The organism is Arthrobacter horti (genome assembly GCF_030731045.1).
GTDB classification, from domain to species: Bacteria; Actinomycetota; Actinomycetes; order Actinomycetales; family Micrococcaceae; genus Arthrobacter_E; species Arthrobacter_E nanjingensis.
The window spans coordinates 115,344-168,071 of the sequence record NZ_JAVALS010000007.1; the positions used below are offsets into that span (position 1 = coordinate 115,344).

At 68.4% G+C, this 52,728-nt stretch carries 48 protein-coding genes, 1 tRNA gene and 5 riboswitches (1 of these 54 cut by a window edge); of the genes, 18 read left to right on the top strand and 31 right to left on the bottom strand.

Translation table 11 applies throughout. The features are described 5' to 3' along the window. On the bottom strand, nt 1-124 hold the start of the coding sequence (locus tag Q9R02_RS11340) for an ABC transporter ATP-binding protein (RefSeq protein ID WP_305996803.1). The gene continues 1,784 nt to the left of window position 1, outside the view; only the first 124 of its 1,908 coding nucleotides appear in the window; it begins with the start codon at nt 122-124; its stop codon lies off the left edge, out of view. 685 nt (nt 125-809) lie between these two features. Between Q9R02_RS11340 and Q9R02_RS11345 the strand changes: the two genes are divergently transcribed. Continuing rightward, nucleotides 810-1,592 (top strand): aquaporin, encoded by a 783-nt coding sequence (locus Q9R02_RS11345; RefSeq protein WP_305996804.1) that lies wholly within the window; start codon nt 810-812, stop codon nt 1,590-1,592. Here the strand turns inward: Q9R02_RS11345 and Q9R02_RS11350 are convergent. The 5 genes from Q9R02_RS11350 to Q9R02_RS11370 form a co-directional block, all read right to left on the bottom strand. Then, on the bottom strand, nt 1,589-2,983 hold the full coding sequence (locus tag Q9R02_RS11350) for a molybdopterin-binding protein (protein ID WP_305996805.1): 1,395 nt from the start codon (nt 2,981-2,983) through the stop codon (nt 1,589-1,591). The two genes, Q9R02_RS11345 and Q9R02_RS11350, sit on opposite strands and share 4 nt — an antisense overlap. A gap of 131 nt (nt 2,984-3,114) precedes the next feature. Next, a complete protein-coding gene (locus Q9R02_RS11355) occupies nt 3,115-3,615 on the bottom strand; it encodes an HNH endonuclease (protein WP_305996806.1) in 501 nt (166 codons plus the stop codon). Nucleotides 3,616-3,894: 279 nt separating this feature from the next. Continuing rightward, nucleotides 3,895-4,560: an NlpC/P60 family protein gene (locus Q9R02_RS11360; RefSeq protein WP_305996807.1), complete on the bottom strand. Its 666-nt coding sequence runs from the start codon at nt 4,558-4,560 to the stop codon at nt 3,895-3,897. A gap of 102 nt (nt 4,561-4,662) precedes the next feature. After that, nucleotides 4,663-4,843: riboswitch (cyclic di-AMP (ydaO/yuaA leader) on the bottom strand. Nucleotides 4,844-4,985: 142 nt separating this feature from the next. Beyond that, on the bottom strand, nt 4,986-5,804 hold the full coding sequence (locus Q9R02_RS11365; RefSeq protein ID WP_425279262.1) for a M23 family metallopeptidase: 819 nt from the start codon (nt 5,802-5,804) through the stop codon (nt 4,986-4,988). A gap of 3 nt (nt 5,805-5,807) precedes the next feature. Then, a riboswitch (cyclic di-AMP (ydaO/yuaA leader) is annotated at nt 5,808-6,051 on the bottom strand. A 139-nt stretch (nt 6,052-6,190) separates the two neighbouring features. Continuing rightward, nucleotides 6,191-6,886 (bottom strand): iron-dependent transcriptional repressor DtxR, encoded by a 696-nt coding sequence (locus tag Q9R02_RS11370; RefSeq protein ID WP_305996808.1) that lies wholly within the window; start codon nt 6,884-6,886, stop codon nt 6,191-6,193. Nucleotides 6,887-7,207: 321 nt separating this feature from the next. Here Q9R02_RS11370 and serC point away from each other — a divergent pair, with 321 nt between their 5' ends. Then, nucleotides 7,208-8,341 (top strand): phosphoserine transaminase, encoded by a 1,134-nt coding sequence (gene serC, locus Q9R02_RS11375; protein WP_305996809.1) that lies wholly within the window; start codon nt 7,208-7,210, stop codon nt 8,339-8,341. 74 nt (nt 8,342-8,415) lie between these two features. On the opposite strand, the gene Q9R02_RS11380 is transcribed toward serC, so the two are convergent. Continuing rightward, nucleotides 8,416-8,994 (bottom strand): DUF3027 domain-containing protein, encoded by a 579-nt coding sequence (locus Q9R02_RS11380; protein ID WP_305996810.1) that lies wholly within the window; start codon nt 8,992-8,994, stop codon nt 8,416-8,418. A gap of 3 nt (nt 8,995-8,997) precedes the next feature. Further along, nucleotides 8,998-9,381 carry a cold-shock protein gene (locus Q9R02_RS11385; RefSeq protein WP_305996811.1) on the bottom strand — a complete coding sequence of 128 codons (384 nt, stop codon included), beginning with the start codon at nt 9,379-9,381 and terminating at the stop codon, nt 8,998-9,000. 210 nt (nt 9,382-9,591) lie between these two features. Here Q9R02_RS11385 and Q9R02_RS11390 point away from each other — a divergent pair, with 210 nt between their 5' ends. The 3 genes from Q9R02_RS11390 to Q9R02_RS11400 all read left to right on the top strand — a co-directional run bounded on the left by Q9R02_RS11390 (nt 9,592) and on the right by Q9R02_RS11400 (nt 12,198). After that, nucleotides 9,592-10,302, top strand: a complete 711-nt coding sequence (locus tag Q9R02_RS11390; RefSeq protein WP_425279263.1) for a response regulator transcription factor — start codon at nt 9,592-9,594, stop codon at nt 10,300-10,302. 1 nt (nt 10,303) lies between these two features. Continuing rightward, complete coding sequence (locus Q9R02_RS11395) at nt 10,304-11,755, top strand: sensor histidine kinase (protein ID WP_305996813.1); 1,452 nt, start codon at nt 10,304-10,306, stop codon at nt 11,753-11,755. A 152-nt stretch (nt 11,756-11,907) separates the two neighbouring features. Next, complete coding sequence (locus Q9R02_RS11400) at nt 11,908-12,198, top strand: WXG100 family type VII secretion target (protein ID WP_305996814.1); 291 nt, start codon at nt 11,908-11,910, stop codon at nt 12,196-12,198. A gap of 51 nt (nt 12,199-12,249) precedes the next feature. On the opposite strand, the gene Q9R02_RS11405 is transcribed toward Q9R02_RS11400, so the two are convergent. The 4 genes from Q9R02_RS11405 to Q9R02_RS11420 form a co-directional block, all read right to left on the bottom strand. After that, nucleotides 12,250-13,185, bottom strand: coding sequence for a ribonuclease HI family protein (locus Q9R02_RS11405; protein ID WP_305996815.1), 936 nt, complete (start codon nt 13,183-13,185; stop codon nt 12,250-12,252). A gap of 165 nt (nt 13,186-13,350) precedes the next feature. Next, nucleotides 13,351-14,976: a chaperonin GroEL gene (gene groL / locus Q9R02_RS11410; RefSeq protein WP_305996816.1), complete on the bottom strand. Its 1,626-nt coding sequence runs from the start codon at nt 14,974-14,976 to the stop codon at nt 13,351-13,353. 310 nt (nt 14,977-15,286) lie between these two features. Then, complete coding sequence (locus Q9R02_RS11415; RefSeq protein ID WP_305996817.1) at nt 15,287-15,838, bottom strand: LytR C-terminal domain-containing protein; 552 nt, start codon at nt 15,836-15,838, stop codon at nt 15,287-15,289. A gap of 46 nt (nt 15,839-15,884) precedes the next feature. Further along, nucleotides 15,885-16,205 (bottom strand): DUF3263 domain-containing protein, encoded by a 321-nt coding sequence (locus tag Q9R02_RS11420; RefSeq protein WP_305996818.1) that lies wholly within the window; start codon nt 16,203-16,205, stop codon nt 15,885-15,887. Nucleotides 16,206-16,284: 79 nt separating this feature from the next. Between Q9R02_RS11420 and Q9R02_RS11425 the strand changes: the two genes are divergently transcribed. Both Q9R02_RS11425 and Q9R02_RS11430 read left to right on the top strand, forming a co-directional pair. Continuing rightward, entirely contained in the window at nt 16,285-17,058 is a 774-nt protein-coding gene (locus tag Q9R02_RS11425; RefSeq protein ID WP_305996819.1) for a uracil-DNA glycosylase, read from the top strand. 32 nt (nt 17,059-17,090) lie between these two features. Next, on the top strand, nt 17,091-17,918 hold the full coding sequence (locus Q9R02_RS11430) for a siderophore-interacting protein (RefSeq protein ID WP_305996820.1): 828 nt from the start codon (nt 17,091-17,093) through the stop codon (nt 17,916-17,918). Between the two features lie 68 nt (nt 17,919-17,986). On the opposite strand, the gene Q9R02_RS11435 is transcribed toward Q9R02_RS11430, so the two are convergent. From Q9R02_RS11435 to Q9R02_RS11460, 6 genes are all read right to left on the bottom strand, one after another. Continuing rightward, entirely contained in the window at nt 17,987-19,507 is a 1,521-nt protein-coding gene (locus tag Q9R02_RS11435) for a threonine/serine exporter family protein (protein WP_305996821.1), read from the bottom strand. 22 nt (nt 19,508-19,529) lie between these two features. Beyond that, on the bottom strand, nt 19,530-20,603 hold the full coding sequence (locus tag Q9R02_RS11440) for a lipid II:glycine glycyltransferase FemX (protein ID WP_305996850.1): 1,074 nt from the start codon (nt 20,601-20,603) through the stop codon (nt 19,530-19,532). Nucleotides 20,604-20,702: 99 nt separating this feature from the next. Further along, nucleotides 20,703-22,100 carry an L-serine ammonia-lyase gene (locus tag Q9R02_RS11445; protein WP_305996822.1) on the bottom strand — a complete coding sequence of 466 codons (1,398 nt, stop codon included), beginning with the start codon at nt 22,098-22,100 and terminating at the stop codon, nt 20,703-20,705. A gap of 12 nt (nt 22,101-22,112) precedes the next feature. Further along, nucleotides 22,113-23,237 (bottom strand): glycine cleavage system aminomethyltransferase GcvT, encoded by a 1,125-nt coding sequence (gene gcvT / locus Q9R02_RS11450; RefSeq protein WP_305996823.1) that lies wholly within the window; start codon nt 23,235-23,237, stop codon nt 22,113-22,115. Between the two features lie 27 nt (nt 23,238-23,264). Beyond that, nucleotides 23,265-26,168, bottom strand: coding sequence for an aminomethyl-transferring glycine dehydrogenase (gene gcvP / locus Q9R02_RS11455; RefSeq protein ID WP_305996824.1), 2,904 nt, complete (start codon nt 26,166-26,168; stop codon nt 23,265-23,267). Between the two features lie 151 nt (nt 26,169-26,319). Then, nucleotides 26,320-26,419, bottom strand: a riboswitch (glycine riboswitch). 112 nt (nt 26,420-26,531) lie between these two features. After that, entirely contained in the window at nt 26,532-27,083 is a 552-nt protein-coding gene (locus Q9R02_RS11460) for a TetR/AcrR family transcriptional regulator (protein WP_305996825.1), read from the bottom strand. A gap of 87 nt (nt 27,084-27,170) precedes the next feature. On the opposite strand from Q9R02_RS11460, the gene Q9R02_RS11465 reads away from it, so the two are divergent. From Q9R02_RS11465 to Q9R02_RS11475, 3 genes are all read left to right on the top strand, one after another. Further along, a complete protein-coding gene (locus Q9R02_RS11465) occupies nt 27,171-28,730 on the top strand; it encodes an MFS transporter (protein WP_305996826.1) in 1,560 nt (519 codons plus the stop codon). A gap of 277 nt (nt 28,731-29,007) precedes the next feature. Continuing rightward, nucleotides 29,008-30,018, top strand: coding sequence for an agmatine deiminase family protein (locus Q9R02_RS11470; RefSeq protein ID WP_305996851.1), 1,011 nt, complete (start codon nt 29,008-29,010; stop codon nt 30,016-30,018). 122 nt (nt 30,019-30,140) lie between these two features. Then, the gene (locus tag Q9R02_RS11475) at nt 30,141-31,655 is read left to right on the top strand and encodes an APC family permease (protein ID WP_305996827.1); all 1,515 of its coding nucleotides are present in this window, start codon (nt 30,141-30,143) and stop codon (nt 31,653-31,655) included. 100 nt (nt 31,656-31,755) lie between these two features. Here the strand turns inward: Q9R02_RS11475 and Q9R02_RS11480 are convergent, their stop codons facing one another. Together Q9R02_RS11480 and Q9R02_RS11485 are read right to left on the bottom strand one after the other, a co-directional pair. Next, the gene (locus tag Q9R02_RS11480; protein ID WP_305996828.1) at nt 31,756-32,205 is read right to left on the bottom strand and encodes a Dps family protein; all 450 of its coding nucleotides are present in this window, start codon (nt 32,203-32,205) and stop codon (nt 31,756-31,758) included. Nucleotides 32,206-32,276: 71 nt separating this feature from the next. Continuing rightward, nucleotides 32,277-33,086 carry a polysaccharide deacetylase family protein gene (locus tag Q9R02_RS11485; RefSeq protein WP_305996829.1) on the bottom strand — a complete coding sequence of 270 codons (810 nt, stop codon included), beginning with the start codon at nt 33,084-33,086 and terminating at the stop codon, nt 32,277-32,279. Nucleotides 33,087-33,246: 160 nt separating this feature from the next. Further along, a riboswitch (glycine riboswitch) is annotated at nt 33,247-33,341 on the top strand. Then, a riboswitch (glycine riboswitch) is annotated at nt 33,342-33,429 on the top strand. 49 nt (nt 33,430-33,478) lie between these two features. Here Q9R02_RS11485 and Q9R02_RS11490 point away from each other — a divergent pair. From Q9R02_RS11490 to Q9R02_RS11500, 3 genes are all read left to right on the top strand, one after another. Continuing rightward, complete coding sequence (locus Q9R02_RS11490) at nt 33,479-34,279, top strand: methylenetetrahydrofolate reductase (RefSeq protein ID WP_305996830.1); 801 nt, start codon at nt 33,479-33,481, stop codon at nt 34,277-34,279. An 89-nt stretch (nt 34,280-34,368) separates the two neighbouring features. Next, nucleotides 34,369-35,400, top strand: coding sequence for a DUF4073 domain-containing protein (locus Q9R02_RS11495; RefSeq protein WP_305996831.1), 1,032 nt, complete (start codon nt 34,369-34,371; stop codon nt 35,398-35,400). A gap of 74 nt (nt 35,401-35,474) precedes the next feature. Continuing rightward, on the top strand, nt 35,475-35,993 hold the full coding sequence (locus tag Q9R02_RS11500) for a DUF4395 domain-containing protein (protein ID WP_305996832.1): 519 nt from the start codon (nt 35,475-35,477) through the stop codon (nt 35,991-35,993). A gap of 73 nt (nt 35,994-36,066) precedes the next feature. Here Q9R02_RS11500 and Q9R02_RS11505 read toward each other — a convergent pair whose 3' ends face one another. From Q9R02_RS11505 to Q9R02_RS11530, 6 genes are all read right to left on the bottom strand, one after another. Further along, complete coding sequence (locus Q9R02_RS11505) at nt 36,067-36,837, bottom strand: MerR family transcriptional regulator (protein ID WP_305996833.1); 771 nt, start codon at nt 36,835-36,837, stop codon at nt 36,067-36,069. Nucleotides 36,838-36,876: 39 nt separating this feature from the next. Next, nucleotides 36,877-37,380: a flavin reductase family protein gene (locus tag Q9R02_RS11510; protein ID WP_305996834.1), complete on the bottom strand. Its 504-nt coding sequence runs from the start codon at nt 37,378-37,380 to the stop codon at nt 36,877-36,879. Between the two features lie 349 nt (nt 37,381-37,729). Then, nucleotides 37,730-37,972 (bottom strand): NfeD C-terminal domain-containing protein, encoded by a 243-nt coding sequence (locus Q9R02_RS11515; RefSeq protein ID WP_305996835.1) that lies wholly within the window; start codon nt 37,970-37,972, stop codon nt 37,730-37,732. A gap of 8 nt (nt 37,973-37,980) precedes the next feature. Beyond that, nucleotides 37,981-39,417, bottom strand: a complete 1,437-nt coding sequence (locus Q9R02_RS11520; RefSeq protein WP_305996836.1) for a flotillin family protein — start codon at nt 39,415-39,417, stop codon at nt 37,981-37,983. Between the two features lie 200 nt (nt 39,418-39,617). Then, nucleotides 39,618-39,691 (bottom strand) — tRNA-Thr (locus Q9R02_RS11525). Between the two features lie 132 nt (nt 39,692-39,823). Continuing rightward, nucleotides 39,824-40,723: a DsbA family protein gene (locus tag Q9R02_RS11530; RefSeq protein ID WP_305996837.1), complete on the bottom strand. Its 900-nt coding sequence runs from the start codon at nt 40,721-40,723 to the stop codon at nt 39,824-39,826. A 150-nt stretch (nt 40,724-40,873) separates the two neighbouring features. Here Q9R02_RS11530 and Q9R02_RS11535 point away from each other — a divergent pair, with 150 nt between their 5' ends. The 5 genes from Q9R02_RS11535 (at nt 40,874) to Q9R02_RS11555 (ending at nt 47,514) form a co-directional block, all read left to right on the top strand. Beyond that, nucleotides 40,874-42,382: an alpha,alpha-trehalose-phosphate synthase (UDP-forming) gene (locus tag Q9R02_RS11535; protein ID WP_305996838.1), complete on the top strand. Its 1,509-nt coding sequence runs from the start codon at nt 40,874-40,876 to the stop codon at nt 42,380-42,382. Continuing rightward, nucleotides 42,379-43,230, top strand: a complete 852-nt coding sequence (otsB, locus tag Q9R02_RS11540; RefSeq protein WP_305996839.1) for a trehalose-phosphatase — start codon at nt 42,379-42,381, stop codon at nt 43,228-43,230. The genes Q9R02_RS11535 and otsB overlap by 4 nt, the downstream gene beginning before the upstream one ends. A 167-nt stretch (nt 43,231-43,397) precedes the next feature. Further along, complete coding sequence (locus Q9R02_RS11545; RefSeq protein ID WP_305996840.1) at nt 43,398-44,480, top strand: ABC transporter ATP-binding protein; 1,083 nt, start codon at nt 43,398-43,400, stop codon at nt 44,478-44,480. Between the two features lie 92 nt (nt 44,481-44,572). Next, a complete protein-coding gene (locus tag Q9R02_RS11550; RefSeq protein ID WP_305996841.1) occupies nt 44,573-46,132 on the top strand; it encodes a beta-N-acetylhexosaminidase in 1,560 nt (519 codons plus the stop codon). Next, nucleotides 46,129-47,514, top strand: a complete 1,386-nt coding sequence (locus tag Q9R02_RS11555) for a DUF4032 domain-containing protein (RefSeq protein ID WP_305996842.1) — start codon at nt 46,129-46,131, stop codon at nt 47,512-47,514. Before Q9R02_RS11550 ends, Q9R02_RS11555 begins: the two co-directional genes overlap by 4 nt. Nucleotides 47,515-47,587: 73 nt before the next feature. On the opposite strand, the gene Q9R02_RS11560 is transcribed toward Q9R02_RS11555, so the two are convergent. From Q9R02_RS11560 to Q9R02_RS11580, 5 genes are all read right to left on the bottom strand, one after another. Further along, nucleotides 47,588-48,772, bottom strand: coding sequence for an ABC transporter permease (locus tag Q9R02_RS11560; RefSeq protein WP_305996843.1), 1,185 nt, complete (start codon nt 48,770-48,772; stop codon nt 47,588-47,590). Continuing rightward, nucleotides 48,769-49,464 (bottom strand): ABC transporter ATP-binding protein, encoded by a 696-nt coding sequence (locus Q9R02_RS11565; RefSeq protein ID WP_425279264.1) that lies wholly within the window; start codon nt 49,462-49,464, stop codon nt 48,769-48,771. The genes Q9R02_RS11560 and Q9R02_RS11565 overlap by 4 nt, the downstream gene beginning before the upstream one ends. 28 nt (nt 49,465-49,492) lie before the next feature. Next, nucleotides 49,493-50,719, bottom strand: coding sequence for an efflux RND transporter periplasmic adaptor subunit (locus Q9R02_RS11570; protein ID WP_305996845.1), 1,227 nt, complete (start codon nt 50,717-50,719; stop codon nt 49,493-49,495). Between the two features lie 154 nt (nt 50,720-50,873). Continuing rightward, entirely contained in the window at nt 50,874-51,512 is a 639-nt protein-coding gene (locus Q9R02_RS11575) for a DUF2461 domain-containing protein (protein ID WP_305996846.1), read from the bottom strand. 50 nt (nt 51,513-51,562) lie between these two features. Then, the gene (locus tag Q9R02_RS11580; RefSeq protein ID WP_305996847.1) at nt 51,563-52,132 is read right to left on the bottom strand and encodes a hypothetical protein; all 570 of its coding nucleotides are present in this window, start codon (nt 52,130-52,132) and stop codon (nt 51,563-51,565) included. Nucleotides 52,133-52,728: the final 596 nt, after the last annotated feature.

The following is a 52,728-nucleotide window of genomic DNA, read 5'->3' on the forward strand; positions in this document are numbered from 1 at the left end:
TGGCACGGTGCGGGACGGCGAACGTCAGCACACGGCGGATGGTGGCGCGGGAGAACGGGCGGCGGCCCGCTTTGGCACGGCCGAGATTGTGCAGGGACATCATGGCCACACGGTCCATGCTCATGGGAGTTCCTCCTTGGCGTCCACGCCGTTGGCGCTCCCCGGCGCCGTGCCGTCAGACGCGGCCGGAGGCGCTGGACTCAACAGCACATAGAAGAGCCCGCCGCTCCGGATTTGGGGGGTATTCGGCGCGGCGGGCTCCGGGCAAAGACTCTAACAGAGCCTTTAAGGCCCACGCAACGGCACTGGTCAGAGGTGGGTTCCCGGGCAGCGTGGCCGCACGGACCTCATCCGCGGGCTCTCAGCGGGACGTCATATCCGAGGGTGCACTCACGGAAATACGCATCCCCAAGGAAGCTTTATCAAACGGTGATCTGATCACGGATGTATTTTCTACAGAATATGGGATAATAGATGCGTATGATCGTGGCGTCTGGGGAGGCGCTCACACATTGGGGGGATGAGCGGCGGCGGACCGGGGGGTTCGCCACCGCTCAGCCTTTTAACCGGCCGTTCCGGAGGATCGCCACCCCATCGGGGAGCGCGGAAGTCACAGCTGCAGGCCTCTCATGACCGCTTTGACGGCGATCCGTCAGCAATTCCGCGGGGCACCGGCCCCCGGACAGTCATTTTTGCAGGCCTTGAGGCAATTCTTCCACCTCGGCCGATCCGCCTTGGAGTCCATTTGCGGTGCTTCATATCATTACTCCGTTCCTCCGCCCGACGCCGTGCCCCGCGAAAGAAAGCTGATGCCCAGAACTCCGACCTCCGCTGAGCCCGCCACCGTCGCCGAGTTCAGTGACGAGCCGTCCGTGGCGGTCAAGCTCACCGCTGAGCTGGTGGGAGCCTTCATGATCACCTTCACGGTGATCGGCACGGCACTGTTCACCGTGGGCTTCGAACGTGGCCAGGGTGCGCTCAACGTGGGGTTCCTGGGGGTCTCCCTGGCCCTCGGGTTCATCGTCACCGCGGGAATCTACGCGTTCGGCCCGATCTCGGGCGGCCATATGAACCCCGCGGTGACCCTGGGGTTCGCCGCCGCCGGACGCTTCGCCTGGAAGGACGTGCCGGGCCACATCGCGGCCCAGACCGTGGGTTCCGTCCTGGGCACCACGGCTCTGGCCGGAGTCCTGGCCGGTGGTAAGGAAGGGGCCCTCGCCGAGGCTCAGCGGAGCGGCTTCGTCTCCAGCGGCTGGGGCGAGTTCTCCCCCGGCGGCTTCGGGATCGGCTCATTCTTCATCATCGAGACCATCGCCACCGCTCTGTATCTCACGGTCATCCTGGCGGTCACGGGCAGACGCGGTGCCGGGAAGTTCGCCCCCCTGGCCATCGGCCTGACCCTGGTGGTGATCGCCATGATGGCCATTCCGGTCACCAACGGTTCTTTCAACCCGGCCCGCTCCGTCGCCACCGCCCTCTTCGGCGGCGGGACCGCGCTGGCGCAGCTCTGGGCATCCATCGTGGCCCCGGCGACCGGCGCTCTGATCGCCGGTTTCGCCCACAAGACACTCTTCGAACGGGACGCCCGCTAGGACGACGGCGCCCGCAGGGAGTCCCAGTCCTGTGCTTCCCAGTCGATGGGGCCGGTTGCCGCGGCGTTCCGCGAGGTCCGCGCCGCTGAGGTGCGGGCGTTCGACGCGCGGCGGGCCGGGCTCTCGGGTGTGGCAGGCGCACGGGCGCCCTCCGGCGCTCCGTCCCGGTCCACGGTCAGCCAGGGCAGCGGAAGCGCCAGGACGTCGTCGCCCATCCGGAGCCCGTGCGGCGGAAGCGCCAAGAGGAGCGCGGCATCCGCCCAGTCACGAAGGCTCCCGTCCGTCCCGCAAGGCGAGGCCATTCCGAAGACGCTGCGCCCGGGCACAAGATGCGTCGGCAACAGCCGCGCCTCGTACGCGCTGCCGAACGGAACGGGGCGTGGAGCCGGCGTGACCCGGCTGCGCAGGGCGTCCAGGAGCGGGCCGCCCAGGACGGCCAGGGCCGTCAACGCCTCCCCCGGGGTTCCCGGCAGTCCCAGGACGTGTCTCCCATCGGGCAGGGCACTCACCAAGGCGCTCCGTGCCGGCGTGGTGGACAGCCCGTCCACCACGGGCTCCGCCCCGAGATCCTCCAGGGCGGCACGCAAAGCATCCTCTTCGCCGTCGCCCGTTCCGCCGATCGTCAGCACGACGTCCGGGAGCACGGCCGCGCCGTCGGCGTCCTCACTCAGTGCCCGCAGCCAGTCAGCCCGGGTGACACCGATCCTGGACCGGGCGGCCACCCGTGCCCCCATGCCCCGCAGCAGCGGCTCCAGCACCGGTCCCAGGGCGTCGCGGTCCTCATCGGGTGCGGCAAGGCCCGCGGACTGCAAGTGCCCGGACTGGATGATGTGCACCAGCGGACGCGGCAGCACGGGCACCGTGCCCAGTCCGGCCTCCGCCAGCCGTGCCAGCCTGCCCGGGCCGAGCAGGTCCCCGGCCCGGGCCAGGCTCTCCCCCGCCGACGCCGCCGCACCGGCGACCATGATGTTCTCACCGTTCCGGGGCGCGCCGGGTCGCGCGCCGGCCGAGCGCTCCACGACGGCCAGCCCTTCGGCGTCGAGCCCGATCCGGACCTCCCCGGACGGCAGCACAGCCTTGGTTCCGGGCGGCACGGCACGGCCTTTGCCGACAAGACCTGCCTGATGGGCGGAGAGCCTCGCGCCGGGTTCGGCGATGATCCACGGGCCGCTGCCGTTGACGGCCCAGCCGTCGACGGCGGAGCGGGACTCCGCTGGACTGTGAACCGGCGCCGTGACCTCCTGGGCCACGCGGAGCCCATGGCTCTCCCCAAGGGCCACATGCACCGGGCTGAGCGGCTCGACGCGCGCGGTGATCGCTGCGTGCGCCTCAATCCAGTCCGGACGGAGGTGCGTCTCCTCCGGACCCGTGCGAGGCTCAGAACTCGTCAAAGACCCGGGCCGTGGGGACACCGGCAGGGGCCCGTTCACTCCGGTCACTGCCAACGCGTCCCACCGTCCTGTTCCTGTCCCCGGCCGTTTCCCACAGCCTAGTACCCGGCCGCGGGCATCCCGGGGCGGCGTCAGGCGGCGTGTTCGCCCGGCAGGAACTCGCTCCACTCAGGTGTGGGCCGTTCGAGTTCCCGGATCTGCCACACGGTTCCGACGGGGGGCTGGGGTGAGAACCGCAGCTTCCAGCCCATCTCCGCCGGCGTGTGATCGCCCTTGGTGTTGTTGCACACCAGGCAGCAGGCCACCAGGTTCTCCCAGCTGTCCTTGCCGCCGCGCGAGCGCGGAAGGATGTGGTCGATGGTGTGCGCAGGCTTGGCGCAATAGCCGCAGCGATGACCGTCGCGGCGCAGCACCCCGCGGCGGCTCACCGCGGACGCCGCGGCGTACCGGGGTCTGATATACCGGTTCAGCAGGATCACGGATGGCCTGGAGAGCACCTGCCGTGGCCCGACGACCGGCTCGCCGCCTTCGGCCACCACACTGGCCTTTCCGGCCAGCACCAGGACCAGCGCGCGGCGGAAGGTGACCACCGCGAGCGGTTCATATCCAGCATTCAGAACGAGAGTGCGCATGCGCATACCTCTTCACGGCCGCACCCGTCAGGGGCACGAGGGCCGGCTGCCCCCGGCGTGTCCGGGCTATGGATCGACATAACCAGCCTAAACACGCCCGGGCGCGTGCGCGACGGCCTTGACCACATTGCGGACGTGTCGCACCAAGAGTTCACGCCCCGTTGGCGTCGCGGTCCCCTCCCCGGCGCCCCACGGCGAGGAGCAGGAGTCCGGAAACGACCGAGGGCCCCGTCACCAGACGGGGCCCTCGGAAGAGGATCGGAAGAGGTCCTGGAGAAATCAGCCGCCGACGCGGATGAAGACCGGGCCGGAGCCCAGGAAGGCCGTGGCGACGACCGTGTCGCCACCGAGCCAGCCACCGTGCACGGCCTGGCCGTTGCCGATGTAGACGGCGATGTGCGGAACACCGGCACCCGCGTCGTTGTAGTAGATCAGGTCGCCCGGCTGAGCTTCGGCGGCGGAGACCGTACGGCCGAGGGACATGTAGCCGGCGGGCCAGTCGTGGAAGTTGATTCCGACGGCGCGCAGAGCATTGGAGACAAGGGCGGTGCAGTCCTGGTGGACGCCCAGCTGAGCCAGAGCGGCTGCGGCGATCGCAGCGCCCTTGCCCGTGGCGGCGGCCACGTTGACAGCGGCCGGGGCCTGCTGAGTGGAGGCCACGGGGCCGGCGGTCACGGCCGCGTTGCCCTGCGCGTTCACCGTGTTGGACTGGGCGTCGACCGCCGGAGTCTCAACGACGGGAGCCGGCTCGGACGTCACGGAGGTGCGCACGAAGCTCAGCTTGGCGCTGGAGGAAGCGACGACGGCCTTCGGAGCGGCCTGCACCTCAAGGGCGGTCGCTGCGGAGGCGTCACGCTGGACGTTGGTCTCCGCGGCGTTCGCGGCGATGCCGCCGGTGAGAACGAGACCCGAAGCGGCTGCGATGACGGCAGCCTGACGGCCCATGGATCCTGCGTTGGAGGACACGGCCTTGGAGATCTCAAGAAGCGAAGTGGTGGGTGCCTGCTTTGCGCGATGGCGCGCAGAGGTAGTGCCAAAAGACAAAGGAAAGCCTCTCCCGATGCCTGCGAGGTGAGCTGTCGGGTTCGGATGGGAGCCATCCGGCCGCCGGTCACCATACGGTGCGCCACGCGACTTAACCCCAAGGCCTTGTCTCCAAGACCGGAAAGTGGGTCCCCCGCCTCTGCCATGCGAAATTGTTTCGAACGGACCTTGGCAGATGGCAGAGCTCGGCAATCCCACCAAGGGCTCCTCCCCTTACGGGAAGTCGCGATTTATAAGTTACAGGAGTCGCGGCCCAATGTCACATTCAGGTTACGGAGGGCCGATTGCGACTGAGCGCGAACTCTTGGTTCAGAGCCAGCCGGAGATCAGAGCCAGCCGGCCGGATCGACGACCTGGCCGTTGACCATGACCTCGAAGTGGAGGTGGCATCCGGTGGAGGCGCCCGTGGTGCCGCTGAGGGCCACCTGATCGCCGCGCTGGACCGTCTGGCCTTGCTGAACGCTGAACGAGCTCAGGTGGTTGTACGTGGTCTCCAGACCATTCCCGTGGTCCACCACCACGCGGTTGCCACCGCCGGTGTTGTCCCAGCCGACAAACACGACCTTGCCCGCGGCGGCGGCCATGACGCTGCTGCCGCACTGGGCCACGAGGTCCTCACCCCGGTGAAAGTCCGAGGGACCGCCGAGCGGGTTGATGCGCCAGCCGAAGGGGGATGCCTGGGTCAGGGTGGCGAGGGGCCATCCCAGGGTGCCTTTGGCGGCAGCCGGGGTGACCGTGCCGGACTGGGCGATCATGAGTTCCTTGAGGCGGGCATCCGGGTCCTTGATGGTCGCGGAGGAGGTGCGGCTGAAGGAGATGCGGGCACTGGCGGAGGCAGTGACAGGAGCCTGAGCTGCGGAGGCGCTGATGGAGGCAGTGTCCTGCCCCTGATCTTTGACCCCGGCGCCGGCCAGAGGGCCGGATGTCGCCGGGAAGGCGACGGTCAGGGCGAGACCGCCGGCGGCGAGGGCGAGGCCGCCCTTGTGGATGATCCCGCTCTTGGCGGCGAGGTCGGCCACCTGCTGCAGCGGGCCCTTGCGCTTGGACTTACGGGGGGCGCCGCCGACGACGCTTCGGGCCGTTCCCGCGGCGGCGGTCACGGCTTCACTGGCGCGACGGCGGCCGCGTAGCTTCTCGGTGCTCACGTGTATTTCCCTCTCATGCCGCCTTCGAAGTTAGCTGTCGGATTCGGGCCAGAGAGTACGCTGCCCGGCTCGCGGAGGCACACGGAAAGCCCAGGGATACGGTCGCAGCCGTGCCGTGGATTCACCATTCGCCACCGCGGGCTTCACCCCAAGGCGTCCCGTTCCCGGGCCGCCGTAAGTGGTTCCTCCGCCTCTGCTGTGTGGTTCTTGAACCGGCTTCGCCAGCAGAGCTCGGCGTACGAAACAGGTCACGCTTAGGTGTCAGCGCTAGGACAAAACTATACGTGAAGCGCTTCAAGAGTAATAAATTCGTTATCTATTGTGTGGATAAACTCACGCTCCGGGAGTCCCCCGTCGCGAGGCACCCGGCAACCCGGCGGAGGCGCTCAGCCCAGCGAGACGAAGACGTGCGAGGCGACGTCGGACGGCAGCTCCAACGCGCCGTCGATCCCGGCCACGCGGACCGCGATGTAGTCCCCTGCACGCTCCAGCGCCACCGTGGCGCCGGGGCGGATGCCGCCCTCGTCCAGCTGCTGCAGGAGCTCGGGCTCCACCTGCGCCGGCTCGGCCAGGCGGCGGACGGTGACCACGGATTCCGGGGTGTATTCGGCCATCGCCTGCACCAGGGTCATGAGACCGGCCGCGAAGGGCTCTCCCTCCTGGCCGCCGATCTGCTCCAGGCCGGGAATCGGGTTGCCGTAGGGGGAATCCGTGGGACGGCCGAGCAGATCGAAGATGCGCCGCTCCACACGTTCGCTCATGACGTGCTCCCAGCGGCAGGCCTCATCATGCACGAAGGCCCAGTCGAGGCCGATCACGTCGGCGAGGAGGCGCTCGGCGAGCCGGTGCTTCCTCATGACTTCCACGGCGCGCCGGCGGCCGTGCGTGGTGAGCTCAAGATGGCGGTCCCCGGTGACGATCACCAGACCGTCACGCTCCATCCGGCCGATGGTCTGGGAGACGGTGGGGCCGGAATGGTGCAGGCGCTCGGCGATCCTCGCCCGCAACGGGACGATCTTCTCCTCTTCAAGCTCCAGGATGGTCCGCAGGTACATCTCCGTGGTGTCGATCAGATCCGTCATCCCGTCCTACCTCACTCGCAAAGGTCCGCTGTGGCGTCCGTGGCCGGACGTCCGGAACCCCGGCCCGGCGCCGCATCAAGCTTAGCGTCGGCCGGGTATCCAGCCACCGCGGGTTCCCGGGATGCGGACCGCTCTCCAGCCACCCTCCATTCTAACTTATTTTGATTCGGTCCTAATAAATGCCCTCAGATGACGGCCCAGGTCCTCCGGCATGCGGACCGCTTGGGTTCCTGGCACCGGACTGCGGCAAAATGGAGCCAGGGCATGGGCGCCCTCCCGGCGGACCCGCCCCCAGCCACACACCAGAACTGGAGCAATTCTGTGAGCGATCAGGCCAGCATCGTCATTCCTGCACACCTCCTCCCCCAGGACGGCCGCTTCGGCGCGGGCCCGTCCAAGGTCCGCCCCGAGCAGGTGGAGGCCCTCACCGCGGCCGGCGCCGCTCTGCTGGGCACCTCCCACCGCCAGGCGCCCGTGAAGAACCTGGTGGGCTCCATCCGTTCCGGCCTCAAGTCCTTCTTCAACGCACCGGACGATTACGAAGTGATCCTGGGCGTGGGCGGTTCCACCGCATTCTGGGACATCGCATCCTTCGGCCTGGTGGAGAACAAGGCCCAGCACCTCTCCTTCGGTGAGTTCGGCTCCAAGTTCGCCGCCGCCACCAACAAGGCCCCTTTCCTCGAGGCCAGCTCGATCATCAAGGCCGAGCCCGGGACGCGTCCCGAAGCCGTCGCCGAGGCCGGCGTGGACGTCTACGCCTGGCCGCAGAACGAAACCTCCACCGGCGTGGCCGCCCCGGTCCGCCGCGTGGCGGGCGCTGACGAAGGCTCCCTCGTGGTGGTGGACGCCACCTCCGCGGCAGGCGGCCTGGACGTGGACGTGCGCGAGTCGGACGTCTACTACTTCGCCCCGCAGAAGAACTTCGCCTCCGACGGCGGCCTGTGGCTGGCGCTGTTCTCCCCGGCCGCGCTGGAGCGCGCCGAGCGCATCGCCGCCGGCGACCGCTGGGTACCGGACTTCCTGAACCTGAAGACGGCGATCGACAACTCGCTGCTCAACCAGACCTACAACACGCCGTCGCTCGCCACCCTGGTCACGCTCAACGCCCAGGTCGAGTGGCTCAACGCCAACGGCGGGCTTCAGTTCGCGGCCGGCCGCACGGCCGACTCCGCCAACCGGGTCTACTCCTGGGCCGAGGCCAGCGACTACGCCACTCCGTTCGTGGTCCGCCCCGAGGACCGCTCCAACGTCATCGCGACGATCGACTTCGACGATTCCGTGGACGCCGCTCAGGTGGCCAAGGTGCTGCGCGCCAACGGCATCGTGGACACCGAGCCCTACCGCAAGCTCGGCCGCAACCAGCTGCGCATCGCCACCTTCGTGGCGATCGAGCCGGACGACGTCACCGCGCTGACCAATGCCATCGACCACGTGGTGGGCGAGCTCCGCAAGTAAGCGCACAAAGGCTGAGGGCCCGGGATTCCCCGGGCCCTCAGCCTTTTAAGCACATCCGTGCCAAATCATCTCGCTCAGCCCTCGTCGGGCTCATCCTCTTCAGCGGACGACGCCGGCCCGGCATCTTCCTGCCCAGCCTCCGGTGCGTCGTCGTCGGCGTCGACGGCGGACGGCTCGGCCGGTCCGCCTTCCTCCGGCTCCGCGGCCTCGCCGGGTTCCCCGGCGTCGCTGTGCGCGGACTCCGCTGCGGCGTCGGCAGCCTGAGCGGCTTCCATCGCGGCGACGTCCTCCGGGCGCACCCGCTCGGACCAGGGCACCCACGGCGGGGCCAGGACGGAGTCCTCGCTCGGCAGCAGTCCCACCTCACTGACCGTGATGGTCTTGGAACGGGAATTGCGCGTCAGAACGGCGAACCAGGTCCACCCTCCGTAGCCCCGCAGCCGGGACTCGAAGAGATGCGTGACCACGCGGTCCTCTTCACGCTTGGCACCGAGGTGACCGCCGATGGTGCCCGGGCCTGTGACGGTCTCGAGCTCGCGGCGCGCCACATCCACCGCGGCGGCCAGCATGGCATCCGGTTTGCCCGTCTTCCACTGGGGCACGCCCGCGCGGTCGGTTCCGGGCCGGGCGGGAATCTGACGCTCCTCAGTCATGGCTCAGGCGTCCAGCTGGTCGGCGACCTGGCGGAGCGCGGCGGCGATGGCCGCGCCCTTCTTGCCCTCGGGGTACTTGCCCGAGGAGAGGGTGCCCGACAGATTGTCGAGCACGGTGGAGAGATCCTGGACCATGGGGGCGAGCTCCTTCGGTGATGGCCGCTTGGCCTTGGCGATGGACGGCACCTTCTCGAGCACGCGGATCCCCATGGCCTGGGCGCCGCGGCGCCCCTCGGCAATGCCGAATTCGATCCGGGTCCCCTTGCGGAGCTCCGTCACGCCGGCCGGCAGCGCGGAGGCCGGGAGATAGAACTCCTTGCCGTCCTCCGAAGCTGCAAAGCCGAAGCCTTTGTCCTTGTCGTACCACTTGACGCTGCCGGTAGGCACTTCTTTACCTCTGTCTGTCTTCAGTCTGTCTGCACGCTTGCCACGGCCGGTCCGCGCAGTTGGCGCCGGTGGCGTGAATCGTGGCACTGCGTATCCACACCATTTTACCCGTGCGGACTCATGTCACCCTCCACGGACTCACAGCGACCGCTCCGCCGCACACAGTAATCTCTCAGGAATCTTCCAGGGGAAAAGCGTTAGATGAAGATCATGAAGACCGAAACCCCTGAAGCCAAACTCCTGGTCGTCGACGATGAGCCGAACATCCGGGAACTGCTCTCGACCTCCCTGCGCTTCGCGGGATTCGACGTCGTGGCCGCCGGCAATGGCCGGGAGGCCCTCGCCAAGGCCGAATCCGAGTCCCCGGACCTGATTGTGCTGGACGTCATGCTCCCCGACATGGACGGATTCAATGTCACCCGGAAGCTCCGCGCCGCGGGGCGGCACATCCCCGTGCTGTTCCTCACGGCCAAGGATGACACGGAGGACAAGGTCATGGGACTGACCGTCGGCGGGGACGACTACGTCACCAAGCCGTTCAGCCTGGACGAGGTGGTGGCCCGAGTCCGCGCCGTGTTGCGCCGCACCCAGCCCCTGCTGGAGGACGAGGCCGTGATCCGGGTGGATGACCTGGAACTCGACGACGACGCTCACGAGGTCCGCCGCGGCGGCACCATCATCGACCTGTCCCCCACCGAGTTCAAGCTCCTGCGCTACCTCATGCTCAATCCGAACCGGGTCCTGTCCAAGGCCCAGATCCTGGACCACGTGTGGGAGTACGACTTCAACGGCGACGCCTCGATCGTGGAGTCCTACATCTCCTATCTGCGCCGGAAGATCGACATCATCCCGGACACCCCCACGCTGATCCAGACCAAGCGTGGCGTGGGCTACGTCCTGCGGACCGCCGAAAAGCGCTGATTTGCTGCGCCGCTGGAAGTCGGCGTCCCTCCGGGCGCAGCTGATCGCAACCATCATGGGCCTGCTCCTGGTCGCCCTGGCGACCACCGGTACCGGCACCATGCTGCTGCTGCACAGCTATCTGCAATCGCAGATCGACGCCCGGCTGGCCGCCGCCGTCGCCACCGTGACCAAGCCCGGCGGCTACACCCAGATCACCGGTGGCGCCACGGGCGTCCCCACCGACTACGCCGTCCTGGTCCTGCGGACCGGCAGTCCACCGTTCCGGACCGGCGCCAGTCAGGCCGGATACCCGGACATCCAGCAGATGAGCCTGGCGGACGCCCGGTCCACAGACGATAAGCCCTATGAAGCGGCGGGCACCGCCGGCCACAACTGGCGCGTCGCGGCAGTGGTCCTGACGGACCAGAGCGGCCACTCCTTCGTGGTGGTGCTCGGGCTGCCGCTCGCCCCCGTGGACGAGATCATGGAGCACGCCGTGCTGGTGGTGGTGGGCGTCGGCTTACTCACCCTCATCTTGGCGTTCTTCATCGCCACCTGGACCGTGACCCGGTCCTTCCGGCCCCTCGCCAGAGTAGAACGCACCGCCGCGGCCATCGCGTCAGGGGACCTCTCCCAGCGCGTGGACGTCAGCACGCCCCACACCGAAGTGGGCCGCCTGGCCACCTCCCTGAACACCATGCTGGCCAACATCGAATCCGCATTCTCCGCCCGCACCGCATCGGAGCAGAGGATGCGGCGGTTCGCGGCGGACGCCTCCCATGAGCTCCGGACCCCGCTGGTCACCATCCGCGGCTTCTCCGAGCTGTACCGTCACGGTGCGCTCCGCGCCGAACACGAGATCGCCACCGCCATGGGCCGGATCGAGAGCGAAGCCAAGCGCATGGGGTCCATGGTGGAGGACCTCCTCATGCTGGCCCGTCTGGACGAGCAGCGACCTCTCCAACGCAAGCCGCTGGACCTCCTGCTGCTGGGCAACGACGCCGTGGTGGACACCCGCGCCGGGGCCCCCGGACGCACGGTTCGGCTGTGCGGGCTGAGGGGATCACACCCTTCGCCCGCCCCGGCGCTGGGTGATGAGGCGAAGATCCGGCAGGTGATGGGCAACCTTCTGGGCAACGCCCTGCGCTACACGCCGGAGGACTCACCTCTGGAGGTCGCCGTGGGCGTGCAGCACGGCGACGACGGCGTGTGGTCCGTACTGGAGGTGCGGGACCACGGTCCCGGGATCTCCGAGGAGGATCAGTCCCGCATCTTCGAACGTTTCTACCGGGCGGACACCTCCCGCACCCGGGAGACGGGAGGCAGCGGGCTGGGCCTGGCGATCGTCGCGGCCATCGTGTCCAGCCACGGCGGAAGCGTCAGGATCTTCACGACGCCGGGCGGCGGGGCCACCTTCCAGGTGCGGCTGCCACACGACACCCCGGAGCCTGAAGACTCCATGGAGGACTGAAACGCCCGGAGCCGGTGCTCCAGGCCCGGCCTTGTGGACGGCCGGCCCCTTCGTCCCTCCACATGCGCGATTCCGCGCCGTCACCAAACGGAGCGCCTTCCTAGGCTCGAATCCAGGCCACTGCCCGTGGCCCCCTCGAGGAAAGGAACATCATGAGCGTCATCTCCGTCGACACCGAAGTGCTGAACGCCCAGGCCGGCAGGGTCCGGGCCACCGCCGAGCGGACCTCCGCGGATCTCAAAGCCATGCGGATGGGCCTGGCGGAACTCCAGTCAACCTGGCGCGGGAGCGCCTCCGCGAGCTTCCAGGCCCTGATCACCGAGTGGACGTCGATGCAGGGCCGCGTGGAGGCGAATCTCGCCGGCATCATGCAGGCCCTCGATCAGGCCGCCTACCAGTACCGCGACGTCGAACAGCTGAACACTCAGCGGTTCCTCGCCTGAGCCGGCCGGCGCGCCCGTGCCGCGGTCTGCGCTTTCCGGGGATGAGCCTGCCTATTCGGGCGTCCCCTGGTGAAAGCGCAGACGCCACGTGCCGGCGGTGCGGAGCCAGAGCGAGCTCCTCAGGACCGTTCTGCCGGCCGAGCGAGTGCGGTACTGGAGGAGGATCGCGTCGTCCCCCAGGCGCGCGGCGGACAGCGGATGGAGATCCACCGGTGCCTTGTCCTCTTCGGCAAGGGCCAGCAGCATCTCCTCCCGGGTCCAGGTCCTTCCCGAGCTGCCGATCTCCTCGAACGCGGGGTGGAGAATGCGTGCCACCTCGCCCAGATCGGACCGGACCGCGGGTTCCAGGAGGCGGCGCTCCAAGGTGGTGACGATCAAGACGGGGTCTACGGCGTCCGCGGCGGGTCCGAGGTCCTCCTCAAGGACGGAGAAGAGGTCCGGGGCGGAGGCGTCCGGGACGGAAGCGTCCGGGACGGAGGCGGGTTCCGGCAAGGCGTCCGGAGCCGCTGCCGCACCGGATCCCGGGAAGCCGGGGCCGGAGGGGATCTCCCGCTTCTTCTGCTGATAGGCCGTGGCGACTGCACGGGCGCGGTCGTCCGCGGCTTCATTGAGGTCGTGCCCGGCATGGCCCTTGACCCATTCGAAGGTGAAGTCGCGCCCTTTCAGTGCGGCGTCCAGTTCCTTGAGGAGGTCCACGTTCAGGACCGGTTTGCCGTCGGCCTTCTTCCAGCCTTTGCGCTTCCAGCCCGGCATCCACTTGGTGAGGCAGTTGATCACGTACTGGCTGTCGCAGAGGATCTTCAGCGGTTCCTTCGGCAGGTGCGCGGTGCTCCGGAGCAGGTCCAGGACGGCCATGAGCTCGCCCTGGTTGTTGGTCCCATGCGGCCAGCCGCCGGCGTGCCAGGTGTCCTCGTCGATGTACCAGGCCCATCCCGCGGGACCGGGGTTGCCGAGCGCGGATCCATCTGCTGCAGCGGTGATCGTCACCCGTCAATCCTGCCACAGGCTCCCTGCGCTTAAAGCCCGACGGCGGGCCGCACCAGAAGGTGCGACCCGCCGTCGTGGATTTCGCTGGGCCCCTGCGTCCGAGGGACCCGCTTCGCGGCGCGCTCAGCGCGCCACGAAGCGGGAGGACGCAGGGACTGCTTCCTGTCAGAAGCCGCCCATGCCGCCCATGTCGTCGGCACCCGGACCGGCGGCGGCCTTCTCCGGCTTGTCGGCGACGACTGCCTCGGTGGTGAGGAACAGACCGGCGATGGAGGCCGCGTTCTGCAGAGCGGAACGGGTCACCTTGACCGGGTCGTTGACACCGGCGGCCAGCAGGTCCACGTACTCACCGGTGGCGGCGTTCAGGCCGTGACCGGCGGGCAGGCCGCGGACCTTGTCGACCACGACGCCGGGCTCGAGGCCCGCGTTGAAGGCGATCTGCTTCAGCGGGGCGTCGATCGCGACCTTGACGATGTTGGCACCGGTGGCCTCGTCACCCTCGAGCTGAAGGTTGGCGAAGGCCTTGGCACCGGCCTGGATCAGGGCCACGCCGCCACCGGCGACGATGCCCTCTTCCACGGCGGCCTTGGCGTTGCGCACGGCGTCCTCGATGCGGTGCTTGCGCTCCTTGAGCTCAACCTCCGTGGCGGCACCGGCCTTGATCACGGCCACGCCGCCGGCCAGCTTCGCCAGGCGCTCCTGCAGCTTCTCGCGGTCGTAGTCGGAGTCGGAGTTCTCGATCTCGGAACGGATCTGAGCCACGCGGCCGGCGATGGCGTCGGCGTCGCCGGCACCCTCGACGATGGTGGTCTCGTCCTTGGTGACGACGACCTTGCGGGCCTGGCCGAGGTCGGCCAGGGTGGCGCCGTCGAGCTTGAGGCCGATCTCCTCGGAGATGACGTTGCCACCGGTGAGGATGGCGATGTCGGCCAGCTGGGCCTTGCGGCGGTCACCGAAGCCCGGAGCCTTGACGGCGACGGACTTGAAGGTGCCCTTGAGCTTGTTGACGATCAGGGTGGCCAGAGCCTCGCCCTCCACGTCCTCGGCGATGATCAGCAGCGGCTTGTTGGCCTGCATGACCTTCTCCAGGACGGAGACCAGATCCTTCACGGAGCTGATCTTGGAGTTCACGATGAGGATGTACGGATCCTCCAGCACGGTCTCCTGGCGCTCTGCGTCGGTGACGAAGTACGCGGAGATGTAGCCCTTGTCGAAGCGCATGCCCTCGGTGAGCTCGAGCTCCAGGCCGAAGGTGTTGGACTCCTCGACCGTGATGACGCCTTCCTTGCCCACCTTGTCCAGGGCCTCGGCGATGAGCTCGCCGATCTGGCTGTCGCCGGCGGAGATGGACGCGGTGGCGGCGATCTCTTCCTTGGTCTCGATCTCCTTGGCGGAGGCGAGCAGCTCGGCGGTGACGGCCTCGACGGCCTTCTCGATGCCGCGCTTCAGGGACAGCGGGTCGGCGCCGGCGGCCACGTTGCGGAGGCCTTCCTTGACCAGCGCCTGAGCCAGAACCGTAGCGGTGGTGGTACCGTCGCCGGCCACGTCGTCGGTCTTCTTGGCGACTTCCTTGACCAGCTCGGCGCCGATCTTCTCGTACGGGTCGTCGAGCTCGATCTCCTTGGCGATGGACACACCATCGTTGGTGATCGTGGGAGCGCCCCACTTCTTCTCGAGCACCACGTTGCGGCCGCGCGGGCCGAGGGTGACCTTGACGGCGTCGGCGAGGATGTTCAGACCCCGCTCCAGGCCGCGGCGAGCCTCTTCATCAAATGCAATGATCTTGGCCATGACGGCAAAGGTCCTTTCGGGTCAGTTCGTTTCCGGACTGTCGTTGAGGGATGAAGGGCCCTGGCTGCCAATGCCCGCGACGGACGGCGCGGCACCCCGGTGCGGATGCGCCGGGACACCGGACCTCATTGAGACCGGGGTTGCCTTCCCTCCGGCAGACCGCCCGCCTCCTCTCCGCGAACGGATCGTTAGCAGTCGGCACTCCGGAGTGCTAAGTCAATAATTAGCACTCTCGGCATGCGAGTGCAAGACGTCAGGGCGTTCTCAGGTGGTATTCAGGCAGAAGCGAACAGGGCCGGAAGCGCCTGAATCAGGGGGCGCCGGGCCCGACGACCACGACCAGGGGCTCCTCGAGCCCGGAGCCGAGGCGAACGTCCGTGATACCGAGGGCAGCGGCCAGGGCCGTGGCCGACGCCTTGGCGGACTCCACGCTGTAGAACACCACGGAGCCCGTCTGGGCCGTACCGGTCCAATTGCCCACGGGGCCGAGCTTCCAGCCGGCAGCGGTGACCTTCTCGCCGTACTTGGCCGCCTGGCCGGGCGTCGCGGTGCCGTTGAAGACGGAAACCGTCAGCGTGCGGTCCACGGGAGGGGCGCTCGGCTTCGGGGCGGAAGGCGTTGGAGTGGCGCTCGGCTTGGGCGCCGCCGTGGAAACAGGAGCCGACGGCGCCTTCCCGGCGTCGGCACGGACACCGAGCGTGGGGAAGGCGAGGTACACGATGATGCCCAGCAGGAGTGCCACCGCGCCGGTGATCAGGATCGGCTTGAGTGCCGCCGGTCGCGGCTGGGCGCTCCGGTGGACTCCACGGCGTTCCGTGGACTCGGGGACATCGTCGAATTCGTCGTGGGGGTACGTGGTCATGGAAGGACGAGTCCTCACTGCGTGGCAGGCGGTCTGGAGGGGAGTCTTACGCGCCGTTTCCGAGGCGCCGGGCGGTCCGCGCCCGATGACGGGACGTTCGTAGTCTACGCAATCTCTTCACCAGCATGGGGTCGTGGGCCAGGGCGGCCTGGCTGTCGATCACCTGGTTGAGCTGCTGGTAGTAGTGCGTCGCGGACAGCCCGAACAGCTCCTTGATGGCTTGTTCCTTGGCGCCGGAGTACTTCCACCAGGAACGTTCGAACTCCAGGATCTTCCGGTCGCGTTCCGACAGGACGGGCACCCCCTGGGCCTGGTCCTGCGGTTCCGGCGTCGGGGAGATCCCGTTCGACGGCATGGCGTCTGGCATCTTCCCTCCTCAGTGTCCGGCGTTCCCCATCCATCATAGATCCGGAATCACACGGGCGTCATTTGGCAGAATCCAAGGTATGGAGCAGAACAAGGCCGCCACCGCGGAACCGAACACCCAGGGCCCCGCCCGCACCTTCCGGCAGCTGGCCGACGACGGCTGGGCCGGCCTGCTGGCCGGCGGCACCCTGCATCCGAGCTGGGCCGCCGCACTCGCCGAAGAGAGCCCGGCACTGGGCGCCGTGGTCCGCTGGCTCGCCGGCCAGGAGGAGAGCGGGGCGCGCATCCTGCCGCCTGCCCCGGCCCTCTTCACGGCGTTCCGCCGCCCTCTCGACGAGGTCCGCGTGCTGATCGTGGGCCAGGACCCCTACCCGACGCCTGGGCACGCCATGGGTCTCTCCTTCTCCGTGGCCCCGGACTGCCACCCCGTGCCCCGCAGCCTCCAGAACATCTTCAAGGAGCTGCATACAGACCTGGGCCTGGACACCCCGGCGCACGGCGACCTCAGCCGCTGGGCCGACCAGGGCGTACTCCTGCTCAACAGGGTCCTCAGCGTCGAGGCCGGGAACGCCGGCTCCCACCGTGGGCACGGCTGGGAGGAATTCACGACGGCGGCCATCCGCGCCGTCGTCGCGCGCCGCACTCCGGAGGGCCGCAGGCCTCCCCTGGTCGCCATTCTGTGGGGCCGCGACGCCGCTGGCGTCGCCCCGTTGCTGGAGGGCTGTCCGGCGGTGCGCAGCCCGCACCCCAGCCCGCTGTCCGCGTCCCGGGGCTTCTTCGGTTCCCGGCCGTTCAGCCAGGTCAACGAACTCCTGGCCCAGCAAGGCGCCGCCCCGGTGGACTGGAGCCTCTGAGGCCCCGCGGACACGCATCATAAACTTGTCGCATGACTGAAGCCCCTGCCGTCCGCAAGCCCAAGCCCCAGTGCACCCTGGAGGTCATCCGCACCGAGCGGCTGAGCGAGCACCTTGTCCGGGTGATCGTGGGCGGTCCCGGATTCAGCACCTTCGTCATGAACGACTTCACCGACCGCTATGTGAAGATCGCCTTCCCGCGCCCGGGTGTCAGCTACCCGGAGCCTCTGGACCTCGCCTGGATCCGGGAGAACATGCCCGCCGCCGAATGGCCCGTGACCCGGACTTACACCGTCCGTTCGGTGGACCTTCAGGCCAGGGAACTGGCCATCGACTTCGTGGTCCACGGAGATGAAGGCCTCGCCGGCCCGTGGGCCGCACGTGCCGTCCCGGGAGACAGCATCGTCTTCAGCGGCCCCGGTGGCGGCTACTCCCCGCGCGACGGCGCCGACTGGCACCTGCTGCTGGGCGACGACGCCGCGCTTCCCGCCGTCGCGGCCGCCCTCGAGGCGCTTCCCGCGGACGCCCGCGGCCTGGCCTTCCTGGAGGTCGACGCCGAGGCCGACGTCCTGCCGCTCACCGTGCCGTCCGGCGTCGCGCTCTCCTGGTGCTTCCGCCGCGGCGTCCCCGCCGGCGAGAGCACCGTGTTGCTGGACGCCGTGAAGGCGGCCACGTTCCCCGAGGGTACCGTTCAGGCGTTCGTCCACGGTGAGCGCAGTCTGGTGAAGGCCCTGCGAGACGAACTCCTGAAGAACCGCGGCCTGGACCGCAAGGACCTCTCGATCTCCGGCTACTGGGCCTATGGGCGTGTGGAGGACCAGTTCCAGGCGGAGAAGAAGACGGAGATCGGCAAGATCTGACATCCATTGCTGAGAAATCGTTCGTATGAGTCCTCTATCGAACGATTTCTCAGCAGTCGATGAAGAAGTCAGCGACGGCGGGTGCGGCGCCGCTCATTACTGGAGAGGTTGGCGGTGAGCGGCCGGGCCAGGCTGTCGCCGAGCACGATGCCCGCCGAGATGCCCAGCACGATCGCCACGGCGGTGAGCATGCCGCCGGCGCCGTTGAGGAAGTCCTGGCCGTTGACCGTCAGCGTGTACATGGACCGGAAGATCCGCAGGCCCGGCAGGAGGATGAGCGCCGCGGGCACGGCGACCACCAGCTGCGGGGATCCCAGGCGCAGCGCGATCACCCGTGCCAGGAAGCCGATCACCACGGCTGAGACGGCCGGCGCCATCCGCTCCCCCACACCCACGTTCACGGCGCCGAGCAGCACGAAATACCCCACGATGCCCACGGCCATGGTGGGCAGCATCAGCTTCACGGGCGATTGCTCGGTGACGGTGATGGCCACCAGCGCGGCCGCCACCAGGACCACCTGGAACCAGAAATCGTAAGCGGGCGGGAAGGTCAGCGTCACGTCGATCTCCGGCAGCCCGGCCAGGCTCGCCACGACGAACGCCACGCCGATCCCGGCCACGATGGCTCCGAAGGTGAGCATGGTGGAGAGCAGACGCCCCGCGGCCGTGACCGGGAAGCCGTTGATGGCGTCCTGCACGGAGGAGACGAGCCGCCCCGTCGGCAAGAGCAGCAGGATGCCGCCCGCCACCACGATGGACGGCGGGATGTTCACCCCCAGCCGCGCCAGCAGCAGCGCCGCGATGGTCACCAGGAAGGACGAAGTGGCCGTCGCGTAGAAGTCCGGCACCCTCCACCTGCCCAGCTGCCGGGACACCACATCCACCAGGAGGGAGGAGCCGAAGGCGATGGCCGATGCCATCAGCCCGCCGCCCAGCACCCCGACGAACGCCGCCGAGAAGACGCCGAACGCCAGCGTGACCATCCAGCGGGCGAACGGCTTGGGCCGTCTGAGGATCTCGTCCAGCCGTTTGTTCGCCTCACGCCGGCTCACACCGCCCTTGGCGACGTCCGTGACCAGCTGATGCACCTCGGCCAGGCCGGCGTAGTTGCTGGTCCAGGACCGGACCACGCGCAGCAGGGTGATGGGGTTCTGGTCCCGGGGCGCGTAGTTGATGGCGACGGACTGGTTGGTGATGTCCACCTCGACGTTCTTCAGGCCGAGCGCCGCCGTGACGGCGATGATGCTGGTCTCCACCTCGAGGGCGCCGGCGCCGTAGCGGAACATCGTCTCCGCCAGGCGCAGGGCGAAGTCGATGGTCTTCCGCGCGGATTCGTCCACGGCGCCCACCCGGATGGTGGGGTTGGCGTACGGGCTGCCGGCCAGCCGGTCCACAATGCTCAGCGGCGCGGTGGGCGGCTGCTCCCCCCGGACGAGGTTGCGCAGCATGCGCTTGGCCGAGGTGGTGGCGCGCAGCTCAGCGGGGCTGAGCGGCTCCGTTTTGGGGAGGCCGTCAGTCTTCGGCAGGCCGTCCGTTCTCGGCGGCCCGTCCGGCGTCTGGTTCGACGGCGGGGGCTGCTGTGCGTCCATGGGCTCCCACGTACCTCTCGGCTCAGTAGAACTGCTGACCGGTGCGGCGGGTGTGGATCTGCCGAGCCACCCGTTCACCGATCCTGGTCCACACTGTGTACTTGGCGGAGCTGAGAACCTGGTCATAACAGCCCACGAAGTCGGTGACCGTCTTGTTGAAGCTGGTCTTGAACAGGCCCAGACCGTAGTACGGGTGCTCCGGGTCCTTCACACGGTCCGACGGCGGGGTCCCGCACAGGTCGTATTCCGTGCAGCCCAAGGCCTTCATATCGTTCATGGCCTGCCACTGGAGCAGGTGGGAGTCGCCGTACTGGTTCCGCTTCTGCAGCGATCCGCCGTCCTTGTACGTGCCCTTGTGCCCGTAGTTGATGACGAATGCTCCCACGGAAGGCACACCGTTTTCGTGGACGAAGTACAGGTGCCCCTGCCCCCGCTCCATGAATCCGCCCCAGAAACGGCGGAAGTAGCCGAATTCGCGGGGCCCCACCGACGCCTTGGTCTCCAAGGTGCCGTGCATGAGCGAGTACATGGCACGGAAGTTCTCCTCCGTGGCCTCCATGGACTGCACCTCCACCCCTTCGCGCATGGCGCGCCGGACGGCGTTGCGCCCGCGGGAGGAGAGACTCTTGAGCACGGCCTCGGAGTCCGGGGCGATGTTCAGAATGACCGTGTTGTCGTTCGGCTGGAGGTTGTGGACCTTCACGGCCCCCAGACCGCGGATCACGGCACGGGAGGTGTCCGTGGCCACGATGTCCGGCTCGATGCGGATGGCGAACACGCCCAGGCGCTCGCGCGCCACGAACTCGCGGTTGGCCTCCAGAACACCGGGAAGGTCCTCCACCCCGGCCACGTCCGGGCCCTTGATGAGGTACCAGTAGCGGCCGAGCAGCGGGATGCGCTTCTCCAGCACCAGGTTGTAGCTGCTGTAGTCGGCGCATTCGTAGACGAGGTGCCGGATGTCCCAGCCGTAGTGCTTCTTCGTCTCCGCGTACGCCTCCGACTGGAGCAGATTCCCGCCGTTCGGATTCGCCGTGACCAGTTCGTCCCAGCGAGCGATCTCGTCGGTGGTGGCGAAACGGGCGGTGAAGGTTCGCAAGGTCACGGCGTCCAATCCTGGGATGACTGAGGGTCTCCCGTCAGTCTATCGGGAGACCCTCGGCGAGCCGTCTGAAACGTCAGCGGGAACGGGTGTTCCCTAGCACTCCACCACGTTGACGGCGAGGCCGCCCATGGCGGTCTCCTTGTACTTGGTGGACATGTCCTTGCCGGTCTCACGCATGGTGATGATGACCTCGTCCAGGGAGACGCGGTGCGTGCCGTCACCCCAGAGCGCCATCTTGGTGGCGTTGATGGCCTTGGCGGCCGCGATCGCGTTGCGCTCGATACACGGAACCTGTACCAGGCCGCCGATGGGATCGCAGGTCAGGCCGAGGTTGTGTTCCATGGCGATCTCCGCGGCGTTCTCCACCTGAGCGGGCGTACCTCCCATGACTTCGGCCAGGCCGGCCGCGGCCATGGAGGACGCGGAACCCACCTCTCCCTGGCAGCCGACCTCGGCGCCGGAGATGGAGGCCTGCTCCTTGTAGAGGACGCCGACGGCACCGGCGGCCAGCAGGAACTTGACCACCACGTCGTCCTTGTCCTGCTGCGTGGCGTTCTCCATGCCGGGGGCGTAGTTCAGCGCGTAGTAGAGCACGGCCGGAATGATGCCTGCGGCACCGTTGGTGGGCGCGGTGACCACGCGGCCGCCGGAGGCGTTCTCCTCATTGACGGCCAGCGCCACGAGGTTCACCCACTCCTGCCAGTACTTGGGATCGCGGTCCTTGTCCTCCTTCAGGAGGCGGTCATGCCAATCGGGTGCGCGACGGCGGACGCCCAGTCCGCCGGGCAGCAGGCCTTCGCGGTGGATGCTCTTCTCCACGCAGGCCTCCATGACGGCCCAGATCTTCAGAAGGCCCTCGCGGATCTCCTCTTCACTGCGGCTGGCCTTCTCATTGATGAGCATGATGTCGGAGATGCCCAGGCCCTTGCTGTGGCAGCGGCCCAGCATCTCCGCCGCCGTGCGGAACGGCAGCGGCAGTTCCTTCTTGGATTCCTCCAGCTCCGCCTTGGCCTGCTGCTCCTCGCCCTCGCGGACGATGAAGCCACCGCCCACGGAGAAGAAGGTGGCGGCATGCAGCATCTCGCCGTCGGCGTCCTTGACGGCGAACTTCATGCCGTTCGTGTGCCGGGGCAGCACGGTGAGCGGGTGCTGCACCATGTCCGCCACGGCGAACTGAAGGACTACGTCGCCGGCGAAGGTCACGGTCCCGCTGGATTCGATCGCGGCGAGCCGCTCCTCGACCTCCTCCGGGAGGATCTGATCCGGGTAGTAGCCCTCCAGGCCCAGCAGCACGGCGGTGAAGGTGCCGTGCCCGCGGCCGGTGGCCGCGAGGGAGCCGTAGAGGTCGACGGCGACGCCGGCCACACGAGGCAGCAGGCCGGCGTCGCGCACCTCCTGGGCGAAGACCGCGGCCGCCAGCATCGGGCCCACCGTGTGGGAACTGGACGGCCCCACGCCGATCTTGAAGAGCTCAAAAACACCAACGGCCACAGGTCTTACCGCCTAACGCTCACGCTTGTAGAAGGGCAGGGCAACGACTTCGAACGGCTCGGCCTTGCCACGCAGATCGATGTCCAGCGCGGTGCCCGGTTCAGTGTATGCCACGTCAACATAGGCCAGGGCCACGGGGAAACCGAGGGTCGGGCTGGGCTGACCGGAGGTCACCTCGCCCACCACGACGCCGTCCTTCATCACCGTGTAGTGGCTGCGGCCGGCACGGCGGCCAAGGCCCTTCAGACCCACCAGGCGGCGGCCGGCGGTGGCGCCGTCGCCGCTCTCCTTGGCGGCCTCCAGGGACGCACGGCCCACGAAGTCACCGTCCTTGGACTTCAGCGCCACGACCGGTCCGAGCCCTGCCGCGAAGGGGGTGCCTTCGCGGGAGAGCTCGTTGCCGTAGAGGGGCATGCCCGCTTCGAGGCGAAGGGAGTCCCGGCAGGCGAGGCCGGCGGGGACCAGCTCGTGGCCCTCGCCTGCGGCCATGAGTGCCTGCCACAGGGCGGCGGCGGAGGCGTTGTCCACGAAGATCTCGAAGCCGTCCTCACCGGTGTAGCCGGTGCGGGCCAGGAGGAGCTTGTCACCGTTGATGGTGACCTCGACGGAGGCGTAGTACTTCAGCTCCGTCACGGCCGCGTGCTCGTCTTCCGGGACCAGGGTCAGGAGGATGGTCTGGGCGTTCGGGCCCTGCACGGCGATGAGAGAGGTCTCGGCGGACGCGTCGGTGACGGTCACGTCGAAGCCTTCGGCCCGGGCGGCCAGTTCGCCGGCCACCACGACGGCGTTGCCGGCGTTGGGGACCACCAGGAACTTCTCCTCGCCGCGGCGGTAGACGATCAGGTCGTCGATGATGCCGCCGTCTTCGGCGCAGATCAGGGAGTACTTGGCCTTGCCTTCCACGACGGCGGAGAGCTTGCCCACCAGGGCGTAGTCGAGGAATGCGCCGGCGCCGGGGCCCTCCACCCAGACCTCACCCATGTGGGAGAGGTCGAAGAGGCCCGCGGTCTTGCGGACGGCGTGGTGCTCGGCCAGCTCGGAGCCGTACTTCAGCGGCATCTGCCAGCCGCCGAAGTCGGTGAAGGACGCGCCCAGCTTCTCGTGCTCGGCGTACAGGGCGGTGTATTTCTCAGTCATGTCTGTCCTTGTATCCTGCAGGCCGGGTCAGTTCTCGAACGCTTCGATGGGCGGGCAGGAGCAGACCAGGTTGCGGTCGCCTGCCGCGCCGTCGATGCGTCCGACCGGCGGGAAGTACTTGTCCTGGCTCGCGGTGTGGCCCGGGTGGTCGGCGCCCGTGTGGAGCGTGGCCGGGAAGGCGGCCTGCTCGCGGCTGTATGCGCGGTCCCAGGCGGAGGAGACGACGACGGCGGCCGTGTGCGGCGCGTTGCGCAGCGGGCTGTCCGCGGCGCTGAAGTCACCGTTGCGCACCTGCTCGATCTCACGGCGGATCAGGATCATGGCGTCGATGAAACGGTCCAGCTCCCCGAGGTCCTCCGACTCCGTGGGCTCCACCATGAGGGTGCCGGCCACGGGGAAGGAAAGGGTGGGGGCGTGGAAGCCGAAGTCGATGAGGCGCTTGGCCACGTCTTCGGCGGTGACGCCGGTCTCGGCGGTCAGACCGCGCAGATCCAGGATGCACTCGTGGGCCACCAGGCCGCCCTCACCGGTGTAGAGGACCGGGAAGTGCTCGTCCAGGCGCTTGGCCACGTAGTTGGCGGCCAGCAGCGCGGACTTGGTGGCCTCGGTCAGGCCCTCGCCGCCCATGAGGCGGACGTAAGCCCAGGAGATGGGCAGGACGCCGGCGGAGCCGAAGCGGCTCGCGGAGATCGGGACGCCACCGGCGCCGTTGGAGCGATCCGCGGCGTTGCCCGGCATGAACGGTGCCAGGTGGGCGCGGGCCGCGACGGGGCCGACGCCGGGGCCGCCGCCGCCGTGCGGGATGCAGAAGGTCTTGTGCAGATTCAGGTGGGAGACGTCGCCGCCGAACTTGCCGGGCTGGGCCAGACCGACCAGGGCGTTGAGGTTGGCGCCGTCGATGTAGACCTGGCCACCGGCCTCGTGCACGGCGTCGCAGATGAAGCGGACGTCCGCGTCGTACACGCCGTGGGTGGACGGGTAGGTGATCATGATCGCGGCGACGGCGTCGCGGTGGGCCTCGATCTTGGCCTTGAGGTCCTCGTGGTCCACGGTGCCGTCGGAGGCGGTGGCCACCACCACGACCTTCATGCCGGCCAGAACCGCGGAGGCGGCGTTGGTGCCGTGCGCGGAGGCCGGGATGAGGCAGATGTCGCGCTGCACGTCGCCACGGGAGTGGTGGTAGCCGCGGATGGCCAGCAGACCGGCCAGCTCACCCTGGGAGCCGGCGTTCGGCTGGATGGAGACCTGGTCGTAGCCGGTGATTTCGGCGAGGTCCGCCTCGAGGCCGTCGATCAGCTCGCGCCAGCCCTCGGTCTGGGTGTCCGGGGCGAAGGGGTGGATGGAGGCGAACTCCGGCCAGGAAATGGCTTCCATCTCCGCGGTGGCGTTGAGCTTCATGGTGCAGGAGCCCAGCGGGATCATGGTGCGGTCCAGGGCCAGGTCGCGGTCCGAGAGGCGGCGGATGTAGCGCAGCATCTGGGTCTCGGAGCGGTGCGTGTTGAAGACCGGGTGGGTCATGAACTCGCTGCTGCGGCGCAGGGCCTCGGGCAGGACGGCGGTGCCGTCCACGGACGCGGCGTCCGCACCGAAGAAACCGGCCACGGCGTCGACGACGGCGGCCGTGGTGGTCTCGTCGAAGGAGACACCCAGCGTGTCGGCGTCGATCGGGCGGAGGTTGTAGCCGGCGGCGTCGGCGGCGGCCAGGATCTCGGCGGCGCGGCCGGGCACGGAGACGGTGACGGTGTCGAAGAAGTCACCGGCGGTGGTCTGCAGGCCGGCGGCGCGCACGGCGGCGTCGAAGCGCGCGGCGTGGGCGTGGACCTGAGCGGCGATGGCCGTCAGGCCGTCCGGGCCGTGGAAGACGCCGTACATGGAGGCGACGATGGCCAGCAGCGCCTGTGCGGTGCAGATGTTGGAGGTGGCCTTCTCGCGGCGGATGTGCTGCTCGCGGGTCTGCAGGGCCAGACGGTAGGCGGGGGTGCCGGCGTCGTCCTTGGAGACGCCCACCAGGCGGCCGGGCAGGGAGCGCTCGAGGCCCTGGCGGACGGCCATGTAGGCGGCGTGCGGGCCGCCGAAGAACAGCGGCACGCCCAGGCGCTGGGCACTGCCGACGGCGATGTCGGCGCCCTGCTCGCCCGGCGGGACGATGAGGGTCAGGGAGAGCAGATCGGCGGCCACGGTGACCATGGCGCCGCGCTCCTTGGCGGCGGCGATGACCGGGGCGTGGTCGAAGACGCGGCCGGAGACGCCCGGCTGCTGCAGGACGATGCCGTTGATGGCGCCTTCCGGGAGACCCGCGGTGAGGTCGGCGACCTCAACCTCGAAGCCGAGGGCCTCGGCGCGGCCCTGCACCAGGGCGATGGTCTGCGGGAGGAGGTCGGCGTCCAGGACGGTCTTGCCGCCGGCGGCCTCCTTGGCCTTGTTGGCGCGGCGCATGAGCAGCACGGCCTCGGCGACGGCGGTGGCTTCGTCGAGCAGGGAGGCGTTGGCGATGGGCAGGGCCACGAGGTCCTGGACCATGGTCTGGAAGTTCAGCAGGGCTTCGAGGCGGCCCTGGGAGATCTCCGGCTGGTACGGGGTGTACGCGGTGTACCAGGCCGGGGCCTCGAGGATGTTGCGGCGGATGACCGCGGGGGTGACGGTGTCGTAGTAGCCCTGGCCGATGAGCTGGACCGCGGTGCGGTTCTTGGAGGCCAGGCGGCGCAGTTCCGCCAGGACCTCGACCTCGGAGAGGGCGGGGCGCAAGGTGAGCGGGGTGGGCTGCTTGATGTCGTCCGGGACGGCGGTCTGGACCAGGGCGTCCACGGAGCTGTAGCCGACGGCCTGCAGCATGGTGGCGATGTCGGACTCACGGCGGGCGCCGATGTGGCGGTCCACGAAGGTGGTGTGGGCCGCGCCGGTCTCGGCGAGGACAGCTGACGGATTCGTCACTGAGGAACTCCATTGCTCACCCGGCGCGGGGTACGCCGGAACTCATTAGGGCTCCTCCCCGCTCTGTGTGGGACCTGAGAGTTTTCGCAGCGGCCGGGCCGTGCCTGCACCTTCGGTGAGCCGGCGAGCGCCGGCTGCTTTCCAGAGTTGCCTCGGCGCGGCGGTACCGGGTGCCTGAGAGATTCCTGGGGAGGTGTTGCTCCTACGGCGCCTGCGTGTACCCACATGCAGGACTCTCCCGCCGCGGATCGATGGCTTATTCGATTGTGAAGTGACCGCGGTGATAGCAGTCACAGGGTCAATTGTCACCCCTGCGGGCAGGGAGGGCAAACGGGGCGGCGAGGGCCGACCCGGGCCGGGGCCTCAGCCTTTGCCCCGCACCAGTTCCAGGATCCGCAGCAGGCTCTCCACCTCGGCGTCGGTCTTGCTGGGGTCCATCTCCCGGCCGCCGCCGTTCTCCAGGACGGCGTTGAAGTAGAGCCCGTCGGACATGTAGCGGACCGCCCGGGCGAGATCCTCCCCCAGTTCCGCGGTCAGCACTTCCAGCCACTGCTGCTGGATTCCGGCGAAGCGGCGCTGGGTCTCCTCGTGGGCCACTTCCGCGAGCCTGCTGGCCGCCACGAAGGACCGGTCCAGCGGACCGCCGTCCCAGACGGAGGCTTTGATGAAGTACACGCCCGCACCTTCCGGGGCCGTTTTCATCGCCTCCACTTCCTCCTGGGCCAGCTCGTCGAAGCGGTCCAGGAGCGCCGCGATGAGCGCCTCCTTGTTCGGGAAGTGATAGAGCAGCCCGCCCTTGGACACGCCGGCTTTGGCGGCCACCGCCTCCAGGGTGGCCCCACGCTCCCCCACTTCGATGAGCAGGGTTTCGAAGGCATCGAGGACGGCGTTCCGGGCGACAGGCTTACGGGGCATGGGTTCCATTCTGCACGCTGTGTGATCCGGGGCACGGAACGCCCCTCTGGATTGAAACTATACAGTCTGGACGGTACAGTTATAAACATGACGACCACCTTGACTCCTCAGACGAGCCTCAGGACGGCGCCATGGCGAAAGTGGACCGCCCTGGCGCTTCTGATGGTGCCCGTGCTCCTCGTGGCGGTGGACAACACCGCCCTCACCTTCGCACTCCCCGCGATCACCAGCGCCCTGCACGCAAGCGGCGTGGAACTTCTCTGGATCATCGACGCCTACCCGCTGGTCCTGGCCGCTCTCCTGGTCGCCATGGGCAACCTGGGCGACCGGATCGGACGCCGGAAGCTCCTGATGATCGGCAGCACCGGCTTCGGGCTGGCGTCCATCGCGGCCGCTTTCTCCCCCACCGCCGGCGCCCTGATCGCCGGGCGCGCCGCGCTCGGCCTCTTCGGCGCCACCTTGATGCCCAGCACGCTGTCTTTGATCCGGAACATCTTCACGGACGCGAACCAGCGCCGCCTGGCCATCGCCATCTGGGCCGCCGTCTTCTCCGGCGGTGCCGCGGTCGGCCCGATCCTGGGCGGCTGGCTGGTGGATCATTTCTGGTGGGGCGCCGTCCTCATTGCGCCCGCCGTACTTCTGATCCCTCTGCTGGCGTTCGGCACCAAGCTGATCCCGGAGTCCAAGGACTCCTCGCCGCACCCGGTGGACCTGCCCAGCATCCTGCTGTCCATCCTGGCGATGGGCCCGCTCGCCATCGCCATCAAGGAGCTCACAGTCCACGGACTCCAGCCCCTGCCGATCGCACTGGCCTTCTTCGGCGTGGGCATGGGCGTGGTGTTCGTCCGCCGCCAGCTGCGGATCCCCTACCCCATGCTGGACATGTCCCTGTTCGCCAATCCGGTGTTCAGCACCTCGATCAGCGCGAACGTCCTGTCGTTCACCTCGATGACGGGCTTCATCTTCTTCTTCTCGCAGCACCTGCAGCTCGTCACCGGCCTCACGCCACTCGACGCGGGCCTGCTGATGCTCCCGGCCTCCGTGGCCACGATCATCGCGGGCCTGGCCTCAGTTCCGCTGGTCCGGGCCGTCCGCCCGGGCCTGGTGGTGGCCGGCGGCCTGTTCCTGAGCACCGCGGCCTACTTCCTGGTGGCCCTGCTCGGCGAGGCCGTGGGCATGCCCGTCTACCTCCTGGCCGTCTACCTGCTCTCGATCGGCATCGGCGCTGCGGAAACGATCTCCAATGACCTGATCATGTCCTCCGTCCCGGCCGAGAAGGCAGGCGCCGCCTCCGCGATCTCGGAGACCGGCTACGAGTTCGGCGCCCTGCTCGGCACCGCCGTCCTGGGCTCCATCCTCACCGCCAGCTACCAGCAGCACCTGCGGCTGCCGGCCGGGCTGAGCGACACCGACGCCTCTGCCGCACGCGAGACGCTCGCCGGCGCCGTCGACGTCGCGCACCGCGTGGGCGGTGAGCTCGGCGCTCAACTGACGACGACGGCGCAGCACGCCTTCGATTCCGGCGTCACCGTGACGGCGGCCATCGGAGCCCTGCTCATGGCGGCCGTGACCGTCGCCGCGGCGGTCGGTCTGCGCAAGGCGCCGCGCGCCACCAAGGAAAGCCAGCAGGAACTCCCGGGCCACTGACCCGTCCTGCACCACACCGGACGGGCCTGGGGAGGACCGTCCACGCCGGGACAGCCCGGCACCACAACGGGTGCGGCACGCACTGCAGGGCATCACCCCTGGTCAGGCGCGTGCCGCACCCGAGTTATCGGAACGCGGCTTGCCAAATGTGAAGCGCACCACTCATACTAAATGAATACTATTCATTTTTGTGGCACCGCTCACAGAGAGCCCTCACACATTGGAGTCTGACGTGGCTGATGAAACCACTGGCGCCGTGAACACCCCCCAGTGGGTCATGCCGGCCGAGACCGCCGAACAGTCCCGCCTCTGGATGGCCTTCCCCCATGAGGGCTACACCCTGGGCGAGACCGAGGACGACGCTCACGCCGCCCGCACCACCTGGGCCGCCGTCGCCAACGCCGCCGTGGCGTTCGAGCCCGTGACCATGGTGGTGGACCCCGCGGACACCGAGATCGCGGCCCGCTACCTGGACCCGCGCGTCGAGGTCGTGACCGCCGAGCTCAACGACGCCTGGATGCGGGACATCGGGCCGAGCTTCGTCCTGGACTCCGAGGGCCGCCTGGGCGCAGTGGACTGGGTGTTCAACGGCTGGGGCGGCCAGGACTGGGCCGCGTGGGACAAGGACTCCAAGATCGGCTCCTTCGTAGCCGGCCAGACCCCGGCGCAGCTCATCTCCTCCGCCCTGGTCAACGAGGGCGGCGGCATCCACGTGGACGGCGAGGGCACCGTGCTGGTGACCGAGACCGTGCAGCTGGATCCGGGCCGGAACCCCGGCGCCACCAAGGAGCAGGTGGAAGCCGAGCTGGCACGCACCATCGGCGCCACCAAGGTCATCTGGCTGCCCCGCGGCCTCACCCGTGACTCGGAGGAGTTCGGCACCCGGGGCCACGTGGACATCGTGGCCGTCATGCCCTCGCCCGGCACCGTCCTGGTCCACCACCAGGAGAACCCGGAGCACCCGGACTACCAGGTGTCCCAGGAGATCCTGGCCCTGTTCAAGGACAGCACCGACGCCGCAGGCCGCCCCTTCACCGTCATCCCCGTGCCGGCGCCCGCCACGCTGACGGACGAGGAAGGCTTCGTGGACTACAGCTACATCAACCACGTGGCCATCAACGGCGCTGTGATCGCCTGCTCCTTCAACGACGAGCACGACGCCCGCGCCGTCGAGGCCCTCGCCGCCGCCTACCCCGGCCGCGAGATCGTCACGGTGGACGCCCGCGAGCTGTTCGCCCGCGGTGGCGGCATCCACTGCATCACACAGCAGCAGCCGCTCGCCGGCTGATCCCCACTCACGGGGCCCGTCGCATGACGGGCCCCGTCCGGCGTCCGGGGAACGGCGCCGGGACGCCTCACCTTTCGGATGCCGCGACGTTGCGCGCCGGAACAGCACAGAAAGCCACTCGCATGGAACACCATCAGCGCGCCTCCCATCAGGACGTGGAGGGCAAGGGCCTGAAGACCGGGCAGCTCGGGCTCCTGGCCATCGTGGTCATCGGGCTCGCCACCATCGCCCCCGCCTACACGCTCACCGGTGCCCTCGGCCCCACGGTCCAGCAGGTCGGGGCACAGCTGCCCATCATCTTCGTCATCGGCTTCATCCCGATGATCCTGGTGGCTTTGGCCTACCGCGAGCTCAACACGGACTCCCCGGACTCGGGCACCACCTTCACCTGGAGCACCAAGGCCTTCGGCCCGTGGATCGGCTTCATGGGCGGCTGGGGCCTGCTCGCGGCCAACATCATCGTGCTGTCCAACCTGGCCGGCGTCGCAGTGGACTTCTTCTACCTCTTCCTGGCCCAGATCACGGGTGTGGAAAGCCTGGCAGACCTGGCATCCAACCAGTGGATCAACGTGGGCACCTGTCTGGTGTTCGTGGTGGCCGCCGTCTGGATCAGCTACCGCGGTCTGGAGACCGCCAAGACCGTGCAGTACGTCCTGGTGGGCTTCCAGCTCCTGGTCCTGGGGATTTTCGCCGTCATGGCGATCGTCAACTGGGAGAACTCCGGCCACGGCATGGCCTTCTCCTGGGAGTGGTTCGACCTGAGCCGCGTTGACGGCTTCAGCGCCATCACCGCGGGCGTCTCCCTCTCGATTTTCGTCTACTGGGGCTGGGACGTCTGCCTGACCCTGAACGAGGAGGCCAAGGACGGCCGCAAGACCGCAGGCAAGGCCGGCACCATCACGGCCATGTCCGTGCTGGCCATCTACCTGGTGGTCTCCATCGCCTGCATCATGTTCGCCGGCATCGGCTCCGAGGAGATCGGCCTGAAGAACCCGGACAACGCGGGCAACATCTTCACCGCGCTGGCCTCCCCCATCATGGGCCCGCTGGCCATCCTCATGTCCCTGGCGGTCCTCTCCAGCTCCGCGGCATCCCTGCAGTCCACGTTCATGTCCCCGGCTCGCGGACTGCTGGCCATGGGACACTACGGCGCCCTGCCGAAGTCCATGGCCAAGGTGGACGCGGTCCACTTCACCCCGGCCAACGCCACCATGGCGGCCGGTGTGATCTCCTGGGGCTTCTACGCGGTCATGCACATCCTCAGCCAGAACGTCCTCAACGACACCATCCTGGCCCTGGGCCTCATGATCTGCTTCTACTACGGCCTGACCGCGTTCGCCTGCGTCTGGTACTTCCGCAAGACGCTCCTGAACAGCGTCCGGAACTTCGTGCTGCGCGGTGCCGCCCCGGTGATCGGCGGCATCATGCTCTTCGTGGTCATGATCCAGACGGCCGTGGACTCCTGGGACCCGGACTTCGGTTCCGGCACCGCGGTGTTCGGCGTCGGCCTGGTGTTCGTGGTGGGCGTCGGCATCCTGCTCCTGGGTGTGGCGGCCATGCTGGTCATGGCGCGCAGGAGCCCCGCATTCTTCCGCGGCGAGACGCTGAAGATGGACACTCCGGCCCTGGTCGACTGAGCCGACAGGCGCCCACATGGCCGACGACGGCGCCGCACCCCACGCGGGGTGCGGCGCCGTCGTCGTTCTCAGGCAGCCGTGGCCGGCAGCGCGCAGCCGCTCAGGCGGTCTGGTTCTCCGCGCCGATCATCCAGGCCTGCTTCTCCAGCGCTTCCAGGATGGTGTGAAGCAAGTCCGCCGAGGTGGGGTCCTCCTCGTCCACCTGGTCGTGAACCTTGCGGACCGTACCGACGGCGGCGCGGATTGCGGCCACCACGCGGTCGACCGCATCGTGGGTGGAGACCAGGCCCTCCGGGAACGCCGGGAGCGTGGTGTCGCGGGTGACCGTGGCACTGCGCCCGTCCGGCACGGCGTCCAGGGCCCGCATCCGCTCGGCCACGTCGTCGCTGAGGTTCCGTGCCTCCTCGATCAGGACGTCGAGCTGAAGGTGCAGATCACGGAAGTTGGGGCCGACGATGTTCCAGTGGGCCTGCTTGCCCTGCAGGTGCAGCTCGATCAGATCGGTCAGGACGGCCTGGAGATTGGCCGTGAGCGTGGGTGATGCCTTCATGCGTCCTCCTCTGTGCGGTGAAAGTGCCGGTCTCTTCCGACGCTACCCCGCTCCAGCCCGGCCGCACAGCCTCAGGCGCCGATGAAATCCTCCAGGCGGACCACCGTCAGGCCGGCCGCCTGCTGCGCCTTGTGGAACGCGGCGAGGTCCTGCTCGAACTCCGGGCGGAAATGCATGAGGCAGATGTCGCCGGGCCGCAGGGAGTTGCCCACCTGGTAGTCCATCCTCCCGGCATTGGCCTTGCACTCCCAGTGGATGATGGCCTTGAGCCCGGCGGCCGCGACGGCCCGCCGCATGGCGTTCGAGTAGAAGCCTCCCGGCGGGCGGAACAGCGTGGGGGCGGTGCCGTACTCGGTCTTGATGTAGTCCCGCATGCCGGTGATCTCACCGAGCTGGTACTCATAGGACGCGTTCACCATGCTCGTGTTGTGGCTGATGGTGTGGTCCTGGATGTGGTCCCCGCGCTTCTGGAAGGCCTTGAAGAAGTCCGGGTTCTCCCCCATGGCGCTCTTGGTCAGGAACAGGGTGGCCGGGTAGCCGTACTGGTCCAGGAGTTGGAGTTCCTTGGGGCTTTTGGCCAGCCCGTCGTCGATGGTCAGGAACACCACCGGCTGCTTGGTGATGACCCGCGTGACCACGGGCGCCATGCCGTCCTCGATGGGCGGCAGCTTGTAATCGCTGGTGAAGGTGGGGCTTGGCTTCGGCGTGGGGGTGGGCGTGGAAGTGGGCGTGGGCGATGGGGCCGGCCGGTTCGTGGTGGGGCCCGGGGTGGGCGCCGCCGCATCCTTCGACGGGGACGCGCTGCAGGCGCCCAGGAGTGGAGCCGCAGCGGCGCCCAGCGCCAGGAGTGCGGCACGGCGGGAGAATGGAAGGTCTTGCATGTGTGGACTGCCCCTTAGCTGGTATCGGCTCGATGGTAAGGGATGAAGGTGACGGGCGGCCGAAATTCACGCTCCACTACGGCGGCGTTGCCCGCCGGGACCAGGAAACGATACTGTGTGAGCCGTGTCACCGCCCTCCGGGGCGGTGATGTGCGCCGATTGATCCGTGGCGGGAGAGCCCTGCCCCTCCGGTCAGGCGCCGTAGGAGCAAACCCTCCCCGGGAATCTCTCAGGCACCCGTACCGCCACGGTCAGGCGACTCTGGAAAGCAGCCTCCGGGCTCACCGACGGGGCAAGCGGATCACACCGCGGAAACTCTCAGGTCCATGACAGAGCGGGGAGGAACCTCTGCCCATCGGCGTCCCCGGGACGCCCGAACCCAGGAGTTCCGGATGCTGCCCCTGCATTGCGAGATCATCCCCACGGACCGGATCGTCGACGCCGTCCTCCGCCATGTGCCGGCGCCCACCGGCCTGAGCGTCACCTGCCTGCCTCAGCACAGCGTGGACGCCACCGTCGGCACCGCCACACGCCTCGCAGAGCTCGGCTACAGCGTGGTCCCGCACCTGGCCGCCAAGGCGATCGGCGGCCGGACGGCGCTGCGCACCCTCCTCGACCGGTGCATCGCGTCGGGGATCTCCGAGGTGTTCGTGATCGGCGGGGACGCGGGCACGCCCGCGGGCCCTTATGCCACAGGTGAAGAACTGGGGCGCGACGTCGCAGAGCTGGCGGGCGGGGATCTCGCCATCGGCGTGGCCGGATACCCGGAGGGGCACCCGGGGATCGATGCGGCAGTCCTGCTCGAGTCCCTGCGGAGGAAACAGGAATATGCCTCCCGGGTTGTGACACAGATGTGCTTCTCTGCGGACACGGTGCACGCCTACGTGGACACGCTGCGCGCGGAAGGCGTCCACCTCCCGGTCAGGGCCGGCGTGGCCGGCTCCGTCCCAAAGACCAAGTTGCTCTCCCTGGCCACGAAGATCGGGGTGGGCTCCTCGCTGAAGTTCCTCAGCGGCAAGGGTGCGCTCGCCCGGAAACTCCTGTCCACGGAGCGGTACGAACCGCTGGACCTGATCGGGCAGCTGCAGGAACGCCCTGGGATCGACAGCGTTCAGCTCTACAGCTTCAACGCCGTGGACCGGCTGCCCGCCGTCGCCGCGCACCGTTCACGGAGCGTTCACCCCCCTGTATAGACAAGGGCACGGTGGCAGCGGGCCGTATTCACCTCATCTTCCTAGCGTGGATCCGTCATCGCCCCCCTCACCGAAGGATCCGCGTCACCATGAAACCCCTCACCCGCCGCACGGCTCTTGCGTCCTCCTTGGCCGGAATCGCCGCCCTGGGAGCCGCGTCCGCCGCACGCGCCGACGAGCAGAGCTACGGGCTGCTCGGTAAAGACAAGCCCAAGAGCGTCTTCTCCGTCATCAGCGACATCCAGGGCGATCTGCACGATTTCGGCATGGCGCTGCAGGACATCGAGACCACGAATCCTGCCGTCCGCAGCTCCGGTCTGGTCATCAACGGCGACATCACTCCGCGCGGTTACGACTTCGAATACCGGGACGTCCAGAAAGTCCTGGACGCCAATCCTCATGCCCGGAACGCCCACTGGGTGATCGGCAACCACGAGTTCTACATCCCCAAGTGGGCCACCCCGTCCACCCTTCAGCAGGCCACGTGGCCCAACGGCTGCTCCGAAGAGACCCTCTTCAACAACTTCTACCGCTTCACCGGCCGCGACAAGGTGTACACCGAAGTGGATCTGGGCGGCGTGCCCGCACTGATTCTCGGCACGGAGAAGTACATGCACTACCACGACACGAAACTCTGGGACGAGGTCTGGATGAGCGATGCGCAGTTCGCCTGGCTGGAATCCCGGCTGGCTTTCTGGACCGCGCGGAAGAAGCCGGTCATGGTGTTCTGCCATCACCCGCTCCCCAACACCGTCTCCGGCACGCGCAATGCCCTCTACAAGGCGGACTACCTTCAGCCGGACCGCCTGCTGGGCCTGTTCGGCCAGTACAAGAACGTGTTCTTCTTCAGCGGGCACACCCACTGGGATCTTAACCTCTCCGACTGGGCCGTGCGCCGTGTGGTGCACGGCACCGGAAATGACGAGGGCTTCATGACCGTGAACACGGGGGCCATCCAGACCCTCTGGGAGGATGACGGGCACGGCGGCGAGCGCGCTCTGGATCCGCTGGAGGCCAGCGGACTGCAGGTGGAGGTGTTCAAGGACTCGGTCCTGCTGCGCGCCCGCGACTATCGCCGCAAGCAATGGATCAAGGAGCTGCACGTGCCGCTGTTCTTCTGACGCCGGCCCGTCTCCTCCGACGCACTGCGCAACATTCCTTTCCCGGGCCGGAAGGCCGTCCGTACCCTGAAAACATGGCCGATTCCACTGTCAGCACCGGGCTGCGGCGCACCTTCGCTTTCCCCAATCCGGTCAATGAATACGCCGCCCGCTCCACCGCCGGGATCATCGTGGTGCTCAGCCTCGCGACTCTCGTTCTCGGGCTGACCGCGGGCTGGGGCTGGCTGCTCTGGATCATCGCGCTCGGATTCTGGCTGCGCGTGGCCGGAGGCCCCAAGTACTCCCCCGCCGGCCGGCTGGCCGTCCACGTCATCGCTCCCCGCTTCGGCAAGGCACGTCTCGTGGCGGGCCCGCCCAAGCGCTTCGCCCAGACCATCGGCGCCACGATGTCGACGACGGCTGCGGTGCTCTGGACCTTCGGGCTCGCGCCTGCGGCCTGGGCGTTGCTGGGCCTGCTGATCGTCGCCGCATCCCTGGAGGCGTTCGCGGGCTTCTGCCTGGGCTGCTGGATCTTCGGCCGCCTGCAGGACGCGGGCGTCATCCCGGAGAGCGTCTGCGAGGCCTGCAGCAACATCTCCCTGCGCCGCGCCTGAGCGGCCACGCTGGAACGCACGACGACGCCGGGCAGCCGCCCGGCGTCGTCGTTCTTCTTTTGCGGGTGATCACTCAGCCGTCGCGGCGCTCCACGTAGACGCGGAGGACGTCACGCACGAAGCCTGCACCCTCCGCACCGCCGTAGTGGGCCGCGAAACGCGGGTCCGCCACGTACATCTCGGCCAGGCCGAGCAGATACGCCGAGGGTGCCCCGTCCGGGTGCCCGGGCGTGCCGGGGATCCCGGAGAGCCAGGCGTCATGCCGGGACGCGAGCGCCTGGGCTTCGTCCCCGGCCGGCTCCAGGCCGCGGGCCGCGGCGTCGCGCCAGGCGGCGCTGAGCGACTCCTGCCGGTCCTTCCACTCCTGCCGGCCGTCGGGGCCGAGCCCCCGCCACCAGGCGTCCGAGTCCGCGTAGGCCTTGGCGCCCCAGCGCTGTTCCACCTCGTCCTTGTACTGCGTGTGATCGAAACCGTCCAGCATGTCCTCTGCCATGAGACGGCCACCTCCTTTCAACTGGCTGATGGTGCGCTCCACGGCCTGGATCTGCCGGGCCAGCCGGTCCTGGTCCTGCCGCAGCAGGCCCAGGTGGTGGTCCAGGGCGGTGACCGGGTCGGCCTGCCGGCCCAGGACGTCGCCGATGGCCGGGAGGCCGAGTCCCAGTCCGCGGAGCAGGAGGATGCGCTGGAGCCTCACCAGGGCGTCGCGGTCGTAGTAGCGGTAGCCGTTGTGGCCCACCCGGCTCGGCTCCAGCAGGCCCACGTGCTCGTAGTGCCTGAGGGTCCGGCTGGTGGTGCCCGCCAGTCGCGCGATCTCCTGGATGCTCCAGTCCGTGTTCTCCTCCATGCCTCCAGCGTAGAAGTTGACGTAGCGTCAAGGTCAAGATCAGGCGAAAGCCGGCTGCCTCAGCCCGGTGAACGAGGAGCCGTGGAACACCAACGGGGCCACGTGCCCCTCCCGCACCTCGTAGCCGTGGACGCGCAGCAGCACCACGGTATGGTCCCCCGCCGGGACCTCCTGCTCCACGGAGCAGTCCAGCCAGAGCGCCGCGCCGGGCAGGAGGATCGCGCCCTCGGAACTGACGCTCACGGGCAGCCCCGCGAAGCGGTCCCCGTCCCGTGAGGCGATCTGCCGGGCCGCGTGCTCCTGGTGGGCGGACAGGACGGAGACCCCCAAGCGCCCGGTCCCGCGCAGGACGGGCCAGGTCCGGCTGGAGTTCTGCACCGCGAACATCACCAGCGGCGGGTCCAGCGACACTCCTACGGTGAAGGTGGACACCACCAGCCCCTGCGGCGCACCATCGACCAGGGCCGCGAGCGCGGCCACCCCGCTGGGCACGGTGGCGAAAGCCTGGCGCAGCGTGGCGCCGTCGGAATCACTGACGAGCATGGCATTCCTCCTCATTGCCGGACCCGATCGGCGGGCCCGTGGCAACCATCTGAGCAGAGGCGCGCGGGCTTGTCCCGCGGCCGGTCACGGGAGGAAAGAGCACGCAATATGCGGGGACATCGGGGCTGAATGACGCCCCATGACATGGGACGACGCCGTCGGGACGCCCTGCGTCACGGGAAGTCTCGCGCGGGGCGGTGAGGGCGGCCCGCGCGGTCAGCGGAGGACGGCGTGCGTCCCCACATCACCGCGCATGACGACGACGGCGGGTGGGCCGCCGTCGTCGTCCATGGGGCGGGTGTGACGGAGAAAGTCTCCCCGTGACCGGCACGGGGGCCGGCCGCGCCGCCTATCGCTCGCTTCGCAGCACCTCCGGCAGTTCCTCGACGAAGACGGTCAGCGGCGGTTCGTAGCGGATGACCAGGACCTTTTCCCCGGTTTCGAACACGCTGGTCCCGTCGAGGGGGTGCGCGTGAAAGGCGCTGGTGCCGCCCTGGAACGGCAGCATGACCTCCCCTACCGTGCCCGGTGCGATCCTCCCCGTGACGCGGCCGATCTTTCCGGTGAGGCTGTAGTCGACGATTTCACGCATGGGGACCGCTAGGCGTCGGGGGCCTTGCCGGGATGGGTCGGGTTGGTGTTGCCACTCTTGAGCGCGCCCGTGATCGACGGCAGGAAGTTGCCCACCTGGGCCAGGACACCGCTCACCATGCTGTTCAGGCCCTCACCGCCGTTCAGGACGGTCATGTGATCGACGTGGGCGAAGGGCTCCGCCGCGGCGGCCACGATGGCCGGCATGTTCTCCGCGAGCTGCTGGGAGATGACGGCCTCCTGGTTGGTCCCGAGTGCTTCGGCACGGGCCTTGATGCCGTCCGCCTCGGCAAGGGACTTCGCCTTCATGGCGGAGGCCTCGGCGTCACCGCGCGCCCTGGTGGCGGCGGCTTCGGCCTCACCGGTGATCTTGGTGGCGCCTGCGGCGGCGGCCGCCGCGGTGGCGTTGGCCTGGGCCTCCACTTCCACCCGGCGGGCGTTCGCCTGGGCCTCGAGTTCAGTGCGGCGGGCGCGGGCCTCGGAAGCGCTGATGTCGGCGGCCTTCTGGGCTTCGGCCTCGGTGCGCAAGGCGTACGCCTTGGCGTCGGCGGGTTTGCGGATGGAGGTCTGGAGCTTCTGTTCCTCGCGGTCGGCTTCGAGTTTGGCCACCTCGGTCTCCTGGACCACCACCTGCTGACGGGCGGTGGCATCGGCCAGCGGGCCGGCCTGCGCGGCGTTGGCGCGGGCGGTTTCGGCGTTCGCCTGGGCCGCAGACTGCCGGATCTCGGAAAGGCTCTGGGCATCGGCGATCTGCGCGGCGGCCTCCGCTTCCTTCTCCGCCGCCTCGCGGTTCCTGGTGGCCTCGGCGATCCTTGCCTCCATCTTCACCTGGGCGATATGCGGCTTGGCCAGGTTCTGGATGTAACCGGTGGGGTCCTGAAGGTCTTTGATCTGGAGGGAGTCGACCACCAGGCCGAGTTTTTCCATTTCCGTGCCGCTGGCACTGCGGACCTGGGAGGCGAGCTTGTCGCGTTCACGGATGATCTCCTCCATGGTCATGGAGCCGATGATCGACCGCAGATGGCCTTCGAAGACGTTGTAGACCTGGCTTTCCATCTTGGGCTGCTGACCCAGGAACCGCCGGGCGGCGTTCGCGATGAAGGGTGAGGCGTCACCGATCTTGTAGATCACCACGCCCTCCACGATCACCTGGATGCCCTGCGAGGTCACGCAGTTGACCTGGAGTTCCGTCTCGCTGAGAGTCAGGGAAAGGGTCCTCACGGTCTGGAGACCGGGAACCACCAGGGCGCCCTTCCCCGTGACGATCTTGAAGTCCATGCCGTCCCGCGTCTCCGTGTTCCCACGGGTCAGGCCTGAGATGATCAGCGCCTCGTTCGGCTCGGCGACCTTCCACATCAACTGAATGAGCAGCCTGACGACCGCGATGGCCACCACCACACCCAGAATGGCGACGAGCAGAGGAATGAAACCCAAGAGAACGGACATCAGCTGGCCTTTCAACGGCGGGCGGTCGAGTGACTGGTGTAGCCAGTCTGCTGCCGTCCGTTCGCTTTAGTCCAGCAATTCGGGGAGAGGATTTCCGATCCCCCACTATTCAAGGAAATCGACGCTGCCTAGTTCCGGTCCAAGCGCCTGAACAGCAAAGACCCCCGGAACCCATTCGGATTCCGGGGGTCGTTTCTCTGAGCCCCCTGCCGGATTCGAACCGGCGACCCTCTGTTTACAAGACAGATGCTCTGGCCAACTGAGCTAAGGGGGCGAGCGCCCATCGATGCCGGGCGCGGCTTAAAGCCTAGCGGAGAGCAGCGGCGCCCCCAAACGCGGAGTTCCCCCGAACGCACGGCGGCCCGTCCCCAGAAGGGGACGGGCCGCCGTCGTCGCTCGACGTGCGCTACTTCTTGGCCTTGGCGGCGAGCGCGTTGTTCAGCAGCGTCGGGAAGTCCGTCTGGGCGTCAGCACCGGCCCCGTACTGCTTGCCGTCCACGAAGACGGTGGGGGTGCCGTTGACGCCGACAGAGGCGGCTTCCTTGGTGACGGCCAGGACGAAGGGGCGGAACGTCTTATCGTTCACGCACTGCGAGATGTCCTTCGCTCCGACATCCTTGGCGATGCTGCTGAGCTTGTCATTGGTCAAGCCGGGGCCGTTCTCGTCCGGCTGCTGGGCGTAGAGCGCCTTGAAGTAGTCCTGGTACTTCTCCGGCGACACGTTCAGGACGCAGGCCGCCGCGGCGGCGGCACGGGAGGAGTAGTTGGTGGTGGAGTGGGCGTCGAGGAGGCCGATGGGGCGGTACTCGACCGTGATGGATCCGTCCTTCACGTGCTGATCCAGCAGACTGCCGTAGGTGGATTCGAAGTTCTTGCAGACCGGGCAGATGAAGTCCACATAGGCGACCACCTTGACCGGCTTGCCGGCCTCCGCGGCCACGCTGGGCGCTGCGGCGACCGCACCCTGGGACGGCACTGCCGTCGGCGTCGGGATCGATGCGGCGTCCACCTGGGACCCGGGCTGCGCCAGGACGCCGTCCTTGGTCAGGACCGCGCCGCCATGCACATTGGCATTGGCCGGCGTGGCGCCCTGGTTCGGGATGGGCGCGTTGGCGGCGTTGGTGGCCATGATGGACCACACCACGATGCCCACCACGAGGACCGCGGCCACGACCACGCCCCAGATCAGGAGGAGCTTGTTCCGCTTCTCCTTCTTGAGCTGCTGCTCACGGATCAGACGGGCCTTCTCACGGGCTTGGGCGGTACGCTCGGCCTTGCTCTGGCGCGGCTCTTGTGCAGGAGTCATGCTTCCTCGGTCTGTTGGGGGCTCAATGCCTTGGGCTACCAAATCAGAAGAATCTTATTCCAGATGTCTGGGAAACCCCTGGCCCCGCCCACGACGTGCACTGACGCTAGGGTGGATCAGGAGTCGAGAAGCCAACTCTGAGGGGTCGCCGTGCGCACCGAGGACAGCAGCAGCACGAATACCGGGGCCCTGGCCCCCCGCCACTTCGACTTCGTCGTGGTGGCGAACCGCCTGCCCGTGGACCGGGTGGTGGACGACGACGGCGCCCTCCACTGGCGCCGTTCGCCCGGCGGTCTGGTGACCGCCTTGGCCCCGGTCATGCAGGAGGCGGACGGCGCCTGGGTGGGCTGGCACGGAGCCTCCGGTGAGACCCTGGACCCTTTCAATCATGAAGGCACGGACATCATCCCGGTCCCGCTGAGCGAGGACGATGTTGAGCAGTATTACGAAGGGTTCTCCAACGCCACCCTCTGGCCGCTCTATCACGATGTCACGGCCCGCCCCGAGTTCCACCGTGCCTGGTGGGACGCCTACCGCCGCGTGAACCGGCGCTTCGCCGAGGCCGCCGCACGGGCAGCCGCCCCGGGTGCCACGGTCTGGGTGCAGGACTACCAGCTCCAGCTGGTCCCCCGGCTCCTCCGTCAGATCCGCCCGGACCTGACCATCGGGTTCTTCAACCACATCCCCTTCCCTCCGCAGGAGATCTTCGCCCAGCTCCCGTGGCGCCGGGAGGTCCTGGAAGGACTGCTGGGCGCGGATCTGGTGGGCTTCCAGCGCAGTGGGGACGCCCGGAACTTCGTGCGGGCCGCCACCAGGCTGACCGGCGCTTCCCTCAGCCGGGTCACTCCCCAGCTCCGCACCATGGTCCCGCGCACTCAGAGCCTCACGGTGGACCCGGGACTGCCCACCGCCCACCACTGTGTGGCGGAGGCGTTCCCCATCTCCATCGAGGTCTCCCAGATCGAGGCCCTGGCCCGGGACCCGAAGGTGGTGGACCGGGCCCGTCGGATCCGCTTTGAACTCGGCAATCCGCGGACGGTCCTGCTGGGCGTGGACCGGCTGGACTACACCAAGGGCATCCGGCACCGCCTCAAGGCCTATGAGGAGCTCCTCAAGGACGGGGACCTGACCGTGGAGGACGCCTGCCTCATCCAGGTGGCCAGCCCCAGCCGCGAACAGGTGGAGGAGTACCGGATCCTGCGCGAGGAGATCGAGGGCACGGTGGGCCACATCAACGGCGCCTTCGACACCCTCGGCCGCACCGCCGTGCGCTATCTCCACCACAGCTACCCCGTGGAGGAGATGGTGGCGCTCTATCTGGCCGCCGACGTCATGCTGATCACGGCCCTGAAGGACGGCATGAACCTGGTGGCCAAGGAGTACGTCACGGCCCGCGTCGACAACACGGGAGCCCTGGTCCTCTCCGAGTTCACGGGAGCCGCGGACCAGCTCAAGCAGGCCTTCCTGGTCAACCCCCACGACATCGACGGCCTGAAGTCAGCGATCCTCTCCGCCACTCGCGTCTCCCGCCCGGAAGCCGCACGGCGGATGCGCTCGATGCGGCGCCAGGTCACCACCCACGACGTCCGCGGCTGGTCCACGGCCTTCCTGGAACGCCTCGCCGGGCTCGCCGGACAGCACCAGGAGACCCCGGCATGAGCGGCGGTCCCGAGGCCCGTGTCCCCGCCGGCCTGACGGACGAGCTGCGCGCCGCCGTCGAGCATCTCGCCGAGGCTCCCGCCCTGCTGATCGCACTGGACTTCGACGGCACGCTCTCGCCGCTGGTCCCCCACGCGGCCGACGCACGGCCGCACCCCCGCGCCGCCCGGGCTCTCGTCTCCCTGGCCGGCCTGGAGGGCACGACGACGGCGCTGGTCTCCGGCCGCTCGCTGGAGAGCCTGCGGCACGTCGCTCAGCCGGACCCCCGCACGCTGCTGGTCGGCAGTCATGGCGCGGAGGTGTGGCTGGGTGAGGGGAGCACGAGCCTGACCCTGGACGCCACCCAGCGTGAACTCCTGGACCGTGTGAGGCAGCTCCTGTCGGAGGTGGCGAGCCAGGCGCCCGGATGCTGGGTGGAGGACAAACCTGCCGCCGCCGTGCTCCACACCCGGCAGGCGTCGGAGGAGGATGCCCTGGACGCGGAGGCCGCGGCCCGGCACCTTCTGGAGCACCTGTCCGGGGTGCATCTTCTGGCAGGCAAGCGCGTCCTGGAGGCCACCGTGGTCAATGCTTCCAAGGGCGAGGCTCTGGACTTCCTCCGTGCCGCGTATGGGCCTGTCAGCGTCCTGTACGCGGGTGACGACGTCACGGATGAGACGGCCTTTCTTCGCCTGGATTCCGGTGCTTCCGCGCGCTTTCCGGACCTGGGCGTGAAGGTCGGTGACGGCTTCACCGCGGCCGGTTTCCGGGTTGCGTCGCCTGAGGACGTGGCGGACCTCCTGGAACTCCTCTTCACGTGCCGTTCACCTGGCCGTGGAGACAAAAGTCATCCTTATCTGCAATACTGAGGATGTGATGTGGCGCACATCAGCGTGCGGCGTCACCGAGTGCGGGATCCATAACGGCTGTTTCGCTGAACCGGCCGGGCGGACCCCGCACTTTCATGAGAACTGAATATCTTCCATTCACTACGGATCGTTCGGCACGTACCTGCCGATGAAGGGACACGAGAACTGTGGCAACAGTTACGTATGACAATGCAACGCGCCTGTACCCGGGCACCAACAAGCCCGCCGTTGACAAGCTCAACATCCAGATCGAAGATGGCGAATTCCTCGTTCTGGTGGGCCCGTCCGGCTGTGGCAAGTCCACCTCCCTGCGCATGCTGGCCGGCCTGGAGGATGTGAACTCCGGCCGTATTCTGATCGGCGACCGTGACGTGACCGACGTCCCGCCGAAGGACCGCGACATCGCGATGGTCTTCCAGAACTACGCCCTCTACCCGCACATGAGCGTCGCGGACAACATGGGCTTCGCGCTGAAGATCGCGGGCGTCCCGAAGGAGGAGCGCCTGGCCCGCGTCCGAGAGGCCGCCAAGCTCCTGGACCTCGAGCAGTACCTGGACCGCAAGCCGAAGGCCCTCTCCGGCGGCCAGCGTCAGCGCGTCGCCATGGGCCGCGCCATCGTCCGCAACCCGCAGGTCTTCCTCATGGATGAGCCGCTGTCCAATCTGGACGCCAAGCTCCGCGTCCAGACCCGCACCCAGATCGCGTCCCTGACCCGCCGGCTGGGCGTCACCACCGTGTACGTGACGCACGACCAGACCGAGGCCATGACCATGGGCGACCGCGTCGCGGTCCTCAAGGACGGGCTGCTGCAGCAGATCGACACCCCCCGCAAGCTCTACGACCGCCCCGCGAACGTCTTCGTGGCAGGCTTCATCGGCTCCCCCGCCATGAACCTGCTGGAACTGCCCGAGGCCGACGGCGGCGTGAAGTTCGGCGGCACCATCTACCCCGTGGCCCGTGAGGTCCTGGCGGAGGCTCACGGCAGCACCGTCACCCTGGGCGTCCGCCCCGAGGACCTCGAGACCGTCGCCGCCGGCGAGGGCCTGCAGGTCGAGGCCGACGTCGTCGAGGAACTCGGTGCCGACGCCTACGTCTACGGCCACACCACGCTGGACGGCAAGGAGCACACCATCGTGGCCCGCGTCGACGGCCGCCGCCCCCCGATGAAGGGTGACACCATCTGGGTCCGCCCGCAGCAGGGCCACGTGCACCTGTTCGACACCAAGACCGGCGAGCGCCTGGGCGACTGATCCACACCTTGTCTGTCGCTGAAGACGGCCCGTTCCACCCCCGGAACGGGCCGTCTTCAGTACCCGCACCTTCCTGCTCCTCGGAGGATCCCTTGTCTTCTCAGCACTTCATCACGCCCGTCCCCCGGTCCGTCGTCCCGTCCGCCGGGACCCTCACGCTGACCCCTGCCACGCGCGTCGTCCCCGGCCCGGGTGCCGAATCCGTCGCCGTCCGCTTCGCCGCGTGGCTCCGTGCAGGCACCGGCTGGGAGGTCCCCCTCGCCGGGGACACCGGCCCGGCCATCACCTTCACCCTCGACCCGTCCGTCGACGGCGGGGAGGCCTACACGCTCACCGTGAACGACGACGGCGTGCGGCTGGCCGCCGCGCATCCCGCGGGTCTGTTCCACGCGGCGTCGTCGTTGCGGCAGCTGCTGCCGGCCGCCCTGGAGAAGGGGCACGCGGACGCCCCGTCCGGCACGATCGATGTGGGCCATGTCCACGTCGAGGACGCGCCCCGCTTCGCCTACCGGGGCATCATGCTGGACGTGGCCCGCAGCTATTACCCGATGGATGAGATCCGCCGGCTGATCGACGTCATGACCCGCTTCAAGTACAACGTCCTGCACCTGCACCTGGCCGATGACCAGTCCTGGCGCGTCGAGCTGGACACCCCGGAGGACAACCCCACCGGGATCGATTTCACCGAACTCGCCCGCATCGGCAAAGACGGCGCAGTCAACCGTGAAGGCTGGGGCACCGGTCCCGGCCGGACGGGGTACTACACGCAGGACGATTACCGGCTGATCGTGGAGTACGCGGCCGAGCGCTTCGTCACCGTGGTCCCGGAGTTCGACGTGCCCGGACACGTCAACGCGGTCCTGGCCGCGATCCCGCAGCTCAACCCGGACGGCGTGGCCACCAGCCCCAATGCCACCGGCGAGGTGGGCTTCTCCACGCTGTACAACGACAACCCTCTGACCAGGCCTTTCGTCGCCGAGGTCTTCCGCCAGCTGGCGGCCCTGACGCCCGGCCCGTACCTGCACTTGGGCGGCGATGAGGCCCTGGTGACCAGCAAGGAGGACTTCATCGCCATGGTCGGTGACTTCGCGGCGTCGGTGGCGGCCACGGGGAAGACCGTCATGGGATGGAACGAATACGCCCAGGCGGAACTCCCCGCCGGGGCGGTCATCCAGTACTGGGATGGGGACCTGGAGCCCACGCTGCGGCAGGTCCGGGACAACGGCGCCCGCGTGGTGATGTCCCCCGGCAAGGGGAGCTACCTGGACCAGAAGTACGTGGAATCGGACCCCATCGGCCTGAAGTGGGCGGCCATGGGCGACTGGGACCTCCACTACGGCTGGGACCCGGTCCGTGACGGCCTGGCGGAGCAGGACGTCCTGGGCGTCGAGGCGCCACTGTGGAGCGAGACCATCCGCAGCCTGGATGAGGCCCACTGGCTCATCTACCCTCGCGCCATCGCCGTCGCGGAGACGGCCTGGAGCGGTGCCGAGGCCAAGGACCCGGCATCGTTCGCGGTCCGCCTCGGGGCGCTGGGCGAGCGGCTCGTGGCCCTGGACGTCACCTTCCGGCCCAGTCCGGGCATCGCCTGGAACGCCCGGCCGCGGGACGTCTTCGCCGCCGGCGCGGTGACGGGGACAATGGACGCATGAGTTGGAACCCACCCGTCAACGGGGCCCAGTGGCATGACGAACCCACGGATTACAGCCAGCTGGGGAAGCTTCCACGGGCGGAGGCCGCGAGTGGTGATGAGACGCCCGGCCTCATCACCGGTTCGCTGAGCATCACCGCGGCGAGCGCGGACCCGGAGCTCCTGGACCTGCCGTGGCACATCGCCCTGGAGGACTGGCCGCAGGCCAATCTGGCGGCGCTCCCCCGCGGCATCTCCCGGCACGTGGTGCGCTTCGCCCACCTGGGCGGCAGCGTGATCGCCATCAAGGAGACCAGTGAGCACGTGGCCCGCCACGAGTACCACATGCTCCGGAAGCTGGCCCGTCTGGATGTGCCGGGCGTGGAGCCGGTGGCCGTCATCACGGGCCGCACCACGCCGGACGGCGCACCGCTGAACCCGTGTCTGGTGACGCGGCACCTGAAGTTCTCCATGCCGTACCGCGCGCTGTTCTCCCAGATGCTGCGCAAGGATACGCTGACCCGCCTGATCGACGCGTTGGCGCTGCTCCTGGTCCGCTTGCACCTGGTGGGCTTCTACTGGGGCGACGTCTCGCTCTCCAACACCCTGTTCCGCCGGGACGCGGGCGCCTTCGCCGCATACCTCGTGGACGCGGAGACCGGCGAGCTGTACCCGGACCTTTCCACCGGCCAGCGGGAGTATGACCTCGAGATCGCCAGGGTCAACATCGCCGGTGAGCTCATGGACCTCCTGGAGGGCGAGCTGATCGACGAACAGGTGGACCCGGTGGCCACGAGTGAACTGATCATGGACTCCTACCGCCGACTCTGGGACGAGCTCACGGCCAAGGAGTCCTTCGAGCTGGGCGACCGCTGGCGCGTGGGCGCCCGCATCCGCCGCCTGAACGAGCTGGGCTTCGACGTGGAGGAGTACGCCATCAAGACGACGCCGGACGGCTCCACCATCCAGCTGCAGCCCAAGGTGGTCGACGCCGGACACCACCAGCGCCGTCTGCTGCGCCTCACCGGCCTGGACGCCCAGGAGAACCAGGCACGCCGTCTGCTCAACGACATGGACGCCTACCGGGCGGACAACTACCCGGGCCAGGACGAGGAGATCAGCGCGCATGCCTGGGTGTCCCAGGTGTTCGAACCGATCGTCCGCTCCATCCCGCGGGAGCTCTCCGGCAAGCTGGAGCCTGCCGAGGTGGTCCACGAGGTCCTGGAGCACCGCTGGTACATGACGGAGAAGCGCAACCAGCACGTCCCCATGGCGGAGGCGCTGCAGTCCTACATCGACGACGTCCTCCGGCACCGCCGGGACGAGGCGACACTCCTGCTCAACCCGGACACGGAACTGCTCCAGGTTCTGGAGGCCGGGGTCATCACGCCGGACGAGGACTGACCCACACGCGGGAGGCCGTCGGCGCGCAATCGGGACTCACTCGTGGCGCCGGCGGCCTCCCGCGTTCCGGAGTTCAGAATCGGATCGCGTCGATCACCTTCACCCGCACGGCGATGAGCGCCGGAATGGCGCCCGCAAGTGCACCCACCAGGACCGCGGCGGCCATGCCGAGGAGCGCCGCGCCGAGCGGGAACGGAGGGTATTCGAGCAGGGAGGGAGCGAGTTTCGACTCGATCCACGGGTTCTTCACCACCGCCACGGCCAGCAACACGCCCACCAGGCCCGCCACGGTGGTCGCCACCACGGATTCCATCATGACGCCCACGAAGATCCGTCCGGAGGTGGCTCCGAAGCTGCGGCGGATGCCGATTTCACGGACCCTGTGGCGGACCGTCACCAGGGACACTGTGAGCATGCCGAGCGCTCCGAGGAGCAGGATCAGGCCCGCGATCCCCCCGACCACCCATTGCACGGCCCCCAGCGGGTCACCGTACGCCAGGTAGTCCATCCGGCTCACCCCGCCGTTAACCCCCGGCAGCTGGGCCGAGATATCGGCCTCCAGTGATTGCCGTATCTGGTCAGCCTGGGCCGGGTCGACCCAGATCTTGTACTCGGCGCCCTCCAGGGCCAGCCCGAGTATGTCCCCGGCGCCTTGGAGCAGGAAGGCGCTCGGCGGTTCCTCCGGCCAGTTGTTGCGGACCACTCCGATGACCACCGCGCTGTGCGGGCCGTCTTTCCGCAGCTGGACTCCGGGATTGCTGTGCAGCGCAGGAGACCCGAGCATCCGCCAAGTGTTCTCGTTGACCACCAGGGCGGGCGCCAGCAGCTGGTTGTCATCGGAGGAGAACCACCGGCCCTGCACCATCGCCACCCGGTGGATGGCTCCGTAGGCCGGATCCACCGTGACGGCCTGGGCCGAACGCACCCCGTCGGGGAACTGGATGTCCAGGCTGGTGCGCGAGGTCCGGGTGATCTGAGTGAACTTGTACTTCGCGGTCAGGCCGTCCATCAGCTGGATCGTCTTCTGAGCCGGGACGGGACCGTGCTCCCCGTAGAGGTTCACGTCCAGGGTCGCGGCGCGGCCGCCCTGCCGTTCGGCCTGGTCCCGCATACCCTCCCGGGCCACGTCCCCGAGCCCGAGCACACCGGTCAGGGCCGCCACGGACACGGCCACACCGATCAATGAAAGCATCACGCGCACCTTGTGCACACGGAGCTCCTGCCACGCCTCCAGGATCGTGGAGAAGAACGCGCTCATGCGCTCACCGCCTCCTCCTGCTCGGCACCTTCCAGCTCGACGGCGGACAGGCGGCCGGTGTCCAGCCGGAACCTCCGCTCGGAGCGGACGGCGACGGCGCGGTCGTGCGTGATGGTCACCAGCGCGGCGCCGCTCTCCCGCGCCACCTCCTCGAGGAGGTCCATGACGGCCTGCCCGGTCTCGACGTCGAGCGCGCCGGTGGGCTCGTCCGCCAGGATCAGGCGGGGCCGGCGCACCAGCGCACGGGCGATCGCGATGCGCTGCTGCTCACCGCCGGAGAGCCGGGACGGGAGGATGTCCGCCCGCTCAGCGAGGCCAACCCGGTCCAGGAGTTCGCGGGCCAGCCGCTCCCGTTGCCAGAAATCCCTGCCCGCGGCGTAGTAGAGAGGCGTCATGACGTTTTCCAGCGCCGTTCGCTCCGGGAGGAGGTTGAACTGCTGGAAGACGAACCCCACCGACTTTCCGCGCAGCCGGGCCCGCCGCTTCTCGCTCATGCGCCGCACCGGTGCACCCTGGAACTCGAGGTCGCCGCTGCTGGGCGTGTCCAGCAGACCCAGGAGGTTCAGGAGCGTGGATTTCCCGCCGCCGGAGCGTCCCACCACGGACACCCGGTCCCCTTCCTCCAGCTCGAGGTCGATCCCCCGCAGGATGTGCAATTCGCTCCCGTCCACCAGGGTCACGGTCCGGGTCACGCCGCGAAGACTGAGAAGTGTTCCCATGTCAGCCGCCCATCACGACCGGGCCTCCGGGCATCCCGCCCGGGCCGGCCGGTGCCTGGACGCCCGGGATGAACTCCAGGATCTCCTCGCCCTCCTTCAGGCCCTTGGTCACCTCGATGCGGGTGCCGTCATTCAGGCCGAGTGAAACGGTGCGTTCCTCAAAGCCGTCGGCCGCCCCCGAGGGACCGGGAGGAACCGGAGCGGCTGGTGCAGCTTTGGGTGCTGCGGCATCGCCTGGCGCGGAGGCGCCGCCGGACGGTGCGTCCGGCGTGCTCTTCCGGACCCAGACCACACCTTCCTTGTAGCTTCCCTTCACGGCGGTGAGCGGCACCGCCAGCGTGTTCTCCGCAATGCCCGCGGTCAGCTTCAGGCTTGCACCCAGTCCGGGGAAGACCTTCACCGAGGACGGCACCGGGCAGCTCACCGTCCCGGAGCTCGGTCCCGCGCCACTGTCGCCTCCTCCAGAGACGGGTCCCCCTCCGGGCCCCACCTGAGCCCCGGGGACGCTGCTGCCCCTCGCGCCTCCGCCGCTTCCGCCGGAGCCGCCGCCCGCCGTCGTCGGTGCAGACCCGATCCGCACGTCCGTGCACGTGAAGGGTGATGGCCCGCCGGTCACCGTGACCTCGGCCTTGCTGGGACGGTCCAGGAGCCGGTACTGCTGCGCGGCGTCGAGGCTTCCGGAGACGCTGTACGTCCCGGGATCGATGTTCCCCACCTGGTCGCCGACGCTCACCTGCTGCCCCATCAGGACGGTGAAATCGGTCAGCACGCCGGAAGCCGGAGCCAGAATGTCCAGGTAATCGTATTCGACGGCGGGCGGCCGCGGTACGGCCGGGGTCTCTCCCGCCTTGGCGGACCCCGACGACGGCGGGGTGCCCGCGTCCTCGGTCTGGGCGGGCGTCTCGCGGGCCTTCTTGACCTGGAACAGGGGCGTCCCTTCGGCCACCGGTTTGCCGCTCTTCACGTGCAGGTAGACCACGGTGCCGGATTCCGTGCTCCGCACGCTGACCGCGGGATCGGCGGCCACGGATCCCTTCACCTCGACCACGTTCGACACGGTCGTCTTGCCGACACTGACGGCACGTGGTCCCAGATCGACCTGTGGCGCCCCGCTTTGCTCGGTGCCCCTGGTCCCGTCGATGAACGCGATCTTGACCAGCGCCACCGCGACGACGGCCCCGATCACCAGCCAGGCGGACGGAAGAAGAACGCGGCGGATGAATCTCATGTCGTGCCCCCAATGCAGACGTACACCGCGGCGAGTGCGCGGTTGTGTGCGAGTCTACTCATCGGAAGGGACAAAACATGCCATTCGGCACGGTTTCAACCAGCCGGATGGTCACACTCCACCCAGAGGCTGACGTGACGCCGGCCAAGGGCACTCAGTCGCCGGACAGGTGTCCGTTCAGCCAGTCGACCAGAGGGGTCAGACGCCGCCATTCGGCGCGCACGTTCTGCAGCGCCTCGGCCGTGGAGAACCAGGCCGGCACGCCGAACATCTTGCCCGCCGTAAGCGACTTGTGCTTCAGGAGCTCGGCGCGGGGATGGTCCACGGGATATCCGCGAGGCACACGCAGCAGCTTCTCCCCTTCGATCCGGAAGCCGGCGGACGTGAGCTCATCAATGATCCCGGCCAGTTCCACACCGCTCACAGGGGCGTCCACGGCGTCCCTGAGCCTGGTGACCTGGTCCGGGGTGTGAGCGTGGAAACCGCCGCCTACCATGAGCCCGGCGGCGTCCAGATGCAGATAGTGACCGATCCCCTCGGCTGAGGCGGCGAAGCCGCCCTGGGAGGTCTTATAGGGGGACTTGTCCTTGCTGAAGCGGATGTCACGCTGAGGCCGGAACATCTTGGCCGCTCCGAACTCCTCAGACAGCTCGTCCAGCAGCGCAGCCATCGGTTCCCGGATCAGGGACTCATAGTCGCCCTTGTGCTCGAGCCACCACTCCCGGGTGTTGTTCTCCTCCAGCGCCGCGTAGAACTCCGGCCCATCCGCCGGGAACCCCTCGAAATCACCCATGGGATCATTCTGCGCCACGGAGGCGTCCGGCGACAGAGCACGTGGCCCCCTCAGGAGAGGGTGCGTTCCCGCCACTTCGAGATCGCGCCTTCCACTGCGGCCCGCCACTGTGCGCCATCCGCTCCCCGGTACAGATCCTGTGAGCCGTAGGGTGAGTGCGCGGTATGAGGGCTGCTGTCCTGGATGGCCCGCTGAAGCTCATCAAGTGCCCGGGCCCCGTGCGCCCGGTAGGCCGCGACCTGGATGTGGTCCAGTCTCACGAGCAGCGAATCATCAAGGACGGCGCTCCAGGAATACCTCGCGTCCAGGAACAGCGCGTCTCTCCACCAGAACAGGTACCAGGAGGCCGGGTCCGTGGCGATCACATGGAGAGACACGTCCCTGGCCCGGACATTGCCGCCACGGTCCAGGTCCATCGCCCAGTTGTACAGCGAACTGATGGCCTGCCCGAGTGCCATGTGAAGTGCTCTGGCCTCCGCGTTCTCCGAGAGGAGCAGGTACCGCTCCTCCGCGAGGATCCGGCCGAGCGTCGGCTCGAGAGTACGGTGAACGAGCTGGTCACCGGGCGCGCTGAAGCCCCACAGCCTGTCCAGATAGCCTCGCAGGACCGGTAGGTACATGCCTCCGCACAACCTCTCGGCGGCCAGATGCTGCGCATGTGCGAAGAAGCCTGACAGTTCCTCAGCCAACGCCGCGGCGAAGACGCCTGCGCGGGATGGATCGGCGAACACCTCCCGGAACAGGGCTGGAAGCGTTCCGGAGCGCCTGGATGCCCAGGTACTGGAGAATGACCACAGCTCCACGTCACCCCCGCAGAGAAGGCGATACCCAGCCCGGAAATCTTCCTGCCCGGCCACAGAATCCGCCTGGTCGTCACGAGCCGGCGACGTCGCCATGGCAGTGAGCCATGCAGTGATCTCCGCGGACAGAGCAGACACCTCGCCGAGCCGGCTCTGCAGAGGGTTTGCCATTGCACGTCCGGCTGCCACGAGTTCCAGAAGCATCCGCCCATCGTGCAGGAGCGTGATCCTGAGGCGTCGTTGTGGCACTGCGCTGGTCACGGAGCCGATGGTGTCACAGGTGGTTTTTTGTTTGTTAAATGCAGCGGCCCCGGGAGCGTCGTTGCTTCCGGGGCTTCGCTGGTGGTTGTGTCCGGCGGTGTCCTACTCTCCCACACTCTCTCGGGTGCAGTACCATCGGCGCTGTGGGTCTTAGC

Excerpts from the sequence above, each read along its gene's own strand:
- Q9R02_RS11345 (WP_305996804.1), top strand. The coding sequence starts at position 810 with ATGCCCAGAACTCCGACCTCCGCTGAGCCCGCCACCGTCGCCGAGTTC.
- Q9R02_RS11355 (WP_305996806.1), bottom strand. The coding sequence starts at position 3,615 with ATGCGCACTCTCGTTCTGAATGCTGGATATGAACCGCTCGCGGTGGTC.
- Q9R02_RS11360 (WP_305996807.1), bottom strand. The coding sequence starts at position 4,560 with ATGGGCCGTCAGGCTGCCGTCATCGCAGCCGCTTCGGGTCTCGTTCTC.
- Q9R02_RS11370 (WP_305996808.1), bottom strand. The coding sequence starts at position 6,886 with ATGACGGATCTGATCGACACCACGGAGATGTACCTGCGGACCATCCTG.
- Q9R02_RS11380 (WP_305996810.1), bottom strand. The coding sequence starts at position 8,994 with ATGACTGAGGAGCGTCAGATTCCCGCCCGGCCCGGAACCGACCGCGCG.
- Q9R02_RS11390 (WP_425279263.1), top strand. The coding sequence starts at position 9,592 with ATGAAGACCGAAACCCCTGAAGCCAAACTCCTGGTCGTCGACGATGAG.
- Q9R02_RS11400 (WP_305996814.1), top strand. The coding sequence starts at position 11,908 with ATGAGCGTCATCTCCGTCGACACCGAAGTGCTGAACGCCCAGGCCGGC.
- groL (WP_305996816.1), bottom strand. The coding sequence starts at position 14,976 with ATGGCCAAGATCATTGCATTTGATGAAGAGGCTCGCCGCGGCCTGGAG.
- Q9R02_RS11415 (WP_305996817.1), bottom strand. The coding sequence starts at position 15,838 with ATGACCACGTACCCCCACGACGAATTCGACGATGTCCCCGAGTCCACG.
- Q9R02_RS11420 (WP_305996818.1), bottom strand. The coding sequence starts at position 16,205 with ATGCCAGACGCCATGCCGTCGAACGGGATCTCCCCGACGCCGGAACCG.
- Q9R02_RS11425 (WP_305996819.1), top strand. The coding sequence starts at position 16,285 with ATGGAGCAGAACAAGGCCGCCACCGCGGAACCGAACACCCAGGGCCCC.
- Q9R02_RS11430 (WP_305996820.1), top strand. The coding sequence starts at position 17,091 with ATGACTGAAGCCCCTGCCGTCCGCAAGCCCAAGCCCCAGTGCACCCTG.
- Q9R02_RS11435 (WP_305996821.1), bottom strand. The coding sequence starts at position 19,507 with ATGGACGCACAGCAGCCCCCGCCGTCGAACCAGACGCCGGACGGGCCG.
- gcvT (WP_305996823.1), bottom strand. The coding sequence starts at position 23,237 with ATGACTGAGAAATACACCGCCCTGTACGCCGAGCACGAGAAGCTGGGC.
- Q9R02_RS11460 (WP_305996825.1), bottom strand. The coding sequence starts at position 27,083 with ATGCCCCGTAAGCCTGTCGCCCGGAACGCCGTCCTCGATGCCTTCGAA.
- Q9R02_RS11465 (WP_305996826.1), top strand. The coding sequence starts at position 27,171 with ATGACGACCACCTTGACTCCTCAGACGAGCCTCAGGACGGCGCCATGG.
- Q9R02_RS11470 (WP_305996851.1), top strand. The coding sequence starts at position 29,008 with ATGCCGGCCGAGACCGCCGAACAGTCCCGCCTCTGGATGGCCTTCCCC.
- Q9R02_RS11475 (WP_305996827.1), top strand. The coding sequence starts at position 30,141 with ATGGAACACCATCAGCGCGCCTCCCATCAGGACGTGGAGGGCAAGGGC.
- Q9R02_RS11480 (WP_305996828.1), bottom strand. The coding sequence starts at position 32,205 with ATGAAGGCATCACCCACGCTCACGGCCAATCTCCAGGCCGTCCTGACC.
- Q9R02_RS11485 (WP_305996829.1), bottom strand. The coding sequence starts at position 33,086 with ATGCAAGACCTTCCATTCTCCCGCCGTGCCGCACTCCTGGCGCTGGGC.
- Q9R02_RS11490 (WP_305996830.1), top strand. The coding sequence starts at position 33,479 with ATGCTGCCCCTGCATTGCGAGATCATCCCCACGGACCGGATCGTCGAC.
- Q9R02_RS11495 (WP_305996831.1), top strand. The coding sequence starts at position 34,369 with ATGAAACCCCTCACCCGCCGCACGGCTCTTGCGTCCTCCTTGGCCGGA.
- Q9R02_RS11500 (WP_305996832.1), top strand. The coding sequence starts at position 35,475 with ATGGCCGATTCCACTGTCAGCACCGGGCTGCGGCGCACCTTCGCTTTC.
- Q9R02_RS11505 (WP_305996833.1), bottom strand. The coding sequence starts at position 36,837 with ATGGAGGAGAACACGGACTGGAGCATCCAGGAGATCGCGCGACTGGCG.
- Q9R02_RS11510 (WP_305996834.1), bottom strand. The coding sequence starts at position 37,380 with ATGCTCGTCAGTGATTCCGACGGCGCCACGCTGCGCCAGGCTTTCGCC.
- Q9R02_RS11515 (WP_305996835.1), bottom strand. The coding sequence starts at position 37,972 with ATGCGTGAAATCGTCGACTACAGCCTCACCGGAAAGATCGGCCGCGTC.
- Q9R02_RS11520 (WP_305996836.1), bottom strand. The coding sequence starts at position 39,417 with ATGTCCGTTCTCTTGGGTTTCATTCCTCTGCTCGTCGCCATTCTGGGT.
- Q9R02_RS11530 (WP_305996837.1), bottom strand. The coding sequence starts at position 40,723 with ATGACTCCTGCACAAGAGCCGCGCCAGAGCAAGGCCGAGCGTACCGCC.
- otsB (WP_305996839.1), top strand. The coding sequence starts at position 42,379 with ATGAGCGGCGGTCCCGAGGCCCGTGTCCCCGCCGGCCTGACGGACGAG.
- Q9R02_RS11555 (WP_305996842.1), top strand. The coding sequence starts at position 46,129 with ATGAGTTGGAACCCACCCGTCAACGGGGCCCAGTGGCATGACGAACCC.
- Q9R02_RS11560 (WP_305996843.1), bottom strand. The coding sequence starts at position 48,772 with ATGAGCGCGTTCTTCTCCACGATCCTGGAGGCGTGGCAGGAGCTCCGT.
- Q9R02_RS11570 (WP_305996845.1), bottom strand. The coding sequence starts at position 50,719 with ATGAGATTCATCCGCCGCGTTCTTCTTCCGTCCGCCTGGCTGGTGATC.
- Q9R02_RS11575 (WP_305996846.1), bottom strand. The coding sequence starts at position 51,512 with ATGGGTGATTTCGAGGGGTTCCCGGCGGATGGGCCGGAGTTCTACGCG.
- Q9R02_RS11580 (WP_305996847.1), bottom strand. The coding sequence starts at position 52,132 with ATGTACCTACCGGTCCTGCGAGGCTATCTGGACAGGCTGTGGGGCTTC.